This is a genomic window from Elusimicrobia bacterium HGW-Elusimicrobia-1 (assembly GCA_002841695.1).
GTDB lineage: Bacteria > Elusimicrobiota > Endomicrobiia > PHAN01 > PHAN01 > PHAN01.
In genome coordinates, this window is the sequence record PHAN01000006.1 from 1 (window position 1) to 57,671 (window position 57,671).

The following is a 57,671-nucleotide window of genomic DNA, read 5'->3' on the forward strand; positions in this document are numbered from 1 at the left end:
CGCTACAAAGCCGATGAGTCCGAACACAAGTATTTATACAAAATAATTGTTACGAAGTTGTTACGAAAAGAAAAAACGTGCAGCGTGAAGGGTTAAGGGTCAAGGGTCAAGGGTTAAAGGAAAACTACTCTTCACCCTTCACGATTTACCCTTCACGTCCGCTACGACGACCCTGTTTCTTCCTTCCTCTTTGGCGCGATAAAGAGCCGCGTCGGCCTGCTTTATCAGAGATTCCTTGTCGGCGGGACTTTCTTTGGTGACGGTGGCCGCGCCGATGCTTACCGTAAGATTCAGCCCGCCCGAAAAAGTGTGCCGCTCGACGGTGGCGCGGATTTTTTCGGCGGCGCGCAACGCGCCTTCGGCGGACGCTTCGGGTAAAATAATCGCCATTTCTTCGCCGCCGTAGCGGGCGACCATATCAATTTCGCGCGTCTGATATTTAAGAATTTTCGCCACTTCCTTCAATACCGCGTCGCCCGTCTGATGGCCGTGAGTGTCGTTGACCGATTTAAAGTGGTCTATGTCGACCATAAGAAGCGAGAAGAATCTGGAGTATCTGCGGGCGCGCAGGAACTCCTGTTCGAGCTGTATCTGGAAATATCTGTGTATGTAAAGACCGGTGAGCCCGTCGGTAATCGCTGAATAATAGAGTCGCGCGTTTTCTATGGCCATAGTGATTTGATAAAAAAGCGTCCTCAGAAAATCGCCGGAGCCCTCGAGTTTGTTGGTGTAGAGCAAAAATCCGCAGAGAGTGTCCTTGAATATCAGAGGGGCGATGTAGCCGCACTCCGCGGCGTCGAGCCATTCTACGGCCTCGGCGGCTTCGGGAATTTTTTTGAGTTCGTCGATGCCGTGCGCGGTGTTGTTGGCGGGCTGTTTTATCCACTCTCTGAAACTTTCCGAGAGGCGCGTGTCGAATCTTTTATGCCCGATGAAAGCGTCGTTCTCCACGAACTTGGGAGGGCGCACTCCCTCGGAAATGGCGATTTCCACGCGGTTTTCAGAGCTGTCGGTCAAAAGTATGAGTCCGGCGGGCGAAGATGTGAGTTCGAATACCACGTCAAGCGAACTTTTGAGGGCTTTGTCGAGTTCTATCGACGAGGATAGGGTTTCGGAAACCTTATTAAGTGTGCTGAGTTTTTGGAGTTTGTCGTTTATGTTCTCTCCCATGGAGTTCATAGCGTCGGCCAGAAACTCTATCTCGTCGTTGGTTTTAAGACTGATTTTATGGGAATAATCGCCGCCGCCGAGGATCTTTGTTCCGTCTATGAGTTTTTGAATCGGGTTGGTCAGACCCTTTGAAACCATGCGCGAAAAAAATAACGCCATTATGACTCCGGAAAGAAATATCGCCAGAATTCTCATCTGCAAAGCCCGCTGCTCGGCGACGATGGTCTGCGCCGTAACGTCGATGCCGACTATGGCGACGGCCTTGCCGCCGGAGTCGTAGACCGGAGCGTACCCCGAAAGAAAAGAGCCCCATTTGTCGGACGTAAGTTTTTTGTCGGCGGCCGGTCCGTCGAAAGCGGAAAGCATCTCGGGAAAATCCGAGGCGTCGTATTCTTCGCCGGGGGGCGAAACGTCCTCGTCGGGGCTTATTTTGCCGTCGCCGTTTTCGTCGAGCGGCTCGGAAGCGTCCACGGCGAACTTGTATACGCCCGGACGGTCGCCTCTGACCATCGTATAAATGTAACGCACCCGTGGAACCTCTTTTTTGAACCGGCGCAGAATGTCTCTTATTCCGAGGTATTCCGGCGAGGCCATATCGCCCGAAGCGTACGCTTTAGTATGCGTGTCGCCGTCTATCATAAGAGACGCGCTTATGGCAAGTTCCGTAAGATTTCGCCTGAGGTCTTCCGTCTGGGCGTTCATCGAACGCTCGTAGAAAATCGCGCTTACGTACAAAGAAATCGCGGCGACGAAAACGCTGAATACGACGGATATTTTTTTCTGAATTTTCATATTTGTCTTCGGGCGGCGAATGAGATTCCTCGCTACACTCGGAATAAATAAAACCAAATATGTTACTCATATCCGGTTTTATTTAATCGAATCGCTGACTTCTTTGAGCGCCTTGGAGATGCTCTTTTGGCCGGACGAAACTTCTTTTGGCATTATCTTCGACGATATTTTTTCGGCGGACGGCCTGCCCGTCTTAATTTCATTCCATAAATTCCGGAACGCCGACGGAGCCAAGGACGACGACAGGGCGTAATAAACGGCCAATGCCGCCAAAAAACGTCCGAAGATTCTTGTCAGGGGATTTTTCTGAAGGTTGGCGAGCATAAAAAGCGCGGCCGCCAAAAGTAAATTAGTCATAGTTCGATTATATCATAAATTCAGTTGATTGAGTCAATTGAAAAATCCCGTTATTTGTCATTCTGAGTCCCTCGCGGTGTCATTCTGAGCGAAGCGAAGAATCTCGTATTCCGACGACAAACGGGACCCTTCACTTCGTTCAGGGTGACGTTTTGGACTCTTTTTCAACTGACTCTGATTATAAAAGATTTTGATGACGGGGACTTCGATAAAACTTTTTTAAGGTAGACACCCGTATCAGAGGACTGATTTTTTGCGACGGATTCCGGCGTTCCCTCGGCGACGATTCGTCCGCCGGCGTCGCCGCCCTCCGGCCCAAGGTCAATTATATGGTCGGCGGTTTTGACGACTTCAAGATTATGCTCAATGACCACGACGGTGTTGCCTTTATCCACGAGAGAATGTAAAACGCCGAGCAGTTTTTCGACGTCGGCGAAGTGAAGACCCGTCGTGGGTTCGTCGAGAATATAGAGCGTCCGGCCCGTGTCGCGGCGGGACAGTTCCGAGGCAAGTTTGACCCTTTGCGCCTCGCCGCCGGAAAGCGTGGTCGCCGCCTGACCGAGTTTTATGTAACCCAGGCCCACATCGTTAAGAGTGGACAAAACGCGGGCCACGCGCGGAATATTTTCAAAATACGAGGCGGCCTCTTCGACGGTCATATCCAGCACCTCGGCGATATTTTTTCCTTTATATCTGATTTCAAGCGTCTCGGGATTAAAGCGCGCGCCGCGGCATTCGTCGCAATGCACATAGACATCGGGCAGAAACTGCATCTGGATTTTTATGACACCGTCGCCGGAGCAGTTTTCGCATCTTCCGCCGGGGACATTGAAGGAAAAACGTCCCGGCTTGTATCCGCGTTTTTTGGACTCGGGTGTCATCGAAAAAAGAGTCCTTATATGGTCGAACGCGCCGGTGTAGGTGACCGGATTGGAGCGGGGAGTCCGGCCTATCGGCGACTGGTCTATGACTATGATTTTATCGAAAATTTCCGCGTTCCTGATTTCTTTATGCGCGCCCGGCTCTTCCTTGGCGCCGTGGATTTTTTTCGCCAGTGATTTATACAATATTTCGTGCACAAGCGTGGACTTGCCGGAGCCGGATACGCCCGTGACGCACACAAAACTTCCGACGGGGATTTTAACGTTGATATTTTTGAGATTGAACTGCCGGGCGCTGATTATTTCGATAAATTCTTTCGACTTTCGCCGCCGCGCAGGAAGAGGAATTTCCATTTCGCCGTTGAGATATTTTGCCGTCAGGGAGCGGGGGGATTTAAGAATTTCTTCCGGCGAACCTTCGGCCACTATCTCGCCGCCGTGAGCGCCGGCGCCCGGGCCCAAATCGATTACATAGTCGGCGGCGCGGATGGTTTCCTCGTCGTGTTCAACCACAATCAGGGTATTGCCCAGGTCGCGAAGTTTTTTGAGCGTGACTAAAAGTTTTTCGTTGTCCCGCTGATGAAGCCCTATGCTCGGCTCGTCGAGAACGTAGAGCACTCCCGTGAGCCGCGAGCCGATTTGAGTGGCCAGCGAAATCCTCTGCGCCTCGCCGCCGGCCAGGGTCTGCGTGGCGCGGTCTATCGTGAGGTAGTCCAGCCCCACGTTGGAGAGAAACTCCAGGCGGGAGCGGATTTCTTTAAGCACGTTTTTGGCTATGACCTTCCTTGTCTCCGTAAGCTCCAGCGCATCGAAGTATCTTTTCATATCGCCGACGGAGAACGCCGAAACCTCGGAAATATTTTTTCCGCCGATGAAAACCGACAAGGCCTCTTTTTTCAGACGGCGGCCGCCGCACGACGGGCACACGCGCGTGCGCATATATTTCTTCTGTATCTCTTCTTTTACGAACTCGGATTCGGTTTCGGAGTACCTGCGTTTCAGGTTGTTCGCGACGCCCTCGAAGGTTCCGTCGCCGTAAAGAAAGATTTTTTTCTGCTCCGGCTTAAGCCGCGCCCACGGCACGTCGACGGGAATGCCGTTTCGGCGGGATACTTCGTCGAGCATTTCGTTGTAATAGCCCTTCCAGGCGCCAATCCAGCGGTGAGTTCTTGTGGTGATTGGATCCGACCACGGAGTGATGACACCATCCTGTATCGAGCGTGAAGTATCGGGTACGACGAGAGATTCGTCGATTTCGGTCTTCTCTCCCAGACCGGTGCATTCCGGACACGCTCCGAAAGGCGAATTGAAAGAAAACAACCGCGGCTCAATTTCTCCCAATGAAATGCCGCATTCGATGCAGGAATTTTTCCGTGTGTATGTGACCGCGGCAGGCGATTTCTTCCGCCCCGCGCCTCCGACGGCGGCGTCGTCGGCGGATATTATTTCGACGAGGCCGCCAGATTCTTTGAGAGCCGTTTCCACGGAATCGGCGATTCTGTCCTTCGACGTCTCCCCGATTACAACCCTGTCGACGGACACGGATATCGAATGTTTGCCGTAGCGCGACAACTTTATTTTTTCATCCAGCGAGAGAAGTTTGCCGTCGACCATAACGCGGGCATAGCCGGATTTGGCCAGCCGCTTAAAAAGGTCTTCGTACGCGCCGGTCCTTCCGCGCACAAGCGGCGACAGTATGTGCAGACGCGAGCCGGACGGCTTCAGAGTTATGAGTTTTATTATTTCCGACGACGACGCTTTTGTTATCGGCTTGCCGCAATCAGGGCAGTGCGGCTGTCCGACGCGCGCAAAAAGCAGCCGCAGATAATCGTAAATCTCCGTAACGGTTCCCACGGTGGAGCGCGGATTGTGCGACGGCGCGCGCTGCTCTATGGCGATGGCCGGAGACAGACCTTCTATCGTCTCGACGTCCGGCTTTTCCATCAGTTCCAAAAATTGCCGGGCGTAGGCCGACAGAGATTCCACATACCGCCGCTGTCCCTCGGCGTAAATTGTGTCGAACGCCAGCGACGACTTGCCCGACCCCGACAGACCCGTTATCACGACCATCCTGTTTTTGGGAATTTCAAGATCGAGGTCTTTAAGATTGTGTTCGCGCGCGCCGCGTATTATTATTTTATCCATTGGTATTGCATTGTCATTGCGAGGTTATTGTAGGGACAGGTCGCGACCTGCCCCTACTTGCGGGAGATTGCCGCGTCGTCCATCAAGTAGGGGCGTATAATTATACGCCCCTACTCCTCGCAATGACAGAAAAGCGGAAAGGCAGATTATACAAAATGCCGTCCTTTTGGTATAATTGCCGCCGAACTACTGAGGATTCACTAAATAATGGACACACCGGAGGCGGGGATTTCAAGATGGATGCAAGGCGCGACGAACGACGGCGTATCCTCTGTGATACGCTGAGGAGGAGCAACGCCGCAGACGCTTGAAAGACGCGCCTCGCCGAAGGCGCCGGCCGTTTTTGGGCTGCGACTTCGGCGCTCCTCGCTTCCCGTCTCGCTCCAAAACCGGCTCGGCCGGTGTATTCATTATTTAGTGAACCCTCAGTAATATGACCCTGAAATTCGAAAAACTCAAATCTTCCGACGCGGCGGAAATCTATGAGATAGAAAAAATCTCTTTTTCCGAGCCGCATTCGCTGGCCTCGGTGGCCGCCGCGATAATGAATCCCGCCTGCGAATTCTGGGTTTTGCGGGATGCGCCCGATGATACCGGCGCCGACGGCGCCAAGACGGAAAAAATAGCCGGCTTCATAGAATTCTGGCTTATGTACGACGAGGCGCACGTAATCGACATAGCGGTGCGCCCCGAGTACCGAAGGCGGGGACTCGGCAGGCGTCTTATGGATTTTCTCGTCGAAAAATCCGCCGAAGCCGGAGCAAAAAAAATCTTTCTTGAAGTCCGCCCGTCGAACAGCGGCGCCATATCGCTTTACAAAGAAGCTGGCTTCGTCGACGCGGGCAGGCGCGTAAAGTATTACAAGGACGAAGACGCTTTGATTATGACCAGAGATGTGGAAGTGGTTAGTGCTTAGTGGTTAGTGGTTGAAAACTGTCTATGGTAAATTCAATTATGTTTGCAAAAAACAATCGCCTGAAGTTTTCAATATTGCCGACGAGGATTCTGCGCGCGGGCGCGTTGATTGCGACCGCGATGTGTTTTTTTGCGGCGCAAAGCCGCTCAATGCCGCCCCAGCGAAGCGGCGGCGCGGGGACATACCTTGAATATGTGGCCGCCCGCGTTCTCATCGAAGAAGGACATCTGGCGCAGGCAGCCGCCGCGCTCGAAAAAATCGTGGCCGCCGACCCCGACGCCGCCGCCGCGCACCGCGATTTGGCCGAGACATATCTTAAAATGGGCGAAATTGAAAAGGCCATGGCATACGCCGACGAAATCGCCCGCAGATACGCGGACAGGGAAACATACAGGTTTCTTGCGACTTTTTATTTTTACGCTTTTTCGCACAGCCGCGCGGCGTATTATTTTGAAAAACTTCTCGAGGAAGAACCCGACGACGAGGACGCGCTCGCCTTTCTTGCCAATTACTACTCCACGGTAAAACCGGATGAAGCGATAAAATATCTCGACCGGCTCGCGGCGCACAATCCGGAGGACGCCTCGGTGTTCGTGCGCCTTGCGGCCGTTTACGAAAAACTTAATCTCTATGAAACCGCCATAGGCCACTACCGGAAATCCATGGAACTCGACCCCGGACTCAAAGAGGGTCATCTGGCCATTTCAAGAATTTACGAGGTAATGCGGGATACGCGGGCGGCAATAGGTGAATACGGGGCATATCTGTCGGCCGATCCCGACAACATCGCGGTGCTGTCTTATCTGGGAGCGTTATATTTTGCGACGGGAGACATCGACAAAGCAAAAGACACTTTCGAGCGGCTCGTAAGCGTGTCGACGTCGCCGGCAGTCCGCATCTGGCTGGGAGCCGTCGCCGCCGAAAAAGGGGAACTGCTCGAAGCCGTCAGATATTTTGAAAAAGCGGCGGCGGCGGAACCTTCGGCGCAGGTCTACCAATACATCGCCGAATTGCAAATCCGACGGAAGGACTTCGAGGCGGCGCAGCTTGCCGCGGAAAAATCCGCGAGGATGTCGCCCGACGACCCCAAAATTCTGATGCTGGCCGCGCTGGTGCGTATGGACCGCCGCGACTACGGGGGCGCGATAAAATTTTTGAACGAGGCGCTCCGCGTCGCTCCCAATTCGGAAGAGGCCATTTTCTACAAGGCCGTCGCTCTGGACAATACAAAACGGTTCAAGGCGATGCGCGCGTCGCTGGAGCGGCTGATATCGCTGAATCCGTCGCATCATCAGGCCAAAAATTATCTGGCGTATTCCCTGGCGGCGCGGGGAATGGAGCTCGATTACGCCCTGAATCTCGCCCTCGACGCTCTCAAAATATCGCCCGACACTCCGGCATACATCGACACCCTGGGCTGGATATACTTCAAAAAGGGAAGATACGAAGACGCCGAACGCGAACTCGTCCGCGCCGTCGAAATGCAGCGCGACTGGGAAATATACTTTCACGTCGGAGAAGTAAAAGAAAAACTCGGAAAGGAACGCGAAGCGATATCGGCCTATTGCTTCTCGTTGTATTACGGCGCGCCCGGAGCCGAGGGAAAGGAAACAAAGAAACGTCTGGCGCGCCTCGCGGCCTCTCACAACGCCGAAACACTTTTTGGCGATTTAATCAGAAATATAATTTCGGAAATTCCGCCGGCGGAAAAAATCGACGCGGGATTTGCGGCGAAATCGCCCGCGGGAACATTCCGCGGAAAGGCGTCCTTCCGGTCTCCTTCGGCATTCACCCTGGACATAGGCGAGGGTCTTTTCAAAACTTTCATACGTTTGGAGCGCAATGTCGAATACTTTCCTTTCGCGCCCGCGATTTTTCCGGACGACTCCGCCGAAAATATAATGTCCGTGTTAAGAAGTGTTTTTTCGGGCGGATTTTACGAAACCATGACGAACGCCGCCGCGCGAACCAAAGGCGGCGACATGGTAGAAATAGACACGGCCGACGCCAAAATAACCGCCTCCCGCTTTACAGGCGACGTGCTGAAACTCGACACGGGACGCTCCGTCTGGAAATTCTCGAATTATGCGGCTGTCAGGGGACACAGAATCCCGTTGAAAATAGAGTTTTTCGACGGTAGAACCAAAATTTTTGAAGCCGCCATACACAATCCGGAAATCGAATGAACCGAATAATCCTGAGGGCGCCGGCCAAGATAAACATATTCCTTGAAATAGAACGGCGACGTCCCGACGGCTACCACGACATCTCCAGCGTGTTCCGCCTCATAGAACTTTCCGACGAAATTGCCGCCGAAAAAATACCGTCGGGCGTTGAGTTTTACTGCGACGAGCCGCTTCTGAACACACCCGACAATTTGGCCGCCAAAGCGGCGCGCGCCATAATCGCGGCCGCCGGAATCAAAGGCGGCGCGCGCATTAAACTCTCAAAGAAAATCCCGTGGGCATCCGGACTTGGCGGCGCGTCGTCGGACGCGGCGACGGCCATAAAAGCCGTTTTGGCGTTGTACAACGCCCGCATGGACAACGCCCGGCTCGTTGAAACAGGCAAAGCGCTCGGCGCCGACGTCCCGTTTTTTTTGAGCGGCGCCCCGACGGCCGCAATAAGCGGAATCGGCGAGAAAATTATGCCGCTCTCATGGCCCGAAAATTTCTACATCGTCGTCGTAAAGCCGACCTTCGGCATATCCACGAAAGAGGCCTATGCCCGTCTGGTTTTTCCCTTGACTGACCGACGCCAAATTGATAAAATGACCGCCGCTATTGTTGCGGGCAAGCCGCCGGAAGATATCGCCGCGGAAGCGTTCAACCGCTTCGAGGGGATTGCATCGGCGGCACATCCCGAAATCCCCGCGATAAAAAATTTCCTTCTGAGTTCCGGAGCGCTTTGCGCTCTTATGAGCGGTTCCGGCTCGGCGGTGTTCGGAGTTTTCAAAGACAAGGCATCGGCGCGAAAAGCGGTCGAAGCCGCGCCTTCTGAACTCGGACGCGCATATCTGACCGGAACTTTATAAAAAACTCCGTCCGTCTTTCCGGGGTGGTGTAATGGTAGCACAAGGGACTTTGGATCCCTTTGTCGTGGTTCGAATCCACGCCCCGGAGTTTTTTTCATAAAAGATTATGCTAATCGTAAAAGACACCATATCCCGCGACGAACTTAAAAAAATCGCCGCAAAACTCTTCGGCGACATGGTCAAAGCCGTGATCGACATTGACAGGGGACTCATCGCCGTCGACGCAGAACTCCACTCCGACCTGGAGGCAGTTCTTATAGAAGACGGCTCCCATACGACGGCTTTATGGGGGATAAATCTGTATCCCGAACTTTCGGGAGAAGATTATCTGGAATTCGACTCGCTCATAAACGTGAAGCCCTCCGTCGCCAACAGGACCAGGGGCGTGGAAGACGAAAAACTCCGCGAGCGCATAAAAAACATTGTAGCCAAAAGGATAACAGTATGAGCGTCTCGCACAGGGAGCTTTCCGCGGGCCGCTGGCGCTCTATGTCCGTCGTCGAACAACTGGCCAATATAGGCGGAGAAATAGGACGGGCCGTCAAATGGCGTCAGAAAAATAACCCTGCGTATTCCGGCAAAGCCGCCGAGCGCGCGCTTGAACTTATCGATTTCACGCTTGATGACCCAAAAAATATCAAACGCCTTCGTGAAATAGCCCGCTTAAGAGAAGCGGCGGCCGACTATTTTTTCGGCGACAACACATGGGGTTCCACGGATAAATCCTGGAGCCGGTATGTCTCGCACTTCGCAACGGCGGCGAGGCGGGCCGGATAGAAATTTTTCGCTCGCGCTTTCACTCCGATATTGATTTTCTCCGCCGGCGGCGCGGCAAACAAACATAACCGAAAAATGCTTCTTGAAACCCACGCGCACACATCCCGTCACTCGTCGTGCAGCGGGCTCGGTCCCGCCGAACTCGTGCGCCGCTGCGCCGCAAAAAAACTTCAGGGCGTAATCATCGTCGAACATCATTTCCTCTGGAAAAAACCCGAACTCGAAGAATTAAAACGCGACACCGGAATGGAGCGCGGTTTCGTTATACTCGCCGGCCAGGAAATACAAACCGGAATCGGCCACGTTATCGTCATAGGCGCCGGCGAGACAATCCGTGCGGGAACGGAAATCGGGACAATAGGAAAACGGTGGCCCGCGGCCGCGCTGATACTGGCTCATCCCTTTCGCGGAGGCAGATTGCCGTCGGACGCGCTGCTGCTCGACCGGCGTATGGACGCCGTCGAAATATTCAACACAAATCAGACGATGAAGGAAAACTGCGCCGCGCTGGCGGCATGGCATCGTCTCAAATTTACGGCCGTCGCCGGCTCCGACGCGCACGCCGCCGCGACGGCGGGTGTCTATCCGACCTTGTTCGACCATCCGGTGTCGTCGGAAAAAGAAGCCGCCGAAGAAATAAAAAAAGGCAGAACGCGGCCTTTCCACAAGGAAATTCCCAAGGCCGGCGGCAATGTCACGGTAACCGAAATAACCATAGGGACAAAGGGCGACGACGAAGCCCGCCGCCGCGTGATACTCAGAACCTTCGACGACGAAAAGAAATATCTGCGGGCGCGGCAGGCCGCAAAACTGGCCGAGGCGCTCAGGGCATCGGGTTTCGCGGAGGGCATTTTCAGGGTACCGGCGGTTATCGAAATACAGGACGCCGAAAAGATAATAATCGAAGAAGGCCAGCGCGGCAAAAATCTCCGGGACATCGCAGCCAATTCCTCGACGGAAGCGGCACGGAGGGATTTTGAACTTGCGGCGCGATGGCTCGCCCGCCTTCACTCGGCGGACCGCAAAAAAATCCTGCGCGGCTGCGGCATAAATTCGCCGTCCGACACGCTCGAACGGGAACGAAAAAGATTGCGCGGCTATCTTGATTCGTTCGCCGCCACCGACAACCCGATGACGGACGACGCGCGCAAAATCATCTCTGCGGTCGGCGACGCGCAGGAAATACTGCTGGGCGCCGGATCGCAAAAAACGTCGCGGCGGCGCGAATACGCGCTGTGTCACGGAGATTATCATCCCAAAAACATCATCATCGGCCAGGACATCTCTGACGATACCGCGACGCGTTTTATATCCGTCATAGATTTCGGCAGCGCCTTAGTTCACCTGCCGGCGTTCGACGTGGGATATTTTCTGGCCCAGTCAGAAAACCAGTTTTTCGGCGAGGCGAAAATCCTGCGCAATTTTGTCGCCCGCGATTTTATCGACGCTTATATTGACGAACTGCCCGCCGGAAAGCGCGCCGCCGCGCGGCGTGAGTTACCGCCGCTGGCCGATTTTTACAAAGCCCGGGCCAACCTGAGCATTGCGGCATTTCTCATTAAAGTCGGCAAAGGCGAGAGCCCGGAAACCGCCGCCGCCATAAGAAAATCGCTGAAAATTATCCGCCGGATCGTCGACACAGGCGCGGCGCCCGGAATAAAACTATGATCTCCGCGAGCATCGCGATATTCGACCTCGACGGAACTCTTCTTGACACCCTCGAAGACCTCACCGATTCCATCAATGAAGCGCTGAAACGGAGGGGACTGCCGGTTCATACTTCGGAAGCCGTAAAATATTTCGTGGGCGACGGCGCCGAAGAATTCGCCGCGCGTGCCCTGCCGCCCGAGCTTTCCGGCGACGTCGAATATGTAAGACGCGCGGCCGCCGAAACAATGGACGAATATTCGCGCAGGTGGCGCGTTAAAACCCGCCCGTACGACGGCGTGCCGGAAATGCTTGCCGGAATCAGGTCGCGCGGAATTAAAACCGCGGTTCTATCCAATAAACCGCACGACTTCACCCTGCTGACGGCCGAACACTTTTTCGGACGGGAGACGTTCGATATCATACTCGGCGCCGGCGACGACTTCCGGCGAAAGCCCGATCCGGCCGGAATCCGCATAATACTCGAAAAACTGAAAGCCGGTCCGGAAGCGGCTTTTATGCTCGGCGACACAGCCACCGATATGGCGACCGCTGTCGCCGCCGGCGTAAAAGCCATCGGCGCTCTGTGGGGATTCCGCCTTGCGAAGGAACTCTTAGCCGGCGGCGCGGATATCCTCGTTGAAAAACCCTCCGACGTCGCCGGGCTTTTGCTATAATGGATTTTCGCATGAAAATAAATCCGCGCCGCCACGCCGTCGAATACGCGTACACCGCTCTGGCAGCCGTAACTCTTCTTACGGCTTCATGCGCTCCCCGGCGTCCCGCCGCGCCCCGCGACGGCAAATCGCCCGCAAGGGATACCTTCGTGCAGGCATTGCTCGGCGACGCGTCGTATCTGAATCCCGTGCTGGCCTCTGACTCGGCTTCGGGAGCCGTCAACGCGCTGGTCTTCAACGGCCTTATAAAGTATGACCGCGATCTTAATATCGTCGGCGACCTGGCCGAATCGTGGCGCGTATCCGACGACGGCAAAACCATTGTCTTCCGCCTTAAAAAGAACGCGCTCTGGCACGACGGCGCGCCGTTTACCTCCGGCGACGTCAAATTCACTCACGAAAAACTTACCGATCCGCGCACAAAAACGCCTTACGCTTCGGATTACCTGCTGGTGGAATCCCTGCAAACACCCGACGCGCATACCGTAGTGATTCGCTACAAAAAACCGTTCGCGCCGGCGCTCGAATCGTGGGGTATGGGAATAATCCCCAAACACATTTTCGACGGACGCGACATCAACACGCATCCGGCTAACCGCTCTCCCGTGGGAACCGGCGCGTTTAAATTTCTGAGCTGGAAATCCGACGAGCGCATAGTCCTTGAGGCCTTCGACCAATGTTTTGAGGGTTCGCCGGGAATCGGCCGCGTTATATTCAATATCGTGCCCGACCAGTCGGTGCAATTTCTTGAATTACGCAACGATTCGGTGGACTATATGTCTCTTACGCCCGACCAGTACAACGCCTACGACGTATTCTTCCGACGACACGACAAGTTCCGCTATCCCGCGTTTCAATACACCTATATGGGTTTCAACCTCGAACGGCCGCCTTTCGACGACATAAGAGTCCGGCGGGCGATGGCGCACGCCATAGACAAATCCCAAATCATCGACGGAGTTCTTCTGGGGATGGGTCGCGCGGCCACGGGGCCGTTCCCGCCGCAGTCGTGGTCGTACAATCCGGACGTAAAAGATTTCGAGTATAACCCCGGGAAAGCCAAAGATTTGCTTCGCGAAGCCGGATGGACGGATTCCGACGGAGACGGCGTTCTTGACCGCGGCGTATCGAAAAACGGACGGAATCGACGACAGAATTTAGAGTTCACAATTCTTACCAATCAGGGCAACAAAATCCGCTCGATGACCGCCGAAATAATTCAGGCGCAACTCGCCGCCACGGGCATAAAGGCCGACATCCGCATAGTCGAATGGTCGGCGTTCATACATCAGTTCATCAACAAAAAAAACTTCGACGCCGTAATACTCGGCTGGTCGCTGTCGCGCGATCCCGACCAGTACTCGATTTGGCATTCGGCCGAGACCGGCGAAGGAAAATATAATTTTGTCTCCTACAAAAATCCCCGGACGGATCGTCTTCTGGAGCGCGGCAGAAGCGTGTTCGACAAAAACGAAAGGCGCCGCATCTATCGCAAAATCCACGAAATAATCCACGCCGACGCGGCCTACATTTTTCTGTATTATCCCGACGCCCTGCCGGTAGTGCATAAAAGATTCAAAGGGCCCCAAGTCGCGCCCGCGGGACTCGGATGGAATTTCGTCGAATGGCGCGCCGCCGACGGAAAAATAAAATACTCATCGGGAGAATAGCGCGGGACATTTCTTCGTAAAAATTCGCAAGAAAGCGGTTTGACATAAAAATGAAAAAATATTTTCTTCGACGCATCATCAATTCCGCGCCGGTTTTGTTGGGCATAACCATACTCACATTTTTTGTAATGCAGGCCGCGCCGGGAAAGCCCACGGATTTGGTGGAGTTCAGCGCAAAGGTCTCGGCCGAATCCAGGCAGCGCCTCATCAAACTTTACGAACTCGACCGTCCTTTGCACATCAGATACATAAAGTGGCTCGGACGGATGGCGCGGCTGGATTTCGGCAACTCTTTCCGCGACGACCGCCCCGCGATAAATAAAATCGCCGAGCGGCTTCCCGCGACACTGCTGCTCAATCTGCTTTCTCTTTCGGTGATTTTCGCCGCGGGCATAGGACTGGGCGTGCTGTGCGCCGTACGTCACAAAACTTTTATGGACAACCTGATAACAACCGTCGTCTTCGTGGGTTATTCGCTGCCCGCCTTCTGGCTGGCTCTTATGGCGATAATATTCTTCGGAATACATCTCGGCATTTTGCCGATATCGGGATTGCGCTCCCTCAATTATGAGTTTCTGCCGTGGTGGGGGAAAATATTCGACGTGACAAAACATCTCGTTTTGCCCGTGGCAATAACATCTTTCACGGGAGTGGCCGGTCTCACGCGATACGCCAAAAGCGGTATGCTCGACGCGCTTAAATCGGATTACACCCGCTTCGCGCGCGCGAAGGGAGCGCCGATGAGGGAAGTGGTTTTCGGGCACGCGCTCAAAAACGCTCTTCTTCCCGTCATAACCATAATGGGACTTTCACTGCCGGGCATCATCGGCGGCGGTTTCATATTTGAAACGATATTCTCTTATCCCGGAATGGGCAGATTGGGATACGAGGCGATAATGTCGCGCGACTATCCGGTAGTTATGGCCATAAGCGTGATAGTGGCGATACTTACTCTGGCCGGAAATATCATAGCCGACGCCGCCTACGCTTTCGCCGATCCCAGAATCAGATATTCCGACGGAAACGGACGCGGCCGGAACGACTGAACATATTATGCTTCGTTATTATTTAGAAAGGTTCAAGCGTAACAAACGCGCGATCGCGGGACTTGTCGCTATCGGCGTAATTTTTATTCTGGGAGCCGCCGCGCCTTTTGCGGCTCCGCGCCCGCCCGGCGAGCAGAACCTTGCCGGACGACTCGCGCCGCCTTCGCGGTCGGCGCTTTTGGGCACGGACGATCTCGGCAGAGACGTGCTCTCAAGAATGCTTTATTCCATCAGGGTGTCTTTCGCCGTGGGAATCGCGGCCGCCGGAATATCTGTCGTCATAGGAACATTCATAGGAATACTCAGCGGCTATTTCGGAGGCAAAACCGACGAGGCGATTATGCGGTTCGTCGACGTAATGCTGTGTTTTCCGACGTTCTTTTTGATACTTATGGTCATCGCTTTTCTTGAGCCCGGAATTACCACGGTAATGGCCATTATAGGTCTTACGTCGTGGATGGGCCTTGCGCGACTCGTGCGCGCGGAAGTTATGTCGATTAAAGAACGCGAGTTCGTTCTGGCGGCCCGTCTTTTGGGACTTAAAAAGCGGCGGATTTTTTTCGTTCACATACTTCCCAATGTCATATCGCCGGTTTTGGTATCGGCCACTATGAGCGTGGGAGCGGCGATTCTTGTCGAGTCGGGGTTGTCGTTTCTCGGTCTGGGCGTGATGCCTCCGACTCCATCGTGGGGCCAGATGATATCGTCGGGAAAAGATTACATACACATAGCGTGGTGGCTGTCGCTTTTTCCCGGGCTGGCCATACTCGCCACCGTGTTGTCGTTTAACACTCTGAGCGAAGGCCTCAGGGACGTGTTCGATCCCAAATTATGAAACCCGAAAATATTCTTGAAGTCCGGAATCTAAGCGTCGGATATTTCCTCGACGAGGGAATAGCCCCGGCCGTCGCCGGAGTATCGTTCGACATAGCCAAAGGCGCGGCCACGGCTTTAATAGGCGAATCGGGTTCCGGAAAGACGACCGTCGCAAACGCGATTATGGGATTGATAATGCCGTGGGAGGGCCGCATCGCCGGAGGAACCTCGCGATTCGCCTTCCCCGACGGCGAAATCACGGAAACCGCCGTGGAAAAACGCAAACGCGCAAGAGGCGGAATATCTCTGGTGCCGCAGGACGCCGCGGCGGCTCTCGATCCGGTAATGCGGATATACCCGCAGATCGCCGAGGCGGTGAGATACTCCGCGGATACCGTCGAAGCCGGCGCGTTGAGCCGCCAAGACATCCGGCGAAAAGTTCTTGACGCGGCCCGTCTGGCCAAATTTCCCGAAGACGCCCTCGACGCCTATCCCCACCAGATTTCCGGCGGACAGAAACAGCGCGCCGTGATAGCCTCGGCGCTGGCCGGCGAGCCGTCGCTGATAATCGCCGACGAGCCAACGTCGGGACTGGACGCCGCCGTGGCCGGCGAAATTCTTTCGACTCTCTCAGATCTCAAAAACTCCCGGAGATTATCGCTCCTTATGATAACACACGACATCCGCGCGGCCGCGGCGCTCTGCGACGAAGCCGTAATAATGTACGCCGGCAGAGTTTGCGAACGCGCAGCGCTAAAAAGTATAATCCACGCGCCGAAACATCCTTACTCCGCGGGACTGATGAACGCCGTTCTTTCCGTCTCAAAACTGACCGAAGGAGTCGCGCCCGTGGAAGGTTCTCCGCCGTCGGCCGGAGACCTCGCGAAAAGTTCCGGTTGCCGCTTCGCTCCGAGGTGTCCTTACGGAATGAATATCTGCGAAGCGTCCGAACCGCCGATGTTCAAGACGCCGGACGGAGAGGCCGCCTGCTTTCTTTTTGGGCGGAATCCGGATGTTTCCGACGACACAAAAGTATGAATACTTCAGTCATAGAAGCCGTAAATATCGTAAAATCTTTTCCGTCATCCGGCGCATTCGGCAGAAGCGTCGCGATAGAAGCGCTTAAAGGCGTATCGTTTTCCGTAAACAGAGGCCGCGCTCTCGGAATACTGGGCGAATCCGGATCGGGCAAGACGACTCTGGCTCAGATACTCTGCGGACTTCAAAAGGCCGACGGCGGCAGAATTCTCATCGACGGTATCGACAGAGCGGATATTGCCGCCGCCGGAATGCCGCGCAAAATTCAGATGGTGTTTCAAAATCCCTACGCGTCGCTGAACCCCAAGCTTTCCGTGGGCATGCAGATAAACGAGGCGTTGAATGCCTCCGCCCCGAAGCGCGGCGCATGGCGGCGCGGGGCCGTCGAATTGATGCGGCTGGTGGGTCTCGACGGAGAATTCCTCGGCCGTTTTCCGCACCAGCTTTCCGGCGGTCAGCGTCAGAGAGTGGCTATAGCAAGGGCTCTTGCGCCGGAGCCGGAAATACTTGTGGCCGACGAAGCGGTTTCGTCGCTGGACGTTTCCGTGCAGGCGCAGATACTCAATCTTTTTAGATTGCTCAGACGTGAAACCGGCGTCACCATAATATTCATATCTCACGACGCGCTGGCCGCCGCTTATGTGTCCGACGACCTCATAGTCATGAAAGACGGCGCCATCGTCGAAAGCGGCGTTGCGGCGGCAATACTTGAAAAACCCGAAAGCGAATATGCCGCTCTGCTCGTATCGGCGGCAAAAACTTTGCATTGAACGGAGGGGATAATATGACCGCAAACTTTATCGAATCCCTGTCTACCCTGGAAAAATCGGCGCCGCAGGGCGGCTGGTTCAAGGGTATACGCCTTGTCTATCAGGGCTTCGGCGCTATGGCGGCCGATATGTTCAGGCGCTTTGCAACCGTGGACTCAGTCGTCTCTTTTTATTACGGCGAGGATGTGGCGACGCACGTTGAAAAGCGCTGGGGCTCAAAAGTGTTTTCCTACGAAAAAAAGAAGAAAGTGAGACACAACGCCGTCGGCCTTTTCAACGAATATTTTTACCGCGATTACGGCGATGAAATACTCAAACACCTCTCCGGCGTCGACGGTAAAATAGCTTTCGTGCCGTTCGCTACGACTAAAGCGCTCCAGGATTTTCTTTTTGAGCGCGGGCGCGGAATGCATCTCTTTCAGAATCCCGTAATCGTACAGAATTATTTCGACTACAAGGCGCGGCTGGCATGGCGCGCCGCCGAAATAGGCGTGCCGATGCCTCCCGACAGCACTATATCCTTTTTCGGAAGGATGGATTATAAGGAATTGTCCGACCGCTATGGAAGTTTCGTCGTGCAGGTTCCCATTTCACAGGCGGGCGGGGGAACGGATTTTATTCACTCGCTCGGCGATTTTGAAAAAATAGTGTCGATGCGAAAGAATGCTCTCGGAACGGCGTTTGAAAAAACTCCGGTCAAAATCACGCGGTATATGGCCGGCCCCAGCTTAAACTGCACGGGCTGCGTCGTCGGAGGAAGCGTCGTTCTTTCTCAACCCGATATTCAGATTGTGGGCGACCCCACGATAACGACCAATCCCGCTCAATACATAGGATCGGACTTCTCGCTGAACCCTTTTTCGCAGGAGCACAAGAACCGGATGCTGGAAATAACCGCCAAAATCGGCGTGTGGATGGGCAAAAACGGCTATCGCGGAAACTTCGGCGTGGATTTTCTATCGACCCTGACCGCCGACGGCAAGCTCGACGAAATCTACGTCAGCGAGGTAAACGCCCGCCTCGTCGGAGAATCGCAATACCTTGCGGATTTTCAGAGCATGAAAAATCAGGTGCCGCTGACGTTTTTCCATCTTGCCGAGTTCGCGGAACTCGACATAGACCCGCGTTTCGTTAAAACATACAACGACAATCTGCCCGATTTGGAGGGCTCCGCGATAATGATATTCACCGAAGGTAAAGGCATATTCTCCACCGACGGGGAATTCAAGTCCGGCGTCTATAAAATAGAAAACGCCAAACCCGTCCGTCTGCGCGACGGCCTCACGCTTTCCGACACAAAAACACGCGAAGAGTTCGTGGTCACGAACGGTATCCCGTGGAAAGGCCTCACGATTGGCCATCCCAGATACGGCGACGAAGACGTGTGTCTCGGCTACATTATGACGCGCGAAAGCATAGTCGACCCGAACGACTGGAAACGGATAAATAAAAAATGGAAGTCGACAATCGACATGGTCAGAAAAGAAATGAAACTCGCGCCGGCTCCGAAACGCAGTTTGAAAGATTGCCGGTAAAATAAATGTTCCCGTTTGAAAAAAAGGAAATCATTGTCCCGCCGCATTCTCTTTACGCAGAGGCGTACTTGCCGTCCGCCGGACAAAAAGAATCGTCGGGCGCGCTTCCTTTTGTTTTTGTGGGCGGCGTGTTCGACGGCTCGTGGATATTCGCCAGGCACGCGGAATATATGGCCTCAAGAGGCCGCCCCGTCTACGCGCTGAACCTTCGCGGGCAATACAAAAGCCGCTGGCCTTATGTCTCGCGGCTTACACTGTCCGACTATCTGGATGATATATCATCGTCGATAAAACACATTATCAAAGGCCCATACGCGCTGGCCGGCTACAGTATGGGAGCGGCGCTGGCTCTGAGATTTACCGAATCCGCGTTCGCGTCGGGCGGCGCTAACGTCGCGCCGCCGTCGTCGCTGATTCTATACGACCCGACTTATCCCCGCGAGGCCGCCGAGGCCGCGGGGGAAAAACCTCCGAAACGGCTTCCCCGCCTTGCGCCGGCCATGCACTTCATCCCGCCGAAATCCATAGTCGAGGAAATGCTCGACGAGACGATTTTACACGGCGCATATCTTAGAGCGGTGGAATTGTTCCGGTACACCTACGCGTCTTCGCAAGTATACCGCCAGACGGAAATCGAACGGCTGCAATCAGACCCGTCCGCGGTGAAATGCCCTTCTCTGATACTGGCCGTCGACGGAAAAAATCCGGCTTACTCCGCATTCGCCCGGATGTTGAACGCCCGTCTGATTCTTTTCGGCGGATACTCCCACGGCAGTTTTCTTACCGGCAGATATTTCGAGCCGGTCGCGCGGATGGTGTCGGAATGGATGGATGAGACATCCGCAAAGACGCCTCCCGAATCCGAAAAAATACGTTCGTATAATTGGCATCTGGATACGTCGTTCGAAGGAGGCAAGCACAAAATGCTACTGAGATATTTTACCGGATGGGAAAAGCCCTCCGTCGAGATTTATTCGGCAAGCGGACAACACGCCGCTTCCGTCGCCATGAAAAATATCGGCGCGGGACGTAAAGACAAGGAAAGAATTTACGAGGCCGAATTCAATTTTAAGCGCAACAATTCGTTCGCCATAACGGAAGTTACCGACGAAGTATCGTCGGTGACACCTCCGGGCGCCGCCACAACCGCGCTGCCGCGCTCCATAGCCGATATTCCATCGCCCGGAAGGCGCTACGCCCCGCTATTGTCCGATTTATGGCTTATGGACGGCAAATTCTATCAGACCAGACCGACGGAGGAACCCGTCGCGCCGAAATATTTCACTAAGTATTTCGAGTCATCCGCGATGAAACAAAAAATCGCCGCGCACATCCGGCTGCCCCGCAATTACGACCCTCAAAAAAAATATCCGCTGGCCGTCCTCAACGACGGACAGAACCAGTACAAGGGCTGGGGAATGCACGGCGGATGGCATACCGACGCCTCGCTGCAATATCTTTGCGAAGCCGGACGGATGCCCGACACCGTGCTCATAGCCGTTGAAAGCCCCCGGCGCAGACGCAACGAAACTTACCTGCCGCCTCCGATAGGCCGCGCGGATCTTTACGTCAACTTTCTGGCCGACGAACTGCTGCCGTCTCTGGCCAAAGAAATATCGCTGACGACGGACCCCCGCCAAACAGCCATAATCGGCGCGTCCTACGGGGCGAATAATTCCGTTTACGCCGGACTGTTCCGTCCCGATGTTTTCGGGCTGGTGGGATCGCTTTCCTTCGCTTACCTCCCCAAGTGTCCGGCGCGCACGGACATGCGCGCGCGGGCGCAGCTTCCCTTCGCGCGGCTTTACGCCGACTGCGGCACCAAATGGGCCGACGACCAGCCGCGCCGCGACGACTCGACGCCGTCGACGAAAGATCTGGTGAATATCGCCAAGGAAAAGGGAATGACGGAAAACGAGAATCTGCTCGGACTTGTTTTCGCCGGACACTATCACAGCGAAACTTTCTGGCGCAAAAGAATAGGAATCTGCCTGGAATTTCTGTTGGCTCCGCGTATATGAGCGGGACGAACGCCTATTGTCATCCTGAGCGCAGCGAAGGATCCCGTTAGAATATGACAAAGATTCTTCCCCCGCCACACGACGGCGGGGTCAAAATAACATTGAGTATGAAATCATCCGACTATCTGAAAATAATCCTTGGGATTGCCGGCAACGGACGGGTATATCTCGTCGGCGGAGCCGTGCGCGACCTGCTGTCGGGACGTCCGTCGAGCGACTTCGACTTCGCAATGAGCGCAAATCCGTCGCGCATGGCCGCGAAGTTCTCCCGCGCGGCGGTCGCATCCGTGGTCGTTCTCGACGAAGAACGCAAAATATACCGCGTCGTCAAGAAAACGTCATCGGGACCGCTGACCTTCGACTTTTCCGCATACCGCGGACCGACCATAGAGCGCGACCTTATGCTGCGCGACATCACCGTCAACGCGATGGCCCTGCCGCTTAAAAGCGCCGCCGCGCTGCTCGACGAGACATCGGACGCGGAAAAAAAAATAGCCACCGCGCTGCTGGATCCGTCGGGCGGCCTGGACGACTTTAAGAAGCGCCGCATAAAACTTGTCCGCGAAAAAGCAGCGCGCGAGGACCCCGCAAGATTGCTCAGAGTGTTCCGTTTCGCCGCCGAACTCGGCTTTGCCGTCGAGCCCAAAACACTCGCGTCGTGCCGGCGGCTCCGCGGCAAAATCCTTGAACCGGCTCCGGAGCGGCTGCGCGACGAGATATTTAAGATTTTCGCCACCGACCGCGCTTTGTCGTCGGTAAAAATGCTCGATAAAACCGGAATTCTTGAAATTCTTGCGCCTGAAATCACGGCGCTGAAAAAATCCTGCAAAAGTTTCTACTTTCATCCGCAGGGGCTCTGGCACCATCTCACCGAAACTCTCGGCCGCGTCGAGGAATACGCATCCGACGTCCCGTCGCAATTTCCCGAGGCCGCCGGTGACATCGGGCGGTATCTTTCAAGGCAGATGTCCTCCGGCAACGTTAAATCACTGCTTAAATTCGTCACGCTCCTGCACGACGCGGGAAAACCCCTCTGCGCGAAACGCATCGCAAAAAGAATGAGATTTTTCGGCCATGAGACAGTCGGCATCAAGGTCTTCAACGACATAGCCGTCCGGCTTAAATTCTCGCGGGACGAAATGAAGTTCGCCGCGACCCTCATAAAAAATCACATGCGGATTCTTCAGCTCGTCGGCTCGGGAAATACTTCGGACAGGGCGGTTTATCGTCTCAGACGCGACGCCGGCGACACTTTTCCGGCGCTCTGTCTGCTGTCGCTGTCGGACGCGGCCAGTTACAGGAACCTCAAAGGATTCGAGAAAAATAATGTTTCGGTCGTCCACGATTTCGTGAGCAAAGCGCTTAAAAATTATTTTGACGATATGAAAAAACCGCCGCGCTCCAAAATAATAGACGGCCATATGATTATGCGTCGGCTCTCGATAAAACCCGGGCCGGCCGTCGGCGTCATACTCAAGCGCCTCGAAGAAGAACGCGCTGTCGGAACCGTAAAAACAACCGCCGAGGCGCTCGAATGCGCGCGCGGAATATACAGGGAAATATCCACCGGCGCATCGCCGGAGAAACGGAGACACAAATGACTGAAAAATCAGCAAAAATGATTTCGGAACGGATACCATCGAATCGCTCTTTAGGATAAGTTCCGAGATGGTGTCCGACAAAGTCCTCAACGAAATACTTCGCTTCATCGTCAACGTCACGGCCAAAATGATGAAGTCAAAAATTTGCTCGATACTTCTTCTCGACGAGAAAAAGCGCGAACTCTACATAGTGGCCACGCAATCTTTGAGCGAAGAATACATCAACAAGCCGAACCTTAAAGTCGGCGAGGGTATTTCCGGCATCGCCATCAAAAATAACTCCGTGACTACTTCCGCCGACGTAAGAACCGACAAACGTTTCAAATATCCGGAAATCGCCCGCAAGGAAAATATCGTCTCAATGATATCGGTGCCCATTTCGATTAAGGGCCGAGCGGTGGGAGTCATAAACTCCTACACTCCCAAAAAACACAAACACACGAAAAAAGAAATAAAACTTCTCGGCACCATAGCAAACCAGGCGGGGCTCGTCATAGAAAATTCCAAGCTGATGGAAGAAATCAGCACGACAAAACAGATTCTTGAAGTCCGCAAAGCCGTAGAGCGCGCCAAAGGAATTCTTATGCGGGATCTGGCGATTTCCGAGGACGAGGCCTACAAAATCATACAGCGCAAGTCGATGGACACCTGCCGCCCCATGAAAGAAATCGCCGAAGCGGTGATACTGACGTACGAGATAAAGAAGTAGTATTATTTGTTTCTGCCGGCGGGCTGGAGCGTAAAGATTTCACTTGCGATTGGCGGGGAATATACGGGAGGGGAAAATGTCTAAGGGGAATGAACTCGTTTGGTCGTTTGATTTGGGGACAGGAAGTATCGGGGAATGCGCGCGGCGCGGCAAAGAAATTCTACATCTCCATTCTCTTCTTCTGCCCAACGACTTTGCTGCCTTGAAAGATGCCAGAGAAAGAAGGCGACAAATCAGAACGCGCGAGGCGCATAGAAAGCGCGAAAATTGGTGGCGGCAACAGGCCAAAAAAGTGGGCATAGAAGTTCTTGAAACCGGCCATCGCGCGGACGACGGAACTTTCATCAAACCAGACGCAAGAATGTCACGCCAATTCCCCGAAAATGGCGATAAAACTATTTACGCCTCCTGCCTTCTGAGAATCGCTCTTTTACAAGGCGTACAACTCGATGGATGGCAGATTTACAAAGCGATATGGTCAGCGATACAGCGGCGCGGTTACGACGCCGACCTGCCTTGGAAAAGAGAAGTCAGTCGCAATATCGCCGACAAAGAAACTTCGGAAAAACCGGCAAGCGGGAAAAAACTCGCCTCGCATAAAGAAGCTAAAAAAGAGGACGGCGCCGGCGAAAAAGACGAAAAAGAAAATCTCGACGCAGTGCAAAATTATCAAAAAGAACTCGAAAGAGTTTTTAAGGACGAGAAATATCGTTTGCCCTGTTACTACGAAGCGTATAAGCTCGGCGTCTGGAACCCCCGCAAACCCGATACCCTTGACGGCAAATTCGGCGCCAACCCCGAACCCGCCAGAAACAAGGACAACAGAACTTCACTGATTCCGCCCCGCGCTCTCGTCGCCAAAGAATTACTCGTTATGCTGACGCAGGCGTCCAAACAATACCCCAAACTCAAAGATAAAGTCCGCTATGTTCTATACGGCCCCGCCGAGCAGGAATACGCTTCTTACAAAGATGAAAAATACGCTCACTATCGCGGCACGGAGTGGGACTCGCAGGGTCTAATCTCACAAAAAATTCCAAGATTCGACAACCGCATAATATCCAAGTGCGCGCTTATGCCTCGTTTCAATGTCTGCAGCGCCAAGATCCGCAAAGACAAGGCCGGCAACATAATTCCTGAGTCGATGTTGCCATCGGAAGTTACCTTTCTTCTCAAACTCAAAAATATACGTTACACCGATACTACGACGGGCGAAATGGAAAAACCGCTTTCACCGGCGGCGCTCAAAGAATTGTTCAACGCATACAACGACAAGAAACACATCACGCAAAAACAACTCGAAAAATATATAAAGACAAATCTATCCGGCCTGCCGCCCGCAAACCTCGTCGAAATCGAAGAACCCAAAACTTCGGGTCGCTCCCGATTCTGCCGCCCGGCGTTAAGAATTATAAAAGAAATAATACTCTCCGGTAAAAGTCCGCACGCCTACCACGAAGAATGGCTCGCGGCAAACAAAAATAAAGACCTACAAAAAGGTCTCGTCGCGGATGATGTCAAGTTTCTGCTCGATATGCCCGCGGAGTGGGAAAAACTCCATATACCTGACCGTCGCATAGAGGAATCGGAACTTAAAAAATCAGAGCGCGAAAAACGCATCGTCGAAATACTCGGTGGCATAACGAATCCAGTCGTCAGACATCGGCTGGAATTATTCATACAGCGCCTGAAAGTCTTAAAAAATAAATGCCGCGCCGAGGGCGAACCGGCCAAAATAATCCTCGAATTCGCGCGGGAGGGAGAAGAAAGTTTTCAGGGACAAAAGAATAAAAATCGCCAAAAGTGGGAAAAACTCCAAAAAGAAAACCGGGCGAAAAAAGACGAGGCGTATAAATCTCTTCAAACCGCCGAAATCCACGGCAAACAATCGCTTCTTAAAATGATGCTCTTCAAAGAGCAGGTTGGTTATGACTTCTACTCGATGACGCCTCTTGTCGCCTCGCGGCTGGAATCCTACGAGATAGACCACATAGTCCCGCGCGAAGGCGGCGGTTCCGACGCTTATATCAATAAAATTCTGACCACGCCTGACAAAAACCGCGAAAAGGGAAAACACACACCCTTTGAGTGGCGCTCGTCGGATAAGGCAAAATGGCTGGACTTCATCAAAGCCGTAGGTTCAAGCAAACTACACGACAAGAAAAAAGCTCTGCTGACATCCGAAAATCCGCTTGAACTTATAAACAAATACACAGACCTCGCATCCACGGCCTACATATCGAAACTCGCGCAAAAAATAATCCACCTGTTTTTCGGCTGGCCTCAACTCATCGAGGGTTCGACAAGAAAAGTCGTCGTCGCAAACGGCGGCCTCACCGCGAAACTGCGCAGACAATACAAATTAGACCGACTGCTTCACCCTGGTATTCCCGACGAGCAATTCTCGGAACTCGCTCAAAGCGGCGAATTGGACAAGAAGAACCGCGCCAACCCCCGCCACCACGCCCTTGACGCCCTCGTAATATCAATGACTCCTGAACTTAAACTCGACCCCCGAAGTAAAAAAGACATACTCCCCGACTGGTTTCACAAGGAATATTGCCGTCCAATCATTGAAACCGTATATCCCGAGAGAATCCGTTTTGAAAAGCCGAAACTTGCCAAGACGATATACGGGTTAAGAAAAAATCTCGAAGATAACCGGGAATTCTATGTGTTCACGACCCGCTTCGGCACCGGCACGAGAATTGAGCAATTTCGCGAAATCGAGAAAGCGCGGAAATACACCGACGGCATATTCGATGAGCACATAAGAAACGACTTTAATAAAATGCTCGCCTCGAAGCCCGCTCAGCAGGAATGGGAAAAGTTTCTCGACGAATATGAAGTCGCCGGCTCAAAACCCAAAAAGTTTGTTCAAATCGCCTCGGGAGAAATTGACAAAGAAACAGGGGAGAAATTAGAAAGGGGGGAACTCACGACTTACGGAGAGCATGTTCGTGGCAAGATGGCAGGGCAATATTTCAAGAATGATGTGTCTTTGGGGTATTTTGTCTATCAGAACGAAAAAGACAGGTGGGAAAGAGAGCCGATTTATGCTTTTGAGTCGCTCTATAAAAAAATAGAAGCACTAAAAAAAGACCCTGCTGTCAAAAATCCCGTATTCTTTCGCTCGGGTATGCTCGTTGAAATAAAAAACGACTGCAACCTTCAAAATCCAAAACAAAAAGTTACAAGGGGATTTTGGTACTTGAATACAATCAAAGATGGTGGTGAAGTCAAATTAACCTCTATTGATCACTCACTTGAAAGAAAAGCGCAATTGAACGCTCTAATGACCGACGGCAAAATGGCTCCACCACAAGAAAATATTCGTTAAATCACTTAACGATAGGACGCAAGGAGCGGGGCGATGTCCTACCACTTAATACACATACTTCAGCATCAGAGCCGCCTACACATTGACCGCGGATGTCTCGTCCTTGAAACCTCCGACGGGGTCGAAAAACGCGCTCCGCTTGCCGACATTCTTGCCGTCATAGTCGCCGCGCGCGGCGTCTCATTCTCCGGCGACGCGCTCTCGGCAATACTCTCGAACGGCGGCATCGTCCTTCACTGCGACCACAACTACCGCCCCGTAGGCAAAACCGTGGGACTTCACCGCGTGGTTCACTCCGAAATTTTCGAGCGGCAAATCGGCAAATCGCCCGATTTTTCCGGTAAACTCTGGTCGAGAATTCTAAAAGCCAAAATCGAGAATCAGGCCGTATTGCTTGATTCCATAAAAGCCGCGCACAAACTTCACGAATATCTCGCCGAAGCCGAATGTCCCGACGAAGGCAACGCCGCCCGCCATTACTGGAAGTTTTATTTCTCCAAGTTCGGAAGAAAAGCGCCCCAAGAAAGAGAACACAAAGACGCCGAGCATCCCGTCAATCAAATGCTTAATTATTCCTACGCCGTTATGGGTGCCATAATCCACCGGAGCGCCATAGCCCACGGTCTCAACACTACGCTGGGCATACACCACAAATATCGCTTCCGCTCCGAGCCGCTCGTTTATGACCTGTTAGAACCACTGCGTCCTTTCTGCGACCTGATGCTTTTACGCTTCAAAACGAGAAACCCCCGCAAACCGATAGAAGAATACATCAAATCCGTCGCCGCAGACATTGTGGGACTGCGCGTAAGATACGACGCCTCAAAAACCCTTAAACTCGTCAACGCCATAGACCGTTACATTTCGTCCGTAACCGACTGCTTCTACTCAGGAGTAGTTCAAGAACCCTTTATACCCCGCATAGCGGACTTGTCATAATGTCCGCCGTAAAGAGTTCCTATCGTATGGGCTGGCTGGTAGTAATGTTTGACCTCCCGACCGACACCAACGAGGAAAAAAGAAAGGCCGCCCGTTTCCGGAACGACCTTTTGGACCTCGGTTATCTGATGCTGCAATATTCTATCTATGTGCGTTGCGCCGTTACTCTCGACAAGAAAAAACACTTGGTGTTCGAATTAGAAAAAATAAGCCCCGGAACCGGAAGCGTCAAGTGTTTGTTCATAACCGACGCCCAGTGGGGGCAAATGGCGAATATATGCGATGAGAGGAAATATGGGCCGAGGAAGGTGGACAAATCATTTGGCGGGGAACAACTTCAATTCTGGTGATATAAATAAGATAACCCTGACGTGCGAGGCAGAGGTCAAGGTCTCTTGTTTTTTGTTAAGACGGTGCTGTTAAGATTTTAGCATTTAAGCGCGAATCATACAAATCCGCACTATAAATCCTATTATAACAAAATCAACTTTTTAGCACCGTCAAAACATGGCACGCGCCCCATGATTTTGGAAAATTATTATAACAAAATCAACTTTTTAGCACCGTCAAAACGGTTCCCGTACCCCACAATCGCAATATTAAATTATAACAAAATCAACTTTTTAGCACCGTCAAAACAATACGCGGGATGAACCATACAAAGAATCGATTATAACAAAATCAACTTTTTAGCACCGTCAAAACAGCCAATTGACCCGGGGCGTCGGCGGCGCTATTATAACAAAATCAACTTTTTAGCACCGTCAAAACAGGTATATTTATATTGATACTGTTCACATTATTATAACAAAATCAACTTTTTAGCACCGTCAAAACTCGGTGTGCGCCTCATCGCGGATAAATCCAATTATAACAAAATCAACTTTTTAGCACCGTCAAAACAGAGACGCATACGATACCGAAGAAGAGCGAAATTATAACAAAATCAACTTTTTAGCACCGTCAAAACACCTATATTATAGCAGATAAAAAAAGAAAAATTATAACAAAATCAACTTTTTAGCACCGTCAAAACGATGCCGGCGCATACGAGACGAGAGCGTTCGTTATACCAAATCTATGAGAGAGGGGGAATTATAACGGTTAACCACCGATATCCTTTTTAGATTTTCCCTGTCGTTCAACAACAGTGAGATTTTCGTGGTCGGTCTGGTCTACCGACTTACTGCGTTTTTCAGCAACGACGGCTTTGTTTCTTTTCAGTTGCTCAAGTCCGAGATAATTTACGGGCGTCGCGCCGTATTTCCCTTTTTCAAGGTTGTTCCATATTTCGTCATCGTTCAGGCCATCGATTTTTGTAGTAATGTGTACCATAACGGGCGGCTGTCCGAGTTCGAAAATCTTTTTGCGATCTAATAGGTCCTCGGGTTTGGCTCCGGTGCCGACAAATCCAAAATCCTCTATCGCCTTTATTGCTCTTTTGGCATTTTCCGGCGTCGACTGTATTAGGACATCCATATCGTTGGTAAACCGGGGGCAGGTGTAATACATAACAGCATAGGCGCCGACAACACAATAGTTCACATTATTGGCGTTCAACGCTTTTAATAAATCTTCGAAATCCTTTTCTACTCTCATTTTTTTATAACTATCTTAAAAGAAGTTTTGTCCATCGGCGCCGGCGGGGTTCCTTTGACCTTAAAAAACTGCTCGCGCAGATATTGGGCGGCATCGAGGCGCTCCTCCGGCGTGAGGGACGAGTAATATTTCCTCATCGTCTCGTCGGATTCTTCAAAGGATTCGGAGATATGAAAAAAAAGTTTGTCAGCCATACAGTATTATATCTTTATGCTCATTGCTTTTATATTATACAAAAAAACACGGCGCCGGAAAGACGCAAATACGCGCGGATTTCTTCTTGACAAGCCACGCCGGATTATGGTATATTCCCTCCGATAGTTAACAGCCGCCCCGACGCAACGACGCGACATCGGGCGGAGCAGAGAAAAACGAGGCGACGACGCCCGTGACACGGAGATTTCCGTGACGCGGGTTTTTTTATTTTCAAAAACCGGCGGCAAGGCCGGATTGCGGGCGAAACAAACATTATGTGCGGAATAATAGGAATTATCAATCTCGACAGACGCCCTTTTTCCGGCGAGGTCATAGCCCGCGGGCTATCGCATCTGAAAGACCGCGGCAACGGACTGGGATCGGGTTACGCCGGTTACGGAATATATCCCGATAACGCCGACGACTGGTGCTTTCACATATTCTTCTCTTCCGACGACGCGCGGCTTAAAACCGAAGCGCGCCTGGACGCCGCTTTCAAAGTCGTTAAAAAAGAGCCGGTACCCGTCAAACCACTGACATCGGTAAAGAGGCCTCCCGTAATATGGAGATATTTTCTAAAGATACCCGCGCTGCGCTCCACGACTACCGGCACTCTCGACGAACGCGAAAAAAAATACATCTTCGCGCTGGTAATGGAAATAAATTCTTCTATCGAGGGGGCGTTCGTAGTATCGAGCGGGAAAAATATGGGGATATTCAAAGGCGTGGGATTTCCCGACGAGATAGCCGAGTTTTACCGTCTCAACGAATACAGCGCGACCGTGTGGACCGCGCACAACCGCTTTCCGACGAACACTCCCGGATGGTGGGGCGGCGCGCATCCTTTCGGCATAGCCGACCTTTCGCTCGCGCACAACGGCGAAATCTCGTCGTTCGGCATCAACAAAAGGTATTTGGAAAGTTTCGGATATCATCTTGCATTGCAGACGGATTCAGAAGCCATACTCTATCTTTTCGACTTTCTTACGCGCATCCACCGGCTGCCCGTTGAAATCGCCTCGGCCGCGCTTACCCCGCCGCACTGGGACATCATAGACCGTATGCCTTCCGACGAGAAAAAACTCTTCACGGCTCTCAGGATGACTTACGCGTCCTGCCTTATAAACGGCCCGTCGGCACTGTTACTGGGATTCGAGGGCGGCCTGATGGGCTTAAACGACAGGATAAAACTGCGTCCCCTGGTTGCGGCCGAAAGCCGGTCATACGCGTATCTCTCGTCGGAAGAATCGGCGATAGCGTCGATTGCGACGGAAAAATTGACAAAAATAACGCACCCGCCGGCGGGTGAACCCGCGATATTCAGGTATCGCGGCGACGAAAAGAAAAATCGACACAATGAGAAAAACACAAAAACTCCGCGAGTTTAAAATAATCCGCGACCGCGACCGCTGCATTCAATGCGAGGTCTGCGTGAGGCAATGCGCTTTCGAGGCGCATATTTTCGACGGGGAAGCCCTTGCGATGGAATCCGCCGACGAACTTTGCGCCGGCTGCCAGCGGTGCGTGTCGCTTTGTCCGACGGGCGCTCTTACCATAATCAAGAATCCCCAGGAGTTCCGGCCCGATTCGTACTGGACAAAAAATGTCCTGCAAGGCATATACAAACAGGCGGACACGGGCGGAGTGCTTCTTTCCGGAATGGGTACGGATAAAGTTTATAAGTCGTACTGGGACAGAATACTGCTGGACGCAAGCCAGGTGACGAATCCGTCGATAGACCCACTGCGGGAGCCGATGGAACTCAGGACTTATCTGGGCGCCAAACCCGAAAAACTCGACATAAAATACTGCGGCAAAGAGCGCAAACCGCGACTGTCTACCGAGCTCGCGCCGCAACTGCGGCTGGAAACGCCGATAATGTTCTCCGCGATGTCCTACGGCGCCATATCGCTCAATACCGTGACGGCTCTGGCGCGCGCGGCCGCCTCAAGCGGAACTTTCTGGAACACGGGCGAGGGCGGCTTTCCGAAATCGCTTTACGAATACGCCCCGCACACGATAGTGCAGGTCGCCTCCGGACGTTTCGGAGTTCACGCCGGATATTTGAACGCCGCCGCCGCGATCGAAATTAAAATAGGCCAGGGCGCCAAGCCCGGAATAGGCGGACATCTTCCCGGCGAAAAAGTCAACCGGCTCATATCGGAAACTCGGATGATACCGGAGGGCTCAGACGCCATTTCTCCGGCTCCGCACCACGACATATATTCGATAGAAGATTTATCGCAGCTCATCGGCGCCGTCAAAGAAGCCACGCGCTACGAAAAACCGGTGTCGGTGAAAATCGCCGCCGTGCACAACGCCGCCGCCATAGCGTCCGGAATAGTGCGGGCGGGCGCCGACATCGTGGCTATCGACGGTTTCCGCGGCGGCACGGGCGCGGCCCCCACAAGAATCAGAGACAACGTGGGCATACCCATAGAACTCGCCCTTGCTTCCGTCGACGAACGACTTCGCCAAGAAGGAATCCGCCATCGCGCCTCGATAGTGGCCGGCGGCGGAATCCGCAACTCGGCCGACGTCATAAAGGCCATTGCTCTGGGCGCCGACGCGGTTTACATAGCCACATCGGCTCTCGTCGCGATGGGATGTCATCTCTGCCAGAAATGTTACACGGGAAAATGCAACTGGGGAATCGCCACGCAAAACGATTATCTCATCAAGCGTCTCAATCCGGAAATCGCCGCGGAGCGTCTTTCAAATCTCGTAAAAGCGTGGTCGCACGAAATCAAAGAGATGCTCGGAGGAATGGGCATAGACGCCATCGAATCTTTAAGAGGCAACCGTCTGCGCCTGCGCGCGGTGGATATGACGGAATCGGAAATGAAAATACTCGGAATAAAACCGGCCGGAGAATCGCTGTGAAAAACAAAAACGCCGACGGTAAACTCAAAAAAATCTACGCCCGCCCGGAATACTGCATGGCCTGCCGCCTCTGCGAAACCGCGTGTTTCGTGAAGCATTCAAAATCCAAAAAAATAATAAAGGCATTCCGCGACGAGAGGGGGGATTTCCGCCCGCGCATAATCGTGGAACAAAGCGGGCCGGTGTCATTTGCCCTGCAATGCCGCCACTGTGACGACGCGCCCTGCATAGAGGCGTGCCTCAGCGGCGCGATGGCGCGCGCCGCCGACGGAACCGTCGCCTGCGACGAAGACAAATGCGTAGGATGCTGGTCGTGCATAATGGTCTGCCCGTTCGGCGCCATATCGCAGGACAGACGCCGCAAAAAAATAGCGTCCAAATGCGATATGTGTCCCGATAAAAACACGCCGGCGTGCGTAGAGGCCTGTCCGAACGAGGCGCTTGTTTATGAATAAAAAAAAGTCGGCCGAATATCTTATTATCGGAGCCGGTCCCGCATCAGCCGCCGCCATAGAATCCATAAGAAAAATCGACGGACGCGGAAAAATTATAGTCGTCTCGTCGGAAAAAGACGTCTTTTATTCGCGGCCGCTCATATCCTGCCTGCTTGCTTTGGAAATCGACAAAAAACATATCGTTTACCGCGGGCGTGATTTCATAGAGAAAAACTCTCTTGAAATAATCGCTCCGGCGGCCGTTACGTCCGTCGACGCCCGCGGCAAGTCCGTACGCCTTTCCGACGGCGCGCGGATTAAGTGGAAAAAACTCATCATCGCCTCGGGCGGCGAAGCCATCGTGCCGGAGAATATAGCCGGCGCAAAGGGTTTAAGGACATTTACATCCGTCGAAGACGCGCGGCGTATCGACGCCGACATAAAATCCGGCGCGAAACGCGCGGCCGTCATAGGCGGCGGCTTCATCGGTCTTAAATGCGCGGAAGCGCTCGTCAAACGGGTCTTAAAGGTCACTCTTATCGAACTCGCCCCGCGCGTTTTGCCGTCGCTGCTCGACGATGTCTCGGCCGCCGTATTCACCCGCAATCTTACGCGCCGCGGCATAGACGTACGCACGGGCGCTCGCGCCGAAAAAATTTCCGCCGACGGCAAAAAACTCTTTCTTGCCGACGGAAGCAAAATATCGGTCGACTTCACCGTCGCCGCCGCCGGCGTTCGCCCGAACATATCCTTTTTGGCGGGGTCCGGCATACGCGCGGCAAAAGGCGTGATAGCAGGCGGCGACATGCGCGCAAACTTCCCCGATATTTTTGCCGCCGGCGATTGCGCCGAAACGCCCGATTTTTTTTCGGGCGAAGCGCGCCCCAAAGCGCGCCCCGCGCCGATATGGCCCGTGGCCCGTCTGAGCGGAGCGGCGGCGGGCGCCAACGCCGCCGGCGGAAAGGTTACCGCCGAAGGCGCTCTGTCGATGAACTCCGTTGAAGTTTTCGGCCTGGCGGTCATATCGGCCGGAATTGTCAACCCGCCCGACGGCTCCGGATTGACCGTCGAGACCGCCGGACTCTCCGACGGCGCGTCAACCGGCGGCCCGCGCTACAAAAAACTGATTTTCGACGGCGACCGCCTCGCCGGATTCATAATGCTCGGCGACGTCCTGCGCGCGGAAATCTACACCGGCCTCATCAGAAACCGCGCGTCCGTGGCGAACTGCAAAAAGGAACTATCCGGCGACACCTTCGGATTTATCGCCGTCGGAGAAGAAAACTGGAAAAAACGCATCACGCCGATGGAGGTCTGATGCTCTCGACAAGACATCCCGCATGAAAAATATCCGCATTGACTCCCGCCGCCTCGATTATAAAACGCTCAACGAACGCATCCGCGCCGCAGTGACCGCCGGACGGGGAGAATGCGCGTCAAAAATCGTCCTCGACGGCGTAAACGGCCAGCGATTCATCGCGGCCGGTATCGAAAGCCCCGTGCGAATCGAAATAAACGGAATCCCCGGCAACGACCTCGGCGCGTTTATGAACGGACCCGAAATATTAGTGCGCGCGAACGCCCAGGACGCGGTGGGCAACACTATGTCGGGCGGCTTCATCGCCGTCGACGGACACGTCTCCGACGCGGCCGGCTACAGTATGCGCGGCGGCTCGATAATCATCCGCGACAACGCGGGTTATCGCACAGGTATACACATGAAAGAATACCGCGAAAGCGTTCCGACCGTAATAATCGGCTCTTTCGCCCGCGATTTTCTGGGAGAATATATGGCGGGCGGACGGATAATCGTCTTCGGTATCGGCGCAAAAAAGGCCTGCGGAAATTATCCCGGAACGGGAATGCACGGCGGCGAAATATACCTGCCTTCGGACAAACTGCCGCCTCGTATGCCCGAAGGTCTGAAAATATCGCCCGCCGGCGCCGATGTCGTGGAAAACGCGGCCGCAACTTTCGCCCGCGCTCTGGGCATACCCCGCAAAGAACTTCCCTCGACGAAAAAAATATCTTTTTGCGTAATCCGTCCCGCCTCTTGCCGCCCCTACGGCAGCATCTACGCTTACTGAAAAACCGGCCCGCCTTTGGTATAATCATGTTATGGGACACAAATACGCTTGTTCTTTGGCTGTAATTTTCGCCGCCGCGACGGTCGCGGGCGCATTTTCAGTCGATCCGCCGTCGCCCAAAGGCGGCGAAGCGGCGCTGTTTTCTTTCAAGCCGTCGCCTTTTCTTTCATACGAAATTACTCACGACTCCAAAACCTACAAACCTTATCCTGCCGTCGGAGGGAAAAGAGAAATATTTCTTCCCATAGCCATTGAAGCGTCGGGCGAAACCTCGATTCTTGTCGCCAAAAAACTTTTAGGCATAAAAATCGCCGCGTCCAAAGTTCCTTTTATAATTACCGCCCGACAGATACCCGTTATCCGCCTTTCGCCGACCAGCGAGAGAATGCGCGACTCAAAACCGGCTCTGAGCGACGAAAGAGCGCGTCTCCTTAAGTCCTTGGGCATCAGGAGTCCGGCAAAATTCGCCCAAGGCCCGTTTTTATCGCCGCTCGACGGCAGACAAGGGGAAGATTTCGGCGTCAAAAGAGAAGGAGCGCGTTACTCCTATTACCATAAAGGCGTAGATATATCCACACGGGCCGGTGTTCCGGTCGCGGCGGCCAACGCGGGCGCGGTGGCTCTGGCCTCGGAAAACCTCAATGTGACCGGCAAAACCGTAGTCATAGACCACGGACAGGGTTTAGTCAGCTGCTATTACCACCTCGACAAGATTCTGGTGTCCGAGGGGGAAAAAGTCGCAAAAGGCCAAAACATCGGCTTGGTCGGCTCCACGGGCTGGTCTACCGGCCCGCATCTTCATTTCGGCGCATATCTTCAGGGCGAAGCCATAGACCCCCTGTGGCTCATAGAATTTACATCTTCAACTTATCTTAAACCTCGCTAACGCCATTGTCAGGATGTTCCTTCCCATAGTCATTGCGCCGCCGCTCTCACCCCTTGTCATTGCGAGGAGTTGTAGGGGCGTATAATTATACGCCCCTACTTGATGAACGACAGCCCGCCCCGCCTTGGCGGGGAGGCAATCTCATCACGCATTATGGTAGGGGCGACCCCCTGTGGTCGCCCACATAACAGGGCAGGCACGGGGGCCTGCCCCTACAAAGTAATGCCCCTCGCAATGACAACAAAGGGGGATTTTAAAATTCCTCGTCCGCCTCCCGCAGAAACCCTGTAATAAATTTGACATCATCCTGCGTTTTTTATACAATACTATTGATTACTACATAGTATTGATTACTATTCAGATATTTTATGACAAAAAACAACACACCCCGCGAAACCCCGCACATCGAAAAAATCTTAAAGGGCTCGCGGCTTAAAGTCACGCCGCAGCGAACGGCGATACTCGAATATCTGCTTTCAACCTACGCACATCCATCCGCGGACACCATCTGTAACGAAGTCAGAAAGAAACACCCGTCCGTAAGCCGAAACACCGTCTATCAAACTCTTGATTTTTTTGAAGGCAAGCGGCTTATTTTTGCTATAATGGATACGGAAGGGGTAAGACGCTATGACGCGCACACCGACCCGCACATACATTTGATATGCCTGGACTGCGGAGCCATAATAGACACCCCCTACGACGACAGACGCATCCTCGGAAAAGTCAAAAAATACTTCAAACCCGAAAAATCCGTCGTTTATATTTACGGACACTGCGTGCCGGGGAATCCCGCCGGATGCGCCCCGCGCGAGGACGCGCGCAAGGAGTAAAACAATATGGAAAAATGGAAATGTATCGTCTGCGGTTACATTTACGACCCGCAAAAGGGGGACCCCGCCGATAACGTCGCCGCCGGAACCAAATTCGAGGATATTCCGGACACTTGGGTCTGCCCCGAATGCGGAGCGCTCAAAGATATGTTTGAAAAGGCCTGAAAGCTCGCGGCAAACAGGGAGAAATCATTATGAATCCGGTAAAAATTATTGACGGACTGCATTGGGTCGGCGCGGTCGACTGGGATACAAGGGATTTTCACGGACATTCCTACTCGGTACACAGAGGCACGACGTACAACGCGTATCTCATCATCGACGAAAAAATAACTCTCGTCGATTCGGTGTACACACCTTTCGCGGACGAACTCATAGCGCGGGTATCCGCGCTCGTTGACCCGTCCAAAATCGACTATATCGTCGCAAACCACGTCGAGGTGGATCACTCCGGTTCGTTAGCCAGGATGACCGCCATAGCGCCCAAAGCGCAGATTATCTGCACGAAAAAAGGCGAAGAGGGCTTCCGCGCACATTTCGGAAAACACGTGGCGCCGCACCTTGGCAAACCGGCCGACGAATGGAACTTCCACACGGTAAAAACGGGCGATGAACTCAAAATAGGGAAGAAAACCCTGGTATTTCTGGAGGCGCCCTTTCTTCATTGGCCCGACTCAATGTTCACCTACGTCAAAGAAGACGCCGTCCTGCTTCCGAACGACGCATTCGGACAGCATTTGGCGTCTTCCGGACGATTCGACGACGAGGTCGAAGAAAGCGTTCTCATGGAAGAAGCGGCCAAGTACTTTGCCAATATTCTTACGCCATTTGCCCCTCTGATTCTCAAAAAACTCGACGAAGTAGCCGCCCTCAAAATCCCCATAAAAATGATATGCCCCAGTCATGGAATAATGTGGCGCCGCGACCCGGCCAAGATTATCGACGCGTACAAGAGATGGTCGCTGGGCGAATATAAAAAGAAAATGCTTATCGTCTATGACACAATGTGGGGAGCCACCGAAAAAATGGCCAGAGCAATCGTTGAAGGCGCCGAAAGCGTCGGCGGGATCGAAGTAAAACTCTTCAAAATGCCCGTAACCGACCGCTCGGACGTAATAAAAGAACTGCTCGACGCCAGAGCCATAATAGCGGGCTCATCTACGATAAACAAGGGTATGCTCCCGACGATGGCGCCGGTTCTTGAGGATATGGAGGGTTTGAGATTCAAAAACAAGATAGGCGCTACATTCGGCGCGTTCGGATGGTCGGGCGGAGCCGTGGAAGCAATGGAAGCGCGGCTTAAAAAGTCGGGGGTCGAGATAGTACACGCGCCGATAACGTCCAAGTGGATACCCGACGCGCCCAAACTTGCCGAATGCGAAGCGATGGGCCGCGAAATTGCCGCCAAAATAGCGGGATAACAAGAAGACGACACAAACCTCGTCATTACGAGGCACCGCCGTTTTGGTAGGGACAGGTCGCAACCTGTCCCTACTTCGTCATTACATTCCTCGCAATGACAAATTACTATGAACATACTCATAATAGGCAACGGAGTCGCCGGCATTACCGCGGCCAAAACTATCAGACAAAAATCCTCCGAAGCCGTCATTACCGTGGTCACGGACGAGCAATTTGCCTATTACAACCGACCCGCACTGATTGACTTTATCGCCGGACGCAAGAAAGAGGATGAGTTATATTTCTATCCGGAATCGTGGTATACTCAGAATAACATTAAAGTATTACTTGAAAAAAGTGTCCAAAAACTGCAACTTTCCGCCAAATCCGCACTGCTCGATGACGGTTCAACAATTTCGTACGATAAACTCATTATAGCCGCGGGTGCAAGCGCAAATACACTGCCCATACCGGGGTCAGACAGCCCGAAAGTTCTCACTTTAAGGTGCCTCGAAGACGCCAAAACACTCATGGATGAGGCGGGCAAAACCTCGCAGATAGCATTTATAGGAGGCGGGGTACTGGGAATAGAGGCCGCCGCGGCCGTAAAAGCTTCATTTCCCGCGATTGATATAACCGTAATAGAGGTTGCGCCTTACCTTCTTCCCCGACAACTCGACGCCAAAGGCGGCGAAATACTCTCCAAATGTCTGGCCGCCAGAGGACTAAAAGTGATTGCCGGAGCCAAAATATCGGCCATCGGCGGCGATGGCGCGGCGCTTGACGACGGCCGCAAGATACCCGCCGACCTGTTCGTCGTCTCGGCCGGGATAAAACCGAACATAAAGTTTGCCGCGGAAGCCGGAATAGCCGTCGCGAAAGGAATTATCGTCAACGAATATCTGGAAACATCGGCGCCCGACGTCTTTGCCGCCGGCGACTGCGCCGAATACAAAGGCGTCGTATGGGGCATAGTGCCCGTTGCCGTCGAGCAAGCCCGCATAGCGGCATCGAACGCCGCCTTTGTAGGGGCGAAAAATCTTTCGCCCTCGCAAAGGTACGAAGGCACCGTGATGTCGAATACGCTTAAAGTGGCCGGAATCGACCTTACCACCGAAGGCAACATCGCCGAAATCGACGGAATCGTAACCTACGAACACGCCGATACCGCGAAAGAAATTTATAAAAAAATATTCCTGAAAGACGGCGTTATAGTGGGCTCAATGTGTATGGGCGACGCCGAAGCGGCAAAAAAAATATCGGCGGTCAGAAGGTCGGCAAAACCCGTCGGCGAAAAAGAAGCCAAAGAACTCATATCATAAATCGACACGGAGGTATGTGCCAATGAAACCCATCAAAGGTTCTCAGACGGAAAAAAATCTTCTCAAAGCGTTCGCGGGCGAATCGCAGGCGCGCAACCGCTACACCTATTACTCGGGCGCGGCAAAAAAAGAGGGCTACGAGCATATCGCGGCTTTATTCCTGGAAACCGCCGAAAACGAGAAAGAACACGCCAAGGTGTTTTTTAAATTTCTGGAAGGCGGAGACGTTGAAATAACGGCGTCCTATCCCGCCGGAAAAATCGAGAGCGCCGTCAAGAATCTGGCGCACGCCGCCGACGGAGAAAAAATGGAATGGGGAACGCTTTACCCCGAGTTCGCGGCCGTCGCCAAAAAAGAGGGCTACGACGAAGTCGCCAAAGCATTCGAAGAAATCGCCCGCGTCGAGGCGTTCCACGAAAAAAGATACCGCGCGCTCGAAGCCAACATCAAAAAGTCGTCGGTTTTCAAAAAAGCGGGGGCCGTAAAATGGCACTGCCGCAACTGCGGCTATATCACCGAAGGCGCGGAAGCTCCCAAACAGTGTCCCGCGTGCAAACATCCTCAATCCTACTACGAATTGCTGTCCGAGAATTACTGAGCGTATGACATTAAGCGAACGTTTGAAGACGTCACTTTATTCCGAGGCGGCGGCCGCAGTGCTCGACGGCCAAAACGTGATCAAAAAATATTTTGAGCGCGGCTTTAAAATCGAGTACAAGGGCGACATCGACCCTGTAACAATAGCCGACCGCGAGACGGAAAATATCATAATAAAGCGTCTCAAAAACCGCTTTCCCGACATCGGTTTTCTGTGCGAGGAATCCTGTCCCAAAGAGATGAGGGAAGGAACTTTCTGGGTTCTCGACCCGCTGGACGGCACGGTCAATTTTGTGCATCATTGTCCGGTATTTTCTACGTCCCTTGCGCTTTTCTCGGACGGAAAAATCGTTTTGGGAATAGTCAACGACGTAATGCGCTCGGAATTGTTCGGCGCGGTGCGGGGACGCGGCGCGTTATTAAACCGCAAACGCATAAGAGTATCGGGCGTCAAAACGCTCAACCGCGCGCTGTTAGTCACGGGCTTCCCGTATTACATAAAGGAACGCCACAACCGCGTGATAAAAAACTTCAAAAATCTGGTGCTTTCCGCGCAGGGCATAAGACGGCTGGGCTCGGCGGCGCTTGATTTGGCCTACACGGCGTCGGGCAGGTTCGACGGTTTCTGGGAAGAGGGCCTCGCCCCGTGGGACGTTGCGGCGGGTTCGCTTCTCGTCGAAGAAGCCGGAGGTCGGGTGAGCGATTTCGCCGGAAGCGACGATTGGCTCTTCGGAAAAATGATAACGGCCTCCAACAGCCGCATCCACAATTCGATGATAAAGATTTTGCAGCAATGATGAATAAGCAAATCACAAAACTTACCCCCTCACCTCAATCCTCTCCCTCGATGGGAGAGGCGGCCCGAAGGGCAGGGGAGGGTGAAATAAAAAGTATCGTCCCAGATGGCAGGAGGGCAAAAATATTCCGGGCGCTGAATTCTCCGACGGGAAAATAGTTTCGTGACGGGCTGATGACCTATTACATACAGGAGGAGTAAAGATGAAAGTGACAGTTCTTGAAGATGTTTGCACCGGCTGCGGGCTTTGCGTTTCCGACGCGCCCGATGTTTTTGAAGTCCCCGAAAGTGTGGCCAAGGTAAAAGTAAACCCCGTGCCCGCCGCCCTCGAAGAATCCGCAAAACTGGCCGCGGCCGATTGTCCGGTCGAGGCAATAAAAGTTGAATAAATCAAAAAGCGCGGGCGACCGCGCAGACGCAATAGTATCGCGTCTGCGACGGAAATACCGCGACGCGAAGATTCCTCTTGAGTTTGCCACGCCGTGGCAGTTGCTGGTGGCCGTAATATTGTCGGCGCAGTGCACGGACGAGCGCGTCAATAAAGTCACGCGGGAACTGTTCAGAAAATACCGCACGCCCGAAGATTTCGCCGCTGCGCGCGCCTCGGAGCTGGCAAAAGCCGTGTTCTCGACGGGATTCTATCGCGCCAAGGCGAAAAACATCGCCGGGGCGGCAAAAGCCGTAATAGAAAAATTCGGCGGGAAAGTGCCGCGCACTATGGAAGAAATTCTTACGCTTCCCGGCGTGGCCAGAAAAACCGCCAATGTGGTGCTGGCTCACGCCTACGGAGTCGTGGAAGGCATTGCGGTCGATACCCACGTAAGACGACTGGCGGCGCGGATGGGACTGACATCCGAGAATGACCCCGTCAAAATCGAACGCGACCTGATGTCCGTCGTGGCGCGCAATAACTGGCGGAACGTTTCGCTTCTGTTACAGTACCACGGACGGGCGGTTTGCCGCGCGGCAAAACCCGCCTGCGGCGCGTGTCTACTCTCGGATATATGCCCGAGCGCGTATTCATTCGGGGAAAAACCGGCGGGGAAAAATAAAAAATGAAAAAAATCGAACTGAAAGTAAATTCCAAAAAAGTGCCTCTGAATTTTTTCGTAACCGGGTTTTACATACGCACGATTGAAGCGATGGTAAAATCCCTGCGCGGCACGAAAAAACCCCGCAAAATCGAAATAACCATTTCCTGAAACTCATAAAGAAAATGCGCGGGCTGTATGATACTTTCTTAACGTCTTAACATTGTGCTGAGAATTCACTAAACTACGGAGGTTTTATGGCAAAATTGTCAGCGCTGGTTTTATCCTGTATGTTTGCGGCGGCCTCGGCGGGACTCGCGGAAACTTCAAATTACGAAGTCGGCGCCTGCGCCGAATGCTCGCCGCACAAAATGGCGATGATGCACGGCTCTATGGATATGAAAGAAAAGGCCGCAGAGGCGCAAACAAAAACGTCAGATACCGCGACATCAGCCACAATGAAAGCCGAAGCGGCGTGGACAAACAAAGTATTCACCGCCGACGAACTCAAAAAATTCGACGGAAAAGACGGCAGGCCGTCGTATGTCGCGGTGGACGGTATCGTATACGACGTGACCGGCGTAAAGGCATGGGAAGGCGGACGACATAAAAATATGCACAACGCCGGAGCCGACCACACGTCGGATTTCCACAAGAAAGCTCCCAAAAAAATCCACCACGACGGGAAAGCGCTCGATAAACTTCCGAAGGCGGGCGTTACCGAGTCGTATAAAATGATGAAACCCGTCAAGGGCCATATGCACGACGGAAGCAAACAGATGCCGGACGTCTCCGCGCCCGCGGCCGGCGCCGTTTCCGACTATAAAATCGAGCCCTCGTCATACGGCCGCACGGTGACATGTCCCGTTACCGGTGATAAATTTAAGATTTCAAAGGAAACGCCGGCCGTCAAATATAAAGGCAAGGAACAGTACTTCTGCTGCCCGGCCTGCGTCGACGACTTCAAAAAAAATCCCGCTAAATATGTAAAATAGGACGAATGGTAAAAAAATGACCGCATACATATTCGGCAAACCGGCATACGTCTGGGGCGGCATTGTGATAGGAATTCTATTCGTCCTGACGATATTCACGGGTATTTTCATGGGCAGATTCGGCATAAAAATAAGGACTCACAAAATCCTCGCCGGAGCGACCGCTGCAATGGCGGCTTTGCACGCCGCGGGAGGGTTATACGTTTGGTTTTTTTAAATAACGGAGGGTATGCTTTATGCAGACGGTAAAAATCGACAAGATAAAAGAGTTCGCCGAAGAAAAGCTCCTGAAGAAAGTTCCGCTCGAAACCGACAAGATAGTATTCAATAATTTTTTTCTCAAACCCGGACAGATTCTGCCGTTTCACAAACATCCGGCCACCGACGAACTTTTTTATATCGTCGAAGGCGCGGGGGAGTTTACCGTGGGCGATGAGCAGACGGCGGCCGGCCCCACAGCGGCCGTGTACGGCCCCGCGGGAGTTTATCACGGAGTGGTCAACTCGGGCGACAAGGATATGGTCATGATTTCCGTGCAGGGACCGAAGCCCGTGGAGACGATTTTTAAGGAAAACGCCGCGATAATCTGCCCCGTATGCAAGCAGGAAGTCATCCTGAAAGACAACGCCAAAGAGGGCGATAAACTGGTATGCCCGCGCTGCCAGGCGAAATTGACCCTTAAAAAAGACGGGGCGAAATTCGTCGCCGTTCATTGAACCGCGAACCATCGCCGAGAGTGAAAATTATGCCGCCTCCAAAATCCGTATACCTCGACAACCAGTCGTGCACGCGGCCGGACGACCGCGTGATCGAAGCGATGCTGCCCTGCATCGGCGAGGCCTACGGCAATCCGCAAAGCATTCACTCGCGCGGCGCGACGGCCAAAGACGCTCTCGACGAAGCCCGCCAAAAAACGGCGGCGTTCTTGAACGCTTCCCCCCGGGAAATAATCTTCGCGTCGTGCGGCTCGGAGGCGAATAATCTCGCCGTAAAAGGCACGATGGCAGCGCGAGCGAATGATGGCCGCCACATAATAGTTTCGGCGGTCGAACACTTTTCCGTGCTGCACGCGGCAAAACGTCTGGCAAAATCCGGAGTCGAGCTGACAGTAATCGGAGTCGATAAATACGGCACGGTAATGTTCGACGAACTCTCCGCCGCGATTCGGCCCGACACCATACTCGTCTCGATACAGCACGCCAATACGGAAGTCGGCACGGTGCAGCCGATAAAAAAAATATCGCAGATAGTGCGCTCCAAAAATCCTAAAACGACTATTCATACGGACGCCGTCGGCTCCGCCGGAGCGATTTCTCTTGACGTAAACGACCTCGGGGTCGATCTTATGACCATAGCGGCTTCCCAGTTCCACGGACCCAAAGGCGCCGCCGCGCTCTACGCCGCCAAGGCGGCGCGCCTGATTCCGCAAATCGACGGAGGGATTCAGGAGGATGGCCGTCGGGCCGGCACGGAAAATCTGGCCGCCATCGTCGGCATGGGCAAGGCCTGCCAGATAGCCGCGGCCGAACTCGCCGAAAATGTCAAGAAAATTACCGCTTTAAGAAATCGTCTGGCCGAAGGTGTAATATCCAAAATACCGCACGTTTATCTCAACGGACATCCGCACGAGCGTCTGCCGGGCAACGTCAACCTGTCGGTGGAGTTCATAGAGGGCGAGGGGATGCTGCTGTTACTGGACCAAAAAGGCATAGCGGCTTCGTCGGGCTCGGCGTGCACGTCGAAGGCGCTGAAACTTTCGCACGTGCTCGAAGCCATGGGCATCGACGTGGCCGTGGCGCAGGGCTCGCTTCTTTTCTCTCTTTCCAAATACAATACCGCCGACGATATCGATTACGTCATAGCCGAGCTGCCGCCCATAGTCGAGCGTCTGCGGTCGATGTCGCCGACTTACGCGCACTTCGTAAAAACCGGCGAGCGTATGAAAGTCGGGCCGGGCACGGACTACGAACATCACGGGCATAATCATTAATTATTGAAATGTGACACGGAGGCAAAATGCCGTTTTATTCCGAAAAAGTAATGGATCACTTCGCCAATCCCCGCAACGTCGGAGAGATAAAAGACGCCGACGGCGTGGGCGAAATAGGCAACCCCGTCTGCGGGGACATGATGACATTCTACGTAAAGGTAAAAGACGGACGGCTGGAAGACGTGAAGTTCAAAACCTTCGGCTGCGGAGCCGCCATAGCGGTTTCATCTATGGTCTCGGAAATGGCAAAAGGCAAGTCCATCGACGAAGCCCTTAAAATCACCAACGCTTCCGTGGCGCTGGAACTCGGCGGACTGCCGCCCAATAAAATGCATTGCTCAAACCTCGGCGCCGACGCGCTCCGCAAGGCCATAGAGGATTATCTGACCAAAAAGGGGGACAAATGAACAAATCCTCCGATAAAGCGGCAAACAAATGCAAGTGTCCTTATTGCGACGAAGAACTCAAGTTTTCCTGTTTTGAACCGGCGTTTTGCGTGCCCTGCAAAGTCGAAATAGTCATCTGCGAAAAGTGCGGCCAAAGCATTAACGCGGCGCAAAAATCTTCGCACACATGCAAGGAAAATAAATGAACGCCGAAGCCGCCAGACCCAAAATAACATTGATACTTTTTTCGGGCGAACTCGACAAAGCCATCGCCTGTTTCACGCTTGCCGCCACGGCGGCGGCCGGCGGGTTCGATGTTACGATATTCTTCACTTTCTGGGGCCTCAATGTCATCAAGAAAAAACGCTTCGCCGTCGGAAAATCCCAGAACCTGTTTCAGAAACTCTTCAATCTGATGAGCACGTCGCGCCTGCCTCTCTCAAAGTTGAATTTTTTTGGGGCAGGACCCGTCATGATGAAAATTTTGATGAAAAAAACCGGCGCGGCGCGCCTTGATGACCTTATAAAAACCGCGCGGGACCTTAAAGTAAAATTCATCGCCTGCACGACATCCTGCGGAGTGATGGGCCTCGGCAAGGACGAGCTTTCAGGCGACGTCGACGAATTCGCCGGCGCGGCGACCTACCTGGCCGAAGCCAAAGGCGCCGGCATCAATCTTTTCATCTAATACAAACGCATTATGTAGCGCGACCTTTTAAGGTCGCCTTTTGCCCCGATAAATCGGGGCACTACATGTCAAAACAAATAATGCGATTGTATTAAAATCAAAGAGCGTCAAATACCCGGCCAAACGGAGTAGCGCGATGGAAGCGTCAAAAAAAATCGACTGCACCGGCCTTTTCTGTCCGATGCCCGTCGTAAAAACCAAAATCGAACTTGAATCCCTAAAACCCGGCGAAGTCCTGGAAATCACCGCCGACGACCCCGGTTTCCAAAAAGATTTGCCGGCGTGGTGCTCAATGGCCGGCGAACAATGCCTCGGTGTATTCCTCGAAGGGAGTATCATCAAAGGTTACGTCAGAAAAAAATGAGCGCGAAAACCGCCGGAATATCGTCGGGATCATATTCGCAAAAACGCGATTTTACGCGCACGCCGGAACCTGCCGGCGACGGACGGCGATTTGTCGTCGCCCGTCACAAAGATGCCTCTGCGGGAGGCGGAATATTCGTGGTGCATAAACACGCGGCGTCTCATCTCCACTGGGATCTGCGGCTTGAAAACAACGGCGCGCTCGAGTCGTGGGCCGTGCCGAAAGAACCGCCCGTGGAACCGCTCGTCAAGCGTCTGGCGGTGCGCGTGGAAGATCATCCTCTGAGTTACGCATCCTTCGAGGGTACCATACCGGAAGGCAACTACGGCGCGGGCGCCGTCGAGATTTGGGACAAGGGAACATACGGCGCGATTAAACGCGAGGCGCGCGAAATATTAGTCGATTTCAAAGGCAAAAAACTCCGCGGCAACTACGCTCTCATAAACACCGGCGGCAGAAACTGGCTTTTTTTTAAGAGGAAAATATGAGCGAACTTGAATTTTTTCTCGACGACAAAGATAATGCGGCTCCCAAACCGTCCGCGTCGTGTCCGGCGGCGTCTCTTAAACCCGCCGACGCCGGCAAACTCTACGACCTGGCCATACTCGGCGCGGGCCCGGCGGGAATGACCGCGGCGGTTTACGCGTCGCGCAAAATGCTCGACGCCGTACTTATAACAAAAGACATCGGCGGCCAGCCGTTGCTGACGGCTAAAATCGAAAACTATATGGGCTACCAATACATATCGGGAAAATCGCTCATAGAAAAATTCGACGAGCAAGTCAGAAAATTCCCGATAGCCGTCGTGGAAAACGACGGCGCGGCCTCGATAAAAAAAGAGCCGGACGGATTCTCCGTCGCGACGGAAAGCGGCAAGAACTTCCGCGCGCGCTCTCTGGTGATTACATCCGGAAAGCGCTCAAGAGAACTCGGGGTGCCCGGCGAGAGAAAGCTGGTCGGAAAAGGCGTGGCGTACTGCTCCACCTGCGACGCGCCGCTTTTCGGCGGCAAGGACGTAGTCGTCGTCGGCGGCGGAAACTCGGCGCTTACGGCCGTTAACGACTTGCTGAAAGTCGCGCGGAAAATATATCTCGTCAACAATCTGCCGGAACTGACCGGAGACCCCGTGCTGCGCGGCAAGGTTGAAACTCCGAAAGTCGAAAAAATAATGCCGGCCTCGATTTCCGAAATCGTCGGCGAAAATACGGTCGAAGCCGTGAGCGTGAGAACATCCGACGGAAATCTTCGACGGATAGAAGCGCAGGGAATATTCATAGAGATAGGCCTGGAGCCCAACAGCGCGTTTGCGGACGGCCTGCCGGAACTTAATTCCTCCGGCGAAATAAAAGTGGACTGCCGTTCGCGGACTTCCGTCGAGGGGATATTTGCCGCCGGAGACGTCACGGACGTGCCGGAGAAGCAAATTATCGTCGCCGCGGGCGAAGGCGCCAAGGCCGCCCTCGGCGCGTACAGATATCTGGTCGGACTGAAAAAATGACGGGCTGGAGGGAAAATGAGCATACTTTCAAGCGAAATACTTGAGCGGCTTAAAGACGAACTCTCGGGATTATCGTCGACGGTCAACATAGTATTTTTCGACGACCCCGACGGCAACTGCCGCCATTGCCGCGAAACTTCCGAATTCCTCGACGAGACAGCCAATGCCGCCGCCGGTAAAATAAACGTCCGCAAAATTGTGATAACGGACGACGCCGAGTCCGCCGGCAAATACGAAGTTTTCGCCGCGCCGGCCATAATATTGCTTGACGCCGGCGGACGGGACCGGGGCATACGCTTTTTCGGAATTCCCGGCGGTCACGAGTTGGCTTCCTTTGTTGCGGCGGTAAAACTCGTTTCGGCGGGCGGAGCGGGACTTTCCGCCGAGACGGCAAAAGCCGTCGCGGAACTGCAAAAAACCGTCGACTTAAAAGTTTTCGTCACGCTGTCCTGTCCGTACTGCCCCGCCGCCGTGCAACTCGCCCACAAGTTCGCCTACGAGAGCGCGGGCAAGATTACGGCGTCCATGATTGACGCCGCGGGTTTTATGAGTTTGTCCTCAAAACATTCCGTAATGAGAGTCCCGAAAATCGTAATCGCCGACAAGGACTCCGTCGAAGGCGCTCCCTCGGAGGCGGCTCTTTTGGAGCGCGTTAAAGCCGCGGCGCAATGATGTCTAAAAATATCATAATAGCCGGCAATCACGGAGCCGGCAAAACCACGCTTGTAAAATCCCTGGCCGCGGCTTATCCGGATTTCTTCGGCGGGTTTTACACGCAAGAGACGCCGGGAAACGTTTTGATAATAAAAACTCTCGACGGCGTAGAAAGAGTGTTTGCCTCAAAAAATGCCGCCGACCTCGCGGGCGGCAGGATCGCAAAATTCAAAAAATATCGAGTTGATTTGGACGCTCTGGAAGACGTCGCCATACCGGCGGCCGACGAGAGCGTAAGGTCAAAAAAAATAACCATTCTCGACGAGATAGGTTCGATGGACGTGCTCTGCGAGGCCTTCCGCGTCGACATACTCCGCTGGCTCGCGTCCGATTCCGGCCTGATGCTGGCCACGATATTGCCCAAGTCCCGCCTGTTTACCGACGACATAGCAAAACGCCCCGACTGCGCCGCGCTTTATCTTACCCGTCACAATTTCCCAAAAGTCCGCGCGGAAGCCGCGCGGCTTCTGGGCCTGCCGCGCCGCTGAGCACTATCAAAATATCCCGCATTTTTTGTATACTACGCGCTATAGATTATGAGAAAAATACATACGACAAAATCCGCCTGCGCCGCGCCCGTGTTTAACCGCATAACGCCCGGTCTTATGCGCGCCATGCCGTACGAGGGCGGACGGAAAAAAATCGATATCCTCATCGAAACTCCGGAGTTTACCTGCCTTTGTCCGTGGTCGGGGCTTCCCGATTTCGCGCATTTGGCCGTAAGATACGTGCCCGATACAAAAGTGGCGGAACTTAAGGCCTTCAAGTTTTACATACAGTCCTACCGTATGGTCGGAATTCTGCACGAAGACGCCGCCAATCGAATCTGCGACGACCTGGCCGCGGCTGTCCGTCCGCGCGAATTGACGGTGGAAATTACGTTCAACCTTCGCGGCGGGATAAAAACAACCGTGACGAGACAATACCGCAAAAAATAAAATGTTCGACCACATAAAAAGAATCCACTTCGTCGGGATAGGCGGCTCGGGGATGTCGGGCATCGCCGAAGTTCTTCTGAATCTCGGCTACCGCGTATCCGGCTCCGACCTTAAAAAATCAGAAACGACCGAGCGCCTCTCAAAACTCGGCGCGAAATTTTCCGTGGGTCACCGCGCGGCTAATCTTGCCGGAGCCGACGTCGTCGTGACGTCCACGGCCGTGCGCCGGGACAATCCCGAAGTCGCGGAGGCGGGACGCCGTAAAATTCCCGTTATCCCGCGCATCGAAATGCTTGCCGAAATAGCCCGCCTCAAATATACCATAGCCGTCGCCGGAACTCACGGAAAAACCACCACGACTTCTCTTACATCTCTTATACTTACCGAAGGCGGGCTCGACCCGACGGTGGTAGTCGGCGGGCGTCTGAAAAATATATCCGGCGGCGCAAGATTGGGCAAGGGAAAATATCTTGTCGCCGAAGCGGACGAATCCGACGGCTCGTTTCTGAAACTTTCGCCGGCGCTCTCCATAGTAACCAACATCGACGACGACCATCTGGATTATTACGGCACTATGGAAACGCTTAAAAAATCATTTCTGGACTTCATCAATAAAGTGCCTTTTTACGGCTGCGCGATACTATGCGCCGACGACAAAAACATCCGCGAACTCATACCGTCGGTCAACAGGAGATACGCCACGTACGGTTTCGGCAAGGGTTTGGATTACACCGTGTCAAATTTCCGAAGCGACGCGGCGAACACCTCGTTCGTTATTTCAAAGGGATCTAAAACCGTAGGCAGAATAACGTGGGGCGTTCCGGGACGGCACAACGCCCTTAACGCGGCGGCGGCGGCGGTTTGCGGTATGGAACTCGATATTCCATTTTCTAAAATAAAAACGGCGCTCGCGTCTTTCGGCGGCGTCGCGCGGCGTCTTGAAACGAAATATCGCCGCAGCGGGATCGTCATCATCGACGACTACGGACATCATCCCACGGAAATAAAAGCCACACTGTCCGCCGTGAAAGAACGCTGGCGTCCGAAACGCCTGATGGTAATTTTCCAGCCGCACCGCTACAGCCGCACGAAACTCCTGTACAAAAATCTGGCGCGGTCGCTTTCCGCCGCCGACGAAATTTTCCTGATGCCGGTATATCCGGCGGGGGAAAAGCCGATTGCCGGAGTAACAAGCCGCCTTATAAAAAAAGAAATCGAAGCCGCCGGCGGCGCGGCGGAGTATTTTTCGTCCGGCGACTGTCCGTCTCTGGCCGCGCGTCTGAAAGAAGGTGATGTGGTGGTGACTCTCGGCGCGGGAGATGTAACCGCGATATCGGGCATATTATCGGAGGCCGCCGGACGGTGAGTGTCTCGAAAGCCGCCATTCTTGCCGTCGCCTCCGACGTAAAAGAAAACGAGCCGCTGTCGGGCCGGACCACATTCCGCGCGGGCGGAACCGCCAAATACTTTGTAATCGCGCAAAATCTTGCCGAACTAAAAAATCTTCTGTCGCTCCTTCGCGCCGAAAAAGAAAAATATTTTTTGCTGGGCGCAGGGTCGAACGTGCTCTTCGCCTCCCCTGTTTACGACGGAGTAGTGGTCGCGCTCGGTGGCGATTTCAGGAAGATATCCCGCAAAGGAAACGCCGTAACCGCCGGCGCCGCCGCCAGAATGGGCACGCTTGAGGCCTTCGCGGTAAAAGAGGGATTGTCCGGCCTGGAAACGTTGAGCGGAATACCGGGCACCGTCGGAGGGGCCGTGGCGGGCAACGCCGGCGCCAACGGCGGCTCCGTAGCCGACGTATTTGAATCCGCCGAAGCTCTCGACGCTAATCTGGAAGTAAAATCAATCCCGAAAAGCGGCGCGGAGTTTTCATACAGAAGTTCGTCGCTCTCGTCTTCTACTATACTTGCGGCGACTTTCCTTCTGAAACCGGACAAACCTTCCGAGATACTCAAACGAATCGACGCTATAATGGCGCGGAGAGTCGCGGCGCAGCCGCATTTGCCGTCGGCCGGATCCGTTTTTAAAAACCCCGCCGGAACCGCCCCCGCCGGAAAATTGATGGATGACTGCGGCCTCAAGGGTCTTAAAATCGGCGGAGCGATGATATCGAACGAACACGCCAATTTCATAGTCAATACCGGCAACGCCTCGCCGGCCGACGTTCTGGCGCTGATGGAAGCCGCCGCCGGTAAAGTAAAAGAAAAGTTCGGCGTGACGCTTGAGCCGGAAATAAAGGTTGTGAAATGAACGCAAACAAAAAACGCGCGGCCCATCCGCCGATTAAACCGTCGGCCGGGATTCCGAAACACATTTCAAAAATGAAAATAGCGGTGCTGCTCGGCGGGCCGTCATCGGAAAGAGCCGTGTCGCTCAGAAGCGGAGCGGCGGTGGCCGGAGCGCTAAAAAAACTTGGAGCGACGCCGATAAAAATTCTCGTCGGCCGCGACATTTCGTGGCTCGCGCGGCTGAAACACGCGCGGCCGGATTTCGTATTCATCGCTCTGCACGGAAAATACGGCGAGGACGGCGCGGCGCAGTCGGAACTTGAATCCGCAGGATTCCGATACTGCGGCTCGGGTCCGGCGGCGTCGGCTCTTGCGATGGACAAAGCCGAAACAAAGCGGGTGCTGGAAGCATCGGGCATACGCACACCCGCGGGACAGCTTGCGCGACGAGGAACGAAAATACCCGCGACAACTTTTCCGTGCGTGGTCAAGCCGTCCGACGAGGGTTCCGCGGTGGGAGTGGCCATAGCCCGAAACCGCAGCGAACTCTCAAAAGCCGTTAAAAGCTCGCTCAAATATTCTTCGACGGCTCTGATAGAAAAATACATTCCCGGCGTCGAAATTACCGCCGCCGTGCTGGACGGCAAATGCCTGCCGCTCATAGAGATAGTTCCCAAGGGGAGCTTCTACGATTACCGGTCTAAATATTCCCCGGGGATGTCGGACCACATAGTTCCGGCGCGCATAACGTCCGCTGCGGCGCAAGAAGCGTCCAAGATTGCGGCAAAATCTTTCCGCGCGCTCGGATGCCGGGCATTCGGCCGCGTGGATATGAAAGTGGCGCCGGACGGACGCATTTACGTCTTTGAAGTCAACACCATTCCCGGCCTTACCGCCACATCGCTTTTTCCCGACGCGGCCAGGGCGGCCGGCATATCATTCGAGCGCCTGATAGAACGCATGATAAGAGCTTCTCTTAAAGCCGCCCGCCGGTAAAAGCGCCGGCTGACTCAAAAAAAATCTTTCCCGGATTTTATCGTGAGAAAACCAAGAAAAAGAATTAAGGTCAGATTAAGGAGCGAAGTCCGCAGAAAACGTCTCCGCGCCATAGGTTTGGCCGCGGCCGCATTGACGACGGCGGCGCTCGGCATTATGGGATTCATGGCCGCCAGAAACGGCATAACGGACTATCTGGGCTCCGCGCGGTTCGCGGTGAAAGAAATATCCGTTGAAGGCCTCCGCGGCGTCGACGAAAAAATAATTATGCCCCAACTCGAACCGCTGCGCAAGTCGACCGTCTGGAACGCCGATTACAAAGGCGTCGCAAAGCGGATAATGGAGAAACATCCGCGCGTGAAAAAAGTTTCCTTTCGCAAACGCCCTCCGGCGGCGGTAATCGTTAAAATCACGGAACGCGAAGCCGAGGCAGTCATCAAAAAAAACGGACGGCTCGACGCCGTCGACAAGCACATGGCGCTGTTTGCTCCCACTGACGAAGACCGGGCCGGACTCCCCGAAATACTCGAACCTCCCGACGAGGCCGCGCCGGGCATCGTCGCTTTTCTCGACGCGCTCGGCGATGTCGACGCGGCTTTCAAAAAACGCGTGAAGTCCGTTTCAGTCGATTCCGTCTCAATGCATCTTACCCTCGACGACGACACCGCCGTATTGTGGGGCGCAACGCCGGAAAAACCCTCGTCAAAAAATGCCCTGAAGGCCATATCGGCCAAAATCGCGCGTATAAACCTCATAATGGCCGACGCAAAAAAAAGGTTCGGCGGATGCCTTTATATCGACCTTACTCAATCGCCCGAAACCCTCGAACGCGTGGTTGTAATGCCGCAGGGGAAAAAGATATAATCAAGGCGATAAAAAAATACCGCGGCGACGGTGAAACGGACGCGCGATTAAATTGATCAGGCGGACGTAAGCGTAAGGACGCGGTGAATTTACCGACGGAGAAACGAAATGGCGAAGCAAGACATAGTCGGAAGCGTGGATCTGGGCAGCAACCATGTGGTCTGCGTGGTGGGTCGGCCGTCGGACAACGGCATCATAGAAGTTCTGGGCGCCGGCAGAGTCGAGACGAAGGGCATAAAAAATGGCGTGGTAGTGGACGTCAAAGAGGCCTCGGAAGCCATAGAGGCCGCCGTGAGATCGGCGGAAGAGTCCTCTGATCAGGTATTAAAACATCTCTACGTCGCGCTGAGGGGATCTCACCTTGAATCTCACAACAGCCGCGGAACCGTGGCCATATCCCGCACCGACAAGGAAATCACCGAGGAAGACGTCGACGCCGCAGTTGAAACCGCCAAGAGAAACATCCGTATTTCCGCCGACAGAGAAATAATTCATTCGATACCGCAGGGCTTCACCGTAAACTCTCAGACGGGAATTCTCAATCCCGTCGGAATGGACGGCAGCCACCTTGAAGTGGAAATTCACGTCATCACCGCATCCTGCGACCATCTCAACAACATTCAAAAAGCCATAGCCAGAGCCGGCTTCGACGTAGTCGAGTTCATTTATGGAGTACTGTCGCTGGGCGAGTGTGTCGTAACTCAGGAAGAAAAAGATCTCGGCTGCATACTTGTGGATATAGGCGGATTATCGACGGGTATAGTGCTCTACCAGAACGGCGGAATACAGACCTCAAGCGAAATCGAGGTCGGCTCCGACAACATCACAAAAGACCTCGCGCATTTCCTGAAAACAAAAGCCAAAACCGCCGCGGAGATAAAAGAAAAATACGGCGTCGCCATGAAAAAACTCATGAAAGCCGACGAGGCGTCGCAAAAAATCTCCTACACCGGCATAGACGATAAAACACCCCGCGAAATAAAACGTCAGGAAATAATCCCGCCCATAGAATCCCGTCTCGACCAGATAGTGACTTTCATGGCCGACTCCGTGGCCAAGGTCGGTTATTCGCAGGAACTTTTCGCCGCGGGAGTGATACTGGCCGGAGGCGGCTCGCGCTTAAAACGTATCGACGAGGCCTTTCAGGAATGGCTTAAACTCTCGGCGCGCGTAGGCATAGTCACCGACGTGGAAGGCGAAGCCGACGTAGTCGGCAATCCGTCTTATCACACCGCCATAAGCATGCTGAAATATCACTTCGGCGATACGCGTTCCGCCAAACCCAGGCGCGGCGGCGGCAAGGGGATGTGGCAATCCGTATCCAAATGGTGGGAAGAGGCATTCTAAATGATCGGCAATAATAACGACGACGGCATCAGACGCGGCAGACCCGAATTCTCCGAAAGTCCCGCGGTAATAAAAGTGATCGGCATCGGCGGCGCCGGCGGCAATGCCGTCAACCGCATGATAAACTGCGGACTCTCAGGGGTGGAATTCATTGCGATGAACACCGACGTGCAAGTGCTCCGGTCGTCGCTGGCGGGCACGCGGATACAACTCGGCAAGGAGTTGCTCGCCGGTCTCGGAGCGGGAGGAAGCCCCGAAAAAGGACGTCTGGCCGCCGAGGAATCCAAAGACCGCATAAGAGAAGTCGTGACCGGCGCCGATATGTTATTTATAACAGCCGGCATGGGCGGAGGCACCGGCACCGGAGGCGCTCCGATAGTCGCCGAAATTGCGCGCTCTATGGGCATACTTACCGTCGGAGTGGTCACCACGCCGTTCGAGTACGAACTGCAAATAAGAAGAAAACAGGCGAATCAGGGCATAGATGAACTCAAAAAACACGTCGACACTCTCGTTACAATACCCAACGACAAAATATTCGTGGTCATTGACGAACGAACCACTCATCTGGAGCAGGCGCTCGTCATTATCGACGACGTACTCAGACAGGCGGTGCAGGCAATCTCGGAGATCATAGTGAAACCCGGCATCATGAACCGCGACTTCAACGACGTCAAAGCCATCTTAAAAGACGCCGGCGAGGCGCATATAGGAATGGGCGAAGCGTCCGGCGAGGACAGAGCCAGAACCGCCGCAAGAAAGGCCACGGAAAATCCTCTGCTTGAAAATGTCTCGATAGCCGGCGCCAGGAAGATACTCGTCAACATTACGGCATCGGCAAAACTTATGACCAACGAAGTGCGTGAAATCATGGAATTGATCAGGGACGCGGTATCGCCCGAAGCCGATTTTGCGTACGGCACCGTAAGGGACGACGACATGGAGGATCGCCTGAAAGTTACCGTCGTGGCTTCCGGACTTCCGCCCGCGCCCAAAACTCTCAGGAAAACTCCGGCGCAATCGAAAACGCTTCCGGAACATCCGTCGAAACCGCCGGAAAAAAGTCACGGCAACGTGGAGATTCCGGCTTATCTCAGCTGGAAAAAACAATTCAAATAATCGCGACGGAAAATAACGGCGGGGAGAACCCAGATGCAATTCGCGGAACTGCTTAAGAAAATGACGGAGACGGGGGCATCGGACCTTCATATAAGATCCGACTCGGCTCCGGCGCTGCGCGTGGACGGAGTGATCGCAAAAATCGAAGGAGCGACGCATACCGCCGCGGAGGTCGAAAAGATGGTCGGCGAGCTGCTCGACGACAGAAACCGCGCCATGCTCAAAGATCATTTTCAATGCGATATGGCGGTATCCATGGAAGACGGCTCGCGTTTCCGCCTCAACGTGTACCGGCAGAGGGGGCTGTTGAACATCGCCGTGCGCGCCATCCCCGTGTCGGTGCCGTCGCTGGCCGACACGAAACTGCCGGCTTCAATCGCCAAAATCGCCGAAAACAGACGCGGACTGGTTTTGGTCACCGGCACCACGGGCTGCGGAAAATCGACCACCCTGGCCGCAATCATCAACCACATCAACGAAAACAGGGCGGCGCATATAATTACCGTCGAAGACCCGATCGAATTTATCCACAAAGATAAAAAATCCATTATCACTCAGCGCGAGATCGGCCTGGACACCGTAAACTACGCGGAGGCCCTCAAGCACGTCGTCCGCGAGGACCCCGACGTAATTCTGATAGGGGAAATGCGCGACATTGAAACCATGGCCACCGCGCTTACGGCGGCGCAAACAGGACATCTTGTGCTGTCCACCGTGCACACCATCGACGCAATGCAGACGATAACCCGCATAATCGACATGTTCCCGCCGCACCAGCAAAACCAGATACGGTTGCAGCTCTCCGACACGCTCAAAGCGGTAATATCGCAGCGACTGGCGCCGAACGCCTCCGGCAAAGGACGTTTGCCCGTGGCCGAAATACTGGTCGTCACGGGCCTTGTCAAAAAGTTTATAGCCGAAAACAACAACGTCGAGATAATAAGCGCCATGAAACAGGGGCAGTATTACGGAATGCAAAGTTTCAATCAGGCGCTGCTGGCTCTCGTCAAAAACAAAGAAATAAACCTGCAGGACGCGCTGGAAATTGCCACCAATCCCGAAGAACTTATGCTTTCCATAAGGGGCATAGAATCGTCTACGGCCTCCGCGTCCAACATTCTGGAAAGATTCTGATGTCCGCCTGGCGGCGCGACGGCGACCGGCTCATTGAAACCGGCTTTGCGGAAATCGGCGCGGACGCCGCCTTCACTCTGGCGGGCCTCGGCGATATGAGCGACGCGGCCGCAAGGCGGAAGGCCTTCGGCGACGAGCGTCCGGCGATTTGCTCTCAGACGCACGGAACCGCTATTGTCGAAGCGGCGGCCACCGACGCGGGCCGCGAATTCGCCGCCGCCGACGGCCTGGCGGTTTCAGGCGAAGATTCTCCGGCGATAGTCATACGCACAGCCGACTGCGCCGCGGTGTATCTGTTTGGCGCATCCGAAGAAAGAGCCGTTCTCGTACACGCCGGACGGAAAGGCGCGGCGGCGGGTATAGTCGAAAAAGCCGCGTCGCTGTTTAAAAATCCGTCGTCAATCCGTGCCGCCGTAGGACCTCACATAGGCGCCTGCTGCTACGAAGTCGGCGGGGATGTCG

The 57,671-nt window shown here is 53.7% G+C and carries 58 protein-coding genes, 1 tRNA gene, 2 pseudogenes and 1 CRISPR repeat array (1 of these 62 running past the window's edge); of the genes and pseudogenes, 55 read left to right on the plus strand and 6 right to left on the minus strand.

Annotated elements, in window-relative coordinates:
• Window positions 1-138 precede the first annotated feature (138 nt).
• The 3 genes from CVU77_04725 to CVU77_04735 form a co-directional block, all read right to left on the minus strand.
• The gene (locus tag CVU77_04725; protein ID PKN01410.1) at window positions 139-1,962 is read right to left on the minus strand and encodes a hypothetical protein; all 1,824 of its coding nucleotides are present in this window, start codon (window positions 1,960-1,962) and stop codon (window positions 139-141) included.
• Between the two features lie 78 nt (window positions 1,963-2,040).
• Entirely contained in the window at window positions 2,041-2,319 is a 279-nt protein-coding gene (locus tag CVU77_04730; protein PKN01411.1) for a hypothetical protein, read from the minus strand.
• A gap of 164 nt (window positions 2,320-2,483) precedes the next feature.
• On the minus strand, window positions 2,484-5,345 hold the full coding sequence (locus CVU77_04735) for an excinuclease ABC subunit UvrA (protein PKN01412.1): 2,862 nt from the start codon (window positions 5,343-5,345) through the stop codon (window positions 2,484-2,486).
• A gap of 433 nt (window positions 5,346-5,778) precedes the next feature.
• On the opposite strand from CVU77_04735, the gene rimI reads away from it, so the two are divergent.
• The 20 genes from rimI (at window position 5,779) to cas2 (ending at window position 28,231) form a co-directional block, all read left to right on the plus strand.
• Entirely contained in the window at window positions 5,779-6,261 is a 483-nt protein-coding gene (rimI, locus tag CVU77_04740; protein ID PKN01413.1) for a ribosomal-protein-alanine N-acetyltransferase, read from the plus strand.
• Window positions 6,262-6,284: 23 nt separating this feature from the next.
• Window positions 6,285-8,447, plus strand: coding sequence for a hypothetical protein (locus CVU77_04745; GenBank protein ID PKN01414.1), 2,163 nt, complete (start codon window positions 6,285-6,287; stop codon window positions 8,445-8,447).
• The gene (gene ispE / locus CVU77_04750) at window positions 8,444-9,295 is read left to right on the plus strand and encodes a 4-(cytidine 5'-diphospho)-2-C-methyl-D-erythritol kinase (protein PKN01415.1); all 852 of its coding nucleotides are present in this window, start codon (window positions 8,444-8,446) and stop codon (window positions 9,293-9,295) included. The genes CVU77_04745 and ispE overlap by 4 nt, the downstream gene beginning before the upstream one ends.
• Window positions 9,296-9,312: 17 nt before the next feature.
• Window positions 9,313-9,383 (plus strand) — tRNA-Gln (locus CVU77_04755).
• Window positions 9,384-9,401: 18 nt separating this feature from the next.
• Complete coding sequence (locus CVU77_04760; GenBank protein PKN01416.1) at window positions 9,402-9,743, plus strand: hypothetical protein; 342 nt, start codon at window positions 9,402-9,404, stop codon at window positions 9,741-9,743.
• Window positions 9,740-10,072 (plus strand): hypothetical protein, encoded by a 333-nt coding sequence (locus CVU77_04765; protein ID PKN01417.1) that lies wholly within the window; start codon window positions 9,740-9,742, stop codon window positions 10,070-10,072. Before CVU77_04760 ends, CVU77_04765 begins: the two co-directional genes overlap by 4 nt.
• 30 nt (window positions 10,073-10,102) lie before the next feature.
• A complete protein-coding gene (locus CVU77_04770; protein ID PKN01418.1) occupies window positions 10,103-11,740 on the plus strand; it encodes a phosphotransferase in 1,638 nt (545 codons plus the stop codon).
• The gene (locus CVU77_04775) at window positions 11,737-12,396 is read left to right on the plus strand and encodes an HAD family hydrolase (GenBank protein ID PKN01419.1); all 660 of its coding nucleotides are present in this window, start codon (window positions 11,737-11,739) and stop codon (window positions 12,394-12,396) included. Before CVU77_04770 ends, CVU77_04775 begins: the two co-directional genes overlap by 4 nt.
• Before the next feature lie 11 nt (window positions 12,397-12,407).
• Window positions 12,408-14,066, plus strand: coding sequence for a peptide-binding protein (locus CVU77_04780; GenBank protein ID PKN01500.1), 1,659 nt, complete (start codon window positions 12,408-12,410; stop codon window positions 14,064-14,066).
• Window positions 14,067-14,116: 50 nt separating this feature from the next.
• Entirely contained in the window at window positions 14,117-15,112 is a 996-nt protein-coding gene (locus CVU77_04785; protein ID PKN01420.1) for a diguanylate cyclase, read from the plus strand.
• Window positions 15,113-15,119: 7 nt separating this feature from the next.
• Window positions 15,120-15,947 (plus strand): peptide ABC transporter permease, encoded by an 828-nt coding sequence (locus CVU77_04790; GenBank protein PKN01421.1) that lies wholly within the window; start codon window positions 15,120-15,122, stop codon window positions 15,945-15,947.
• Window positions 15,944-16,966: a peptide ABC transporter ATP-binding protein gene (locus tag CVU77_04795; GenBank protein PKN01422.1), complete on the plus strand. Its 1,023-nt coding sequence runs from the start codon at window positions 15,944-15,946 to the stop codon at window positions 16,964-16,966. Before CVU77_04790 ends, CVU77_04795 begins: the two co-directional genes overlap by 4 nt.
• Window positions 16,963-17,736, plus strand: coding sequence for an ABC transporter ATP-binding protein (locus tag CVU77_04800; GenBank protein PKN01423.1), 774 nt, complete (start codon window positions 16,963-16,965; stop codon window positions 17,734-17,736). Before CVU77_04795 ends, CVU77_04800 begins: the two co-directional genes overlap by 4 nt.
• Before the next feature lie 14 nt (window positions 17,737-17,750).
• Window positions 17,751-19,271, plus strand: coding sequence for a hypothetical protein (locus tag CVU77_04805; GenBank protein ID PKN01424.1), 1,521 nt, complete (start codon window positions 17,751-17,753; stop codon window positions 19,269-19,271).
• A 5-nt stretch (window positions 19,272-19,276) separates the two neighbouring features.
• Entirely contained in the window at window positions 19,277-21,292 is a 2,016-nt protein-coding gene (locus tag CVU77_04810) for a hypothetical protein (protein ID PKN01425.1), read from the plus strand.
• Window positions 21,293-21,345: 53 nt separating this feature from the next.
• A complete protein-coding gene (locus CVU77_04815) occupies window positions 21,346-22,893 on the plus strand; it encodes a hypothetical protein (GenBank protein PKN01426.1) in 1,548 nt (515 codons plus the stop codon).
• A gap of 67 nt (window positions 22,894-22,960) precedes the next feature.
• The gene (locus CVU77_04820; protein ID PKN01427.1) at window positions 22,961-23,602 is read left to right on the plus strand and encodes a histidine kinase; all 642 of its coding nucleotides are present in this window, start codon (window positions 22,961-22,963) and stop codon (window positions 23,600-23,602) included.
• A 76-nt stretch (window positions 23,603-23,678) separates the two neighbouring features.
• A complete protein-coding gene (locus CVU77_04825; GenBank protein PKN01428.1) occupies window positions 23,679-26,942 on the plus strand; it encodes a hypothetical protein in 3,264 nt (1,087 codons plus the stop codon).
• A 33-nt stretch (window positions 26,943-26,975) separates the two neighbouring features.
• A complete protein-coding gene (locus CVU77_04830; protein PKN01429.1) occupies window positions 26,976-27,881 on the plus strand; it encodes a hypothetical protein in 906 nt (301 codons plus the stop codon).
• Window positions 27,881-28,231, plus strand: coding sequence for a CRISPR-associated endonuclease Cas2 (cas2, locus tag CVU77_04835; GenBank protein PKN01430.1), 351 nt, complete (start codon window positions 27,881-27,883; stop codon window positions 28,229-28,231). Before CVU77_04830 ends, cas2 begins: the two co-directional genes overlap by 1 nt.
• A gap of 121 nt (window positions 28,232-28,352) precedes the next feature.
• Window positions 28,353-28,917: direct repeats of the CRISPR family, unit length 36 nt; unit sequence ATTATAACAAAATCAACTTTTTAGCACCGTCAAAAC.
• Window positions 28,918-28,985: 68 nt separating this feature from the next.
• Here cas2 and CVU77_04840 read toward each other — a convergent pair.
• The 3 genes from CVU77_04840 to CVU77_04850 are packed head-to-tail and all read right to left on the minus strand — an operon-like array spanning window position 28,986 to window position 29,923.
• Entirely contained in the window at window positions 28,986-29,480 is a 495-nt protein-coding gene (locus CVU77_04840) for a hypothetical protein (protein ID PKN01431.1), read from the minus strand.
• The gene (locus CVU77_04845) at window positions 29,477-29,674 is read right to left on the minus strand and encodes a hypothetical protein (protein PKN01432.1); all 198 of its coding nucleotides are present in this window, start codon (window positions 29,672-29,674) and stop codon (window positions 29,477-29,479) included. Before CVU77_04845 ends, CVU77_04840 begins: the two co-directional genes overlap by 4 nt.
• 6 nt (window positions 29,675-29,680) lie before the next feature.
• Window positions 29,681-29,923 (minus strand): hypothetical protein, encoded by a 243-nt coding sequence (locus tag CVU77_04850; GenBank protein PKN01433.1) that lies wholly within the window; start codon window positions 29,921-29,923, stop codon window positions 29,681-29,683.
• Between the two features lie 27 nt (window positions 29,924-29,950).
• Here CVU77_04850 and CVU77_04855 point away from each other — a divergent pair.
• The 35 genes and pseudogenes from CVU77_04855 to CVU77_05025 all read left to right on the plus strand — a co-directional run.
• Window positions 29,951-30,994: pseudogene (locus CVU77_04855) on the plus strand (hypothetical protein).
• 37 nt (window positions 30,995-31,031) lie between these two features.
• Window positions 31,032-32,558 carry an FMN-binding glutamate synthase family protein gene (locus CVU77_04860; GenBank protein ID PKN01434.1) on the plus strand — a complete coding sequence of 509 codons (1,527 nt, stop codon included), beginning with the start codon at window positions 31,032-31,034 and terminating at the stop codon, window positions 32,556-32,558.
• A gap of 56 nt (window positions 32,559-32,614) precedes the next feature.
• Window positions 32,615-33,013, plus strand: a complete 399-nt coding sequence (locus CVU77_04865) for a 4Fe-4S ferredoxin (protein PKN01501.1) — start codon at window positions 32,615-32,617, stop codon at window positions 33,011-33,013.
• A complete protein-coding gene (locus tag CVU77_04870; GenBank protein ID PKN01435.1) occupies window positions 33,006-34,310 on the plus strand; it encodes a hypothetical protein in 1,305 nt (434 codons plus the stop codon). The genes CVU77_04865 and CVU77_04870 overlap by 8 nt, the downstream gene beginning before the upstream one ends.
• Before the next feature lie 22 nt (window positions 34,311-34,332).
• Window positions 34,333-35,079, plus strand: coding sequence for a hypothetical protein (locus CVU77_04875; GenBank protein PKN01436.1), 747 nt, complete (start codon window positions 34,333-34,335; stop codon window positions 35,077-35,079).
• A 31-nt stretch (window positions 35,080-35,110) separates the two neighbouring features.
• A complete protein-coding gene (locus tag CVU77_04880; protein PKN01437.1) occupies window positions 35,111-35,965 on the plus strand; it encodes a hypothetical protein in 855 nt (284 codons plus the stop codon).
• Between the two features lie 368 nt (window positions 35,966-36,333).
• The gene (locus CVU77_04885) at window positions 36,334-36,798 is read left to right on the plus strand and encodes a transcriptional repressor (protein PKN01438.1); all 465 of its coding nucleotides are present in this window, start codon (window positions 36,334-36,336) and stop codon (window positions 36,796-36,798) included.
• Window positions 36,799-36,804: 6 nt separating this feature from the next.
• Complete coding sequence (locus CVU77_04890) at window positions 36,805-36,963, plus strand: rubredoxin (protein ID PKN01439.1); 159 nt, start codon at window positions 36,805-36,807, stop codon at window positions 36,961-36,963.
• A gap of 26 nt (window positions 36,964-36,989) precedes the next feature.
• Complete coding sequence (locus CVU77_04895; protein ID PKN01440.1) at window positions 36,990-38,219, plus strand: MBL fold metallo-hydrolase; 1,230 nt, start codon at window positions 36,990-36,992, stop codon at window positions 38,217-38,219.
• Between the two features lie 108 nt (window positions 38,220-38,327).
• The gene (locus CVU77_04900; GenBank protein ID PKN01441.1) at window positions 38,328-39,521 is read left to right on the plus strand and encodes an NAD(P)/FAD-dependent oxidoreductase; all 1,194 of its coding nucleotides are present in this window, start codon (window positions 38,328-38,330) and stop codon (window positions 39,519-39,521) included.
• Window positions 39,522-39,543: 22 nt separating this feature from the next.
• Window positions 39,544-40,119: a rubrerythrin family protein gene (locus tag CVU77_04905; protein PKN01442.1), complete on the plus strand. Its 576-nt coding sequence runs from the start codon at window positions 39,544-39,546 to the stop codon at window positions 40,117-40,119.
• A gap of 4 nt (window positions 40,120-40,123) precedes the next feature.
• Window positions 40,124-40,915 (plus strand): inositol monophosphatase, encoded by a 792-nt coding sequence (locus tag CVU77_04910; protein PKN01443.1) that lies wholly within the window; start codon window positions 40,124-40,126, stop codon window positions 40,913-40,915.
• 202 nt (window positions 40,916-41,117) lie between these two features.
• Entirely contained in the window at window positions 41,118-41,303 is a 186-nt protein-coding gene (locus CVU77_04915; protein ID PKN01444.1) for a ferredoxin, read from the plus strand.
• A complete protein-coding gene (nth, locus tag CVU77_04920; protein ID PKN01445.1) occupies window positions 41,296-41,973 on the plus strand; it encodes an endonuclease III in 678 nt (225 codons plus the stop codon). The genes CVU77_04915 and nth overlap by 8 nt, the downstream gene beginning before the upstream one ends.
• Window positions 41,974-42,403: 430 nt before the next feature.
• Window positions 42,404-42,610, plus strand: a pseudogene (locus CVU77_04925) (hypothetical protein).
• A gap of 346 nt (window positions 42,611-42,956) precedes the next feature.
• Window positions 42,957-43,157, plus strand: a complete 201-nt coding sequence (locus CVU77_04930; protein ID PKN01446.1) for a hypothetical protein — start codon at window positions 42,957-42,959, stop codon at window positions 43,155-43,157.
• 19 nt (window positions 43,158-43,176) lie between these two features.
• Window positions 43,177-43,656, plus strand: coding sequence for a hypothetical protein (locus CVU77_04935; protein ID PKN01447.1), 480 nt, complete (start codon window positions 43,177-43,179; stop codon window positions 43,654-43,656).
• A gap of 29 nt (window positions 43,657-43,685) precedes the next feature.
• On the plus strand, window positions 43,686-44,930 hold the full coding sequence (locus CVU77_04940) for a cysteine desulfurase NifS (GenBank protein PKN01448.1): 1,245 nt from the start codon (window positions 43,686-43,688) through the stop codon (window positions 44,928-44,930).
• A 26-nt stretch (window positions 44,931-44,956) separates the two neighbouring features.
• Window positions 44,957-45,337: a Fe-S cluster assembly scaffold protein NifU gene (gene nifU, locus CVU77_04945; protein PKN01449.1), complete on the plus strand. Its 381-nt coding sequence runs from the start codon at window positions 44,957-44,959 to the stop codon at window positions 45,335-45,337.
• Complete coding sequence (locus CVU77_04950; protein PKN01450.1) at window positions 45,334-45,522, plus strand: hypothetical protein; 189 nt, start codon at window positions 45,334-45,336, stop codon at window positions 45,520-45,522. The genes nifU and CVU77_04950 overlap by 4 nt, the downstream gene beginning before the upstream one ends.
• Complete coding sequence (locus CVU77_04955; protein ID PKN01451.1) at window positions 45,519-46,004, plus strand: hypothetical protein; 486 nt, start codon at window positions 45,519-45,521, stop codon at window positions 46,002-46,004. The genes CVU77_04950 and CVU77_04955 overlap by 4 nt, the downstream gene beginning before the upstream one ends.
• Window positions 46,005-46,140: 136 nt before the next feature.
• Window positions 46,141-46,368, plus strand: coding sequence for a hypothetical protein (locus CVU77_04960; GenBank protein PKN01452.1), 228 nt, complete (start codon window positions 46,141-46,143; stop codon window positions 46,366-46,368).
• Entirely contained in the window at window positions 46,365-46,856 is a 492-nt protein-coding gene (locus CVU77_04965; protein ID PKN01453.1) for a 3'-phosphoesterase, read from the plus strand. Before CVU77_04960 ends, CVU77_04965 begins: the two co-directional genes overlap by 4 nt.
• Window positions 46,853-47,866 carry a thioredoxin-disulfide reductase gene (locus CVU77_04970; GenBank protein ID PKN01454.1) on the plus strand — a complete coding sequence of 338 codons (1,014 nt, stop codon included), beginning with the start codon at window positions 46,853-46,855 and terminating at the stop codon, window positions 47,864-47,866. Before CVU77_04965 ends, CVU77_04970 begins: the two co-directional genes overlap by 4 nt.
• Window positions 47,867-47,881: 15 nt before the next feature.
• Entirely contained in the window at window positions 47,882-48,538 is a 657-nt protein-coding gene (locus CVU77_04975) for a glutaredoxin (protein PKN01455.1), read from the plus strand.
• Entirely contained in the window at window positions 48,535-49,068 is a 534-nt protein-coding gene (locus tag CVU77_04980; GenBank protein ID PKN01456.1) for a hypothetical protein, read from the plus strand. Before CVU77_04975 ends, CVU77_04980 begins: the two co-directional genes overlap by 4 nt.
• Window positions 49,069-49,116: 48 nt before the next feature.
• The gene (locus CVU77_04985) at window positions 49,117-49,518 is read left to right on the plus strand and encodes an NADPH-dependent 7-cyano-7-deazaguanine reductase QueF (protein ID PKN01457.1); all 402 of its coding nucleotides are present in this window, start codon (window positions 49,117-49,119) and stop codon (window positions 49,516-49,518) included.
• 1 nt (window position 49,519) lies between these two features.
• Entirely contained in the window at window positions 49,520-50,884 is a 1,365-nt protein-coding gene (locus CVU77_04990; GenBank protein PKN01458.1) for a UDP-N-acetylmuramate--L-alanine ligase, read from the plus strand.
• A complete protein-coding gene (locus CVU77_04995; GenBank protein ID PKN01459.1) occupies window positions 50,851-51,771 on the plus strand; it encodes a UDP-N-acetylenolpyruvoylglucosamine reductase in 921 nt (306 codons plus the stop codon). The genes CVU77_04990 and CVU77_04995 overlap by 34 nt, the downstream gene beginning before the upstream one ends.
• A 71-nt stretch (window positions 51,772-51,842) precedes the next feature.
• Window positions 51,843-52,745, plus strand: a complete 903-nt coding sequence (locus CVU77_05000; GenBank protein ID PKN01502.1) for a D-alanine--D-alanine ligase — start codon at window positions 51,843-51,845, stop codon at window positions 52,743-52,745.
• A gap of 156 nt (window positions 52,746-52,901) precedes the next feature.
• The gene (locus tag CVU77_05005; GenBank protein PKN01460.1) at window positions 52,902-53,609 is read left to right on the plus strand and encodes a hypothetical protein; all 708 of its coding nucleotides are present in this window, start codon (window positions 52,902-52,904) and stop codon (window positions 53,607-53,609) included.
• 108 nt (window positions 53,610-53,717) lie between these two features.
• Window positions 53,718-54,956 (plus strand): cell division protein FtsA, encoded by a 1,239-nt coding sequence (gene ftsA / locus CVU77_05010; protein PKN01461.1) that lies wholly within the window; start codon window positions 53,718-53,720, stop codon window positions 54,954-54,956.
• Window positions 54,957-56,075: a cell division protein FtsZ gene (locus CVU77_05015; protein ID PKN01462.1), complete on the plus strand. Its 1,119-nt coding sequence runs from the start codon at window positions 54,957-54,959 to the stop codon at window positions 56,073-56,075. It abuts the gene before it with no gap.
• Window positions 56,076-56,108: 33 nt separating this feature from the next.
• The gene (locus tag CVU77_05020) at window positions 56,109-57,209 is read left to right on the plus strand and encodes a type IV pili twitching motility protein PilT (protein PKN01463.1); all 1,101 of its coding nucleotides are present in this window, start codon (window positions 56,109-56,111) and stop codon (window positions 57,207-57,209) included.
• Window positions 57,209-57,671, plus strand: the 5' portion of a protein-coding gene (locus tag CVU77_05025) for a hypothetical protein (protein PKN01464.1). The gene runs 236 nt beyond the window's last position; 463 of the gene's 699 nt are visible here — the first part of the coding sequence; the start codon lies at window positions 57,209-57,211; its stop codon lies beyond the right edge, outside the window. Before CVU77_05020 ends, CVU77_05025 begins: the two co-directional genes overlap by 1 nt.

What these genes read in the sequence shown, in the direction of transcription:
- CVU77_04725 (PKN01410.1), bottom strand. Translation starts at nt 1,962, where the DNA reads ATGAAAATTCAGAAAAAAATATCCGTCGTATTCAGCGTTTTCGTCGCC.
- CVU77_04730 (PKN01411.1), bottom strand. Translation starts at nt 2,319, where the DNA reads ATGACTAATTTACTTTTGGCGGCCGCGCTTTTTATGCTCGCCAACCTT.
- CVU77_04735 (PKN01412.1), bottom strand. Translation starts at nt 5,345, where the DNA reads ATGGATAAAATAATAATACGCGGCGCGCGCGAACACAATCTTAAAGAC.
- rimI (PKN01413.1), top strand. Translation starts at nt 5,779, where the DNA reads ATGACCCTGAAATTCGAAAAACTCAAATCTTCCGACGCGGCGGAAATC.
- CVU77_04745 (PKN01414.1), top strand. Translation starts at nt 6,285, where the DNA reads ATGGTAAATTCAATTATGTTTGCAAAAAACAATCGCCTGAAGTTTTCA.
- ispE (PKN01415.1), top strand. Translation starts at nt 8,444, where the DNA reads ATGAACCGAATAATCCTGAGGGCGCCGGCCAAGATAAACATATTCCTT.
- CVU77_04760 (PKN01416.1), top strand. Translation starts at nt 9,402, where the DNA reads ATGCTAATCGTAAAAGACACCATATCCCGCGACGAACTTAAAAAAATC.
- CVU77_04765 (PKN01417.1), top strand. Translation starts at nt 9,740, where the DNA reads ATGAGCGTCTCGCACAGGGAGCTTTCCGCGGGCCGCTGGCGCTCTATG.
- CVU77_04775 (PKN01419.1), top strand. Translation starts at nt 11,737, where the DNA reads ATGATCTCCGCGAGCATCGCGATATTCGACCTCGACGGAACTCTTCTT.
- CVU77_04780 (PKN01500.1), top strand. Translation starts at nt 12,408, where the DNA reads ATGAAAATAAATCCGCGCCGCCACGCCGTCGAATACGCGTACACCGCT.
- CVU77_04785 (PKN01420.1), top strand. Translation starts at nt 14,117, where the DNA reads ATGAAAAAATATTTTCTTCGACGCATCATCAATTCCGCGCCGGTTTTG.
- CVU77_04790 (PKN01421.1), top strand. Translation starts at nt 15,120, where the DNA reads ATGCTTCGTTATTATTTAGAAAGGTTCAAGCGTAACAAACGCGCGATC.
- CVU77_04795 (PKN01422.1), top strand. Translation starts at nt 15,944, where the DNA reads ATGAAACCCGAAAATATTCTTGAAGTCCGGAATCTAAGCGTCGGATAT.
- CVU77_04800 (PKN01423.1), top strand. Translation starts at nt 16,963, where the DNA reads ATGAATACTTCAGTCATAGAAGCCGTAAATATCGTAAAATCTTTTCCG.
- CVU77_04805 (PKN01424.1), top strand. Translation starts at nt 17,751, where the DNA reads ATGACCGCAAACTTTATCGAATCCCTGTCTACCCTGGAAAAATCGGCG.
- CVU77_04810 (PKN01425.1), top strand. Translation starts at nt 19,277, where the DNA reads ATGTTCCCGTTTGAAAAAAAGGAAATCATTGTCCCGCCGCATTCTCTT.
- CVU77_04815 (PKN01426.1), top strand. Translation starts at nt 21,346, where the DNA reads ATGACAAAGATTCTTCCCCCGCCACACGACGGCGGGGTCAAAATAACA.
- CVU77_04820 (PKN01427.1), top strand. Translation starts at nt 22,961, where the DNA reads ATGGTGTCCGACAAAGTCCTCAACGAAATACTTCGCTTCATCGTCAAC.
- CVU77_04825 (PKN01428.1), top strand. Translation starts at nt 23,679, where the DNA reads ATGTCTAAGGGGAATGAACTCGTTTGGTCGTTTGATTTGGGGACAGGA.
- CVU77_04830 (PKN01429.1), top strand. Translation starts at nt 26,976, where the DNA reads ATGTCCTACCACTTAATACACATACTTCAGCATCAGAGCCGCCTACAC.
- cas2 (PKN01430.1), top strand. Translation starts at nt 27,881, where the DNA reads ATGTCCGCCGTAAAGAGTTCCTATCGTATGGGCTGGCTGGTAGTAATG.
- CVU77_04840 (PKN01431.1), bottom strand. Translation starts at nt 29,480, where the DNA reads ATGAGAGTAGAAAAGGATTTCGAAGATTTATTAAAAGCGTTGAACGCC.
- CVU77_04845 (PKN01432.1), bottom strand. Translation starts at nt 29,674, where the DNA reads ATGGCTGACAAACTTTTTTTTCATATCTCCGAATCCTTTGAAGAATCC.
- CVU77_04860 (PKN01434.1), top strand. Translation starts at nt 31,032, where the DNA reads ATGAGAAAAACACAAAAACTCCGCGAGTTTAAAATAATCCGCGACCGC.
- CVU77_04865 (PKN01501.1), top strand. Translation starts at nt 32,615, where the DNA reads ATGGCCTGCCGCCTCTGCGAAACCGCGTGTTTCGTGAAGCATTCAAAA.
- CVU77_04870 (PKN01435.1), top strand. Translation starts at nt 33,006, where the DNA reads ATGAATAAAAAAAAGTCGGCCGAATATCTTATTATCGGAGCCGGTCCC.
- CVU77_04875 (PKN01436.1), top strand. Translation starts at nt 34,333, where the DNA reads ATGAAAAATATCCGCATTGACTCCCGCCGCCTCGATTATAAAACGCTC.
- CVU77_04880 (PKN01437.1), top strand. Translation starts at nt 35,111, where the DNA reads ATGGGACACAAATACGCTTGTTCTTTGGCTGTAATTTTCGCCGCCGCG.
- CVU77_04885 (PKN01438.1), top strand. Translation starts at nt 36,334, where the DNA reads ATGACAAAAAACAACACACCCCGCGAAACCCCGCACATCGAAAAAATC.
- CVU77_04890 (PKN01439.1), top strand. Translation starts at nt 36,805, where the DNA reads ATGGAAAAATGGAAATGTATCGTCTGCGGTTACATTTACGACCCGCAA.
- CVU77_04900 (PKN01441.1), top strand. Translation starts at nt 38,328, where the DNA reads ATGAACATACTCATAATAGGCAACGGAGTCGCCGGCATTACCGCGGCC.
- CVU77_04905 (PKN01442.1), top strand. Translation starts at nt 39,544, where the DNA reads ATGAAACCCATCAAAGGTTCTCAGACGGAAAAAAATCTTCTCAAAGCG.
- CVU77_04910 (PKN01443.1), top strand. Translation starts at nt 40,124, where the DNA reads ATGACATTAAGCGAACGTTTGAAGACGTCACTTTATTCCGAGGCGGCG.
- CVU77_04915 (PKN01444.1), top strand. Translation starts at nt 41,118, where the DNA reads ATGAAAGTGACAGTTCTTGAAGATGTTTGCACCGGCTGCGGGCTTTGC.
- CVU77_04930 (PKN01446.1), top strand. Translation starts at nt 42,957, where the DNA reads ATGACCGCATACATATTCGGCAAACCGGCATACGTCTGGGGCGGCATT.
- CVU77_04935 (PKN01447.1), top strand. Translation starts at nt 43,177, where the DNA reads ATGCAGACGGTAAAAATCGACAAGATAAAAGAGTTCGCCGAAGAAAAG.
- CVU77_04940 (PKN01448.1), top strand. Translation starts at nt 43,686, where the DNA reads ATGCCGCCTCCAAAATCCGTATACCTCGACAACCAGTCGTGCACGCGG.
- nifU (PKN01449.1), top strand. Translation starts at nt 44,957, where the DNA reads ATGCCGTTTTATTCCGAAAAAGTAATGGATCACTTCGCCAATCCCCGC.
- CVU77_04950 (PKN01450.1), top strand. Translation starts at nt 45,334, where the DNA reads ATGAACAAATCCTCCGATAAAGCGGCAAACAAATGCAAGTGTCCTTAT.
- CVU77_04955 (PKN01451.1), top strand. Translation starts at nt 45,519, where the DNA reads ATGAACGCCGAAGCCGCCAGACCCAAAATAACATTGATACTTTTTTCG.
- CVU77_04960 (PKN01452.1), top strand. Translation starts at nt 46,141, where the DNA reads ATGGAAGCGTCAAAAAAAATCGACTGCACCGGCCTTTTCTGTCCGATG.
- CVU77_04965 (PKN01453.1), top strand. Translation starts at nt 46,365, where the DNA reads ATGAGCGCGAAAACCGCCGGAATATCGTCGGGATCATATTCGCAAAAA.
- CVU77_04970 (PKN01454.1), top strand. Translation starts at nt 46,853, where the DNA reads ATGAGCGAACTTGAATTTTTTCTCGACGACAAAGATAATGCGGCTCCC.
- CVU77_04975 (PKN01455.1), top strand. Translation starts at nt 47,882, where the DNA reads ATGAGCATACTTTCAAGCGAAATACTTGAGCGGCTTAAAGACGAACTC.
- CVU77_04980 (PKN01456.1), top strand. Translation starts at nt 48,535, where the DNA reads ATGATGTCTAAAAATATCATAATAGCCGGCAATCACGGAGCCGGCAAA.
- CVU77_04985 (PKN01457.1), top strand. Translation starts at nt 49,117, where the DNA reads ATGAGAAAAATACATACGACAAAATCCGCCTGCGCCGCGCCCGTGTTT.
- CVU77_04990 (PKN01458.1), top strand. Translation starts at nt 49,520, where the DNA reads ATGTTCGACCACATAAAAAGAATCCACTTCGTCGGGATAGGCGGCTCG.
- CVU77_05000 (PKN01502.1), top strand. Translation starts at nt 51,843, where the DNA reads ATGAAAATAGCGGTGCTGCTCGGCGGGCCGTCATCGGAAAGAGCCGTG.
- CVU77_05005 (PKN01460.1), top strand. Translation starts at nt 52,902, where the DNA reads ATGGGATTCATGGCCGCCAGAAACGGCATAACGGACTATCTGGGCTCC.
- ftsA (PKN01461.1), top strand. Translation starts at nt 53,718, where the DNA reads ATGGCGAAGCAAGACATAGTCGGAAGCGTGGATCTGGGCAGCAACCAT.
- CVU77_05015 (PKN01462.1), top strand. Translation starts at nt 54,957, where the DNA reads ATGATCGGCAATAATAACGACGACGGCATCAGACGCGGCAGACCCGAA.
- CVU77_05020 (PKN01463.1), top strand. Translation starts at nt 56,109, where the DNA reads ATGCAATTCGCGGAACTGCTTAAGAAAATGACGGAGACGGGGGCATCG.